Genomic DNA, 57,381 nt, shown 5'->3' on the forward strand with positions numbered 1-57,381 from the left:
GATTGCCGCGCCGGCGCGGGGAAGTACGCTGCGGCCACGACGCCCGGAAGGAAATCCGGCCTTCGAGCGTGGCGCTTCCTTGGTTGCCGCGGAATACCTGCTCTGCCCGACACCAGGTGATGGTTTCCAAAGGCCCTTCGGCCTTTGGTGGGGAGAGGTCCGGAGAGGGGCAAAGCCCCTCTCCGCTTCCCTCATCGCCCCATGTTCGCGCGCATGGGGCAAGGCCCCATCGACCCCCCCCCGGCAAGGGCCGGAGGGCCTTTGCGAACCGCCACCTCGCGCCAAGCGCCGCGCTCGGAAGCGGTGCCGGAACGCGGCTCCGGGCATGCATCAGCCGCGACGGTTCCGGACAGCCCACGGTGCCGCGGGGGCCAAGGCAAGGTGTCCAAGAGACCCGCGGCCCTTGGTGGGGCGGTCGGGAGGGGCAGGCCCCCGCGATTCCGCTGCACATGTTCGCGTGGGCAGGTCGATCCTCCGTCCCGCCCGTTGCCTCTCCTAGGCCGGCTCGGCTGCCACCCGTGTCGCCATCCCGCCACCGCCCGGGCGGTCGGCGGTTTCGAGCGCCGCTTCCAGAGCGTGCCGCAGCGTCGCGAGCTTGCGGTCGTTCTCGACCTTCAGCCCGAACACGTCCTTCACGTAGAACACGTCCACCGCGCGCACGCCGTAGGTGGTGATGTGCGCCGAGGCGATCTGCAGCCCCTGGTCGCTGATCGCCGCCGTGACGTCGTGCAGCAGGCCCGGCCGGTCGCGCCCGTTCACCTCGATGACCGTGTGGGTGTTCGACGCATGGTTGTCGATGACGACGCGCGGCGGCACCGTCACGGCGCGGAGCCTGGCGGGTTCGCGCTTCAGCTTGCGGATCTCGTCGCGCAGCTTGAGCCGGCCGGACAGGGACTGTTCCACCAGCACGGCCAGCCGCGCGAGCCGGTGCGGAGCCTCGAAGGCGCCGCCCTGCGTGTCCTGCACCCAGAAGGTGTCGAGCGCCATGCCGTCGGTCATGGTGTGGATGCGGGCATCGACGATGGTGGCGCCGGCCACCGCGAGCGCGCCGGCGATCTTGCTGAACAGGCCGGGGTGGTCGGTGCAGTAGACCGTCACCTCCGTCACCGCGCGGCTTTCCAGCACGCGGGTGCGCACCGTCAGCGGTGCCTTCGCTTCCTTCGCCTCCTGGATCATCGCCGCGTGGCGGGCGTGGGTCTCGGGGTCGAAGGAGAGCCAGTAGCCCGGGTAGCCGAGGGCGAGGAAGGCATCGACCTCCGGCTTCGGCCGGTCGGCCAGCAGCAGTGCCGCCGCTTCCTTGGCGCGCGCCACGCGCACGTCGCGTTCGGGCACGGAGAGGCCGCCGGCCAGCACTTCCGCCACGCGCCAGTAGAGCTCGCGCAGCAGCGTCGCCTTCCAGCCGTTCCATACCTTGGGCCCGACGGCGCGCATGTCGGCGACGGTCAGCACCAGCAGCAGGCGCAGGCGTTCGGGGGACTGCACCACCTCGGCGATGTCGAGGATGGTCTTGGGGTCCTCGATGTCGCGCTTGAAGGCGGTCTGGCTGATCAGCAGGTGATGAAGCACGAGCCAGGAGACGGTCTCGGTCTCCTCCGGCGTCAGGCCCAGCATCGGGCAGATCGTCTGCGCGAGCTGCGCGCCGATCTCGGAATGGTCGCCGCCGCGGCCCTTCGCGATGTCGTGCAGCAGCACGGCGACATAGAGAGCGCGGCGGGACTGCAACTGGCCGATCAGCTCGGAGGCGACGGGCGCGACCTCGTTCAGCTCGTTCCGCTCGAGCGCGGCGAGCACGCCCACCGCCTCGATCGTGTGCTCGTCCACCGTGAAGACGTGGTAGGTGTCGAACTGCATCAGTCCGACGATGCGCTGCCAGTCCGGCAGCAGGCGGGAGATCAGCCCCGCCTCGTTGATCATGCGCAGCCAGGTCCCCGGGTCGCGGCCCGTGAGCAGGTCGAGGAATTCGGCGCTTGCCTCCTTGTCGCCGCGCAGCCGCGCGACGTGGCGCGCATGGCGGACGATGGCGCGGAAGGCGAGCGGATGGATCTCGAGCCCCCGGTCCCGGGCGAGCCGGAAGATGCGCAGCATCAGCACCGGGTCGATGGTGAAGTCGTGCCCCGGGGCAGCGATGATCTTGCCGTCGGCGAGGGCGAAGCCCGCTTCCGTCAGTGCCTTGTCCGAGGCCGGCACCACCGCGGGCGGGCCGAGCGAGGCGCGTTCGATCGCCGGTTCGAGGATGCGGGTGAAGCGCGCGACGTCGCGGACCATCAGGAAGAAGTGCTTCATGAAGCGCTCGACCCCGTCCTGCAGCCCGTGGCGCGTGTAGCCCATGCGGGCGCCCACCACGGGCTGGAGGTCGAAGGTGAGGCGTTCCTCGGCACGGCCGGTGACCAGGTGCAGGTGGAAGCGCACGGTCCAGAAGAAGTCCCAGGCGCGCTTGATGGCGCGCGCCTCCTCCGGCAACAGCAGGCCGCCGCCGGGCGTATGGGCACCCACCAGCTCGGGCATGCGCTGCACGTTGAAGGCGTAGCGGGCGAGCCAGTAGAGCGTCTGCAGGTCGCGCAGCCCGCCGCGGCCTTCCTTGACGTGCGGCTCCACCATGAAGGGGCTTTCGCCGTAGCGGGAATGGCGCTGCATGCGCTCGGCACGCTTGGCGGCAAGGAAGGGCTTCAGCCCCCATTCCGCGCGGGCCTTGCGGAAGGCGTCGGCGAAGCGGTGGAAGACCGCTTCCTCGCCGGCGACGTGGCGGGCGTCGAGCAGCGCGGTCAGCACCGTGGCGTCGCCCTTGGCATCGACGATGCAATCGGCGCGCGACCGTGTCGCGTGCCCCACCTTCAGCCCGAGATCCCACAGCAGGTAGAGCATGAACTCCACCGACTGCCTGCCGCGCGGGCCCATCGCCCCGTCGGTCAGGAACAGCAGGTCGATGTCGGAGAAGGGGGCGAGCACCCCGCGGCCGTAGCCGCCCGTCGCCACCAGCGCCCAGGGCTTCTCCCCGGCGGAGGGCGGCAGGACGGCCTCGGCATAGGCGTGGATGCCGACCATGACCGTGTCGGTCAGTGCCGCCAGCCAGCGCGCGGCGGACAGGCCGGAGAGGTCATGCGCCTCGAAGGCCAGCTGCACGCGGTTCTGGATGCGGCCGAGATGGCGGCGCAAGGACGCGACCGCGTCCTCCCGCGGCACCGGGTGGCCGTCCGGCATCAGGTCGGCGAGCAAGGTCGCGAGCACGATCGGTGGATCGCCCGCGACCGGGGCCGGGCGCGGTGCCCGGCGCTCAGCGGGGCCGGCACTCCGTCCGGCGTCCTCCAGGGATGTCATCGCCGGCAAGACTAGCTAGTCCGGCGCCTTCGCGACAGTCTCCATCAACGATTTCAGGCGGTAGAGCTCATCGAGCGCCGCTCGCGGCGTGAGCGAGTCCGCGTCCAGCGCCGCCAGCGCCGCCAGCGCCGGGTGGTCTGGCGCCGCCGGCGGCGCGGCCGGCGCGGAGCGGGCAAAGAGCGGAAGTTCCTCCGACAGCGGATCGAGGCCGCGGGCGCGGGCCTCCAGCGCCTTCAGCACGTCTCCCGCGCGCGTCAGCACCGGGCGCGGCACGCCGGCGAGCCGCGCGACATGTACGCCCCAGGAACGTTCTGCCGCGCCCGGCCCGACGCGATGCTCGAACACCACCTCCCCGCGCCATTCGCGCACCTGCATGGTGGAGGGCGTCAGTTCCGGCAGCTTGCCCGCGAGCGCGGTGAGCTCATGGAAATGCGTGGCGAAGATGGTGCGGCAGCGGATGCGGTCGTGCAGCGCCTCCAGCACCGCCCAGGCGATCGCGAGCCCGTCCCAGGTCGCGGTGCCGCGGCCGACCTCGTCCAGCACCACCAGGCTGCGCGCCGTCGCCTGGTTCAGGATGGCGGCGGTTTCCGCCATCTCGACCATGAAGGTCGATCGCCCGCCGGCGATGTCGTCCGCCGCGCCGACGCGGGAGAACAGCCGGTCCACCAGGCCGATCCGCGCGGCTTCCGCCGGCACGAAGAGCCCCGCCTGCGCCAGGATGGCGAGCAGCGCGTTCTGCCGCAGGAAGGTCGACTTGCCCGCCATGTTCGGCCCGGTGAGCAGACAGAGCCGCCGCCCGGGCGAAAGGTCGCAGTCGTTCGGCACGAAGGCCGGACCGCGGGCACGGGCGAGCGCCGTCTCGACCACCGGATGCCGGCCCGCCAGCACGGCGAAGTCGGCACGTTCGGTCATCTCCGGGCGGCACCAGCGGCCATCCGCGGCGAGCTCGGCGCCGGCGGCATGGACATCCAGCTCCGCCATGGCTGCCGCCGCGGCGGCGATTCCCGGCGCGGCGGAGAGGCACAGGCGCCGCAGATGCTGCGCCACCAGACGTTCGCGCTTCGCCGCCTGGTCCCCCGCTTCCGCCACGCGGCGGTCGAGCTCGGCCAGTGCGGCGCAGGTGAAGCGCATGGCGTTCGCCATGGTCTGGCGGTGCACCGGCGCCCGCGCTCCCTCCTTCGGGGCTTCGCGCAGCAGGCGTTCGCCCGCCGCCGCCGGAACCTCCGCGAGGAAGCCGAACTGCTGGTGATGGCGGATCTTCAGGCTCGCCACGCCCCAGGCCTGGGCGAGCTCCATCTGCAGCGCGGCGATCGCCTCCCGCGCGCCGTCGCGCAGGCGGCGCAGCGCGTCGAGTTCCCCGTCATAGCCGACGGTGACGAGGCCGCCATCCTCGAGCCGCGCCGGCAGCGGGTCCGCCAGCGCCCGGGCGAGCTCCGCGCGCGGACTCTCGGCCGGGCACAGGGCGTCCCGCGCCGCGGCGACCAGCGGGGGCATGGGCGGCACGCCCGCCGCGGCGTCGAGCGTCCTGGCCATCGCCTCTGCCCGCCGCAGCCCCTCGCAGATGGCGCCGAGGTCGCGCGGCGCGAAACGGTCGAGCGACAACCGGGCCAGGGCGCGAGCCATGTCCGGAGCACCCTTGAGCGCCGCCCGCAGCCCGCCGCGCACCGCATCGGCGGCAAGCAGGAAGCCCACGGCATCGTGCCGGGCGGCGATCGGCGCCGCATCGGCCAGCGGCGCGGCGAGCCGCGCCGCCAGCTCGCGCGAGCCCGCCGGCGTGACGGTGCGGTCCACCGCGCCGAGCAGCGAATGCCGCGGGTCGCCACGCTCGCTGCGCAGGATCTCGAGGCTGCGGCGCGTCGCGCCGTCCATCTGCAGGAAACCACGCCCGCCGGTCGGCACGGGCGGCGCCAGGCGCGGCAGGGCGCCCGCCTGGGTCAGCTTCACATAGTCCACCGCCATCGCCGCGGCGGCGACCTCCTCCGGCGCGAAGCTGCCGAAGCCGTCGAGCGTCGCGACGGCGAAGGCCTCCGCCACGCGGCGCGTGCCGTCGCGTGGTGGAGCGACATGGGCGATGCGCTCCGCCAGCATCGCCAGCGCCGGCGTGCGGGCAAGCTCCTCCGGTGCCAGGATCTCCGCCGGCTCCAGCCGCGCCAGCAGGGCGGAGAGGTCGGCCTGCGGCAGGCTCTCCGTCCCGAAGGCGCCCGTCGTCACGTCCAGCCAGGCGGCTCCGAGCCGATCCCCGGCCGGCGCCAGCGCCAGCAGCCAGGCGGGGCGGGAGGCTTCGAGCAGCGCTTCCTCCGTCACCGTACCGGGAGTGACGAGGCGCACCACCTCCCGCCGGATGGTGGGCGCCTTGCGGCGCTTCTGTTCCTCCGGCGTCTCCATCTGGTCGCAGATCGCGACACGGAAGCCCTGGCGGATCAGGCGCGCGAGATAGCTCTCATAGGCATGGGCGGGCACGCCGCAGAGCGGCACCTTCTCGCCCTGGTGCTCCCCCCGGTACGACAGCGCGATGTCGAGCGCGGCCGAGGCGACCTCCGCATCGCCGAACAGCATTTCGAAGAAGTCGCCCATGCGGAAGAAGATCAGCGCATCCGGATGCGCGGTCTTCGCGGCGATCCACTGCGCGATCGCCGGCGTCGCGCCGGCCGCGGGCGGGATGGGCTTGCCCCCGGGGGGCGAGGCGTCTGTCATGCTCCGCCTCTAGACCGGAAACCGGCACAACGGGAGGGACGGATGCGACCCGAAGGGCTCGACCACGCGACGTTGCGCTGCCGGCCGCAGGACCTGCCGGCGGCGCTCGCCTTCTACCGCGATCTGCTCGGCCTGCAGGAAGGTCCGCGGCCCGCCTTCGACTTCCCGGGCCACTGGCTCTACGCCGGCGGGCGGGCCGTGCTGCACCTGGCTGCGCGCCAGGACGCGGCGCCGCCGGCCGGACCCTCGGCGGGGGCGAGCTTCGAACACATCGCCTTCCGCCTGCGCGGCCTCGCGAAGGTGCGGGAGGAACTGGCCGCCCACGGCACGGCCTTCGTCGAGCAGCCACTGCCGGGGATGCCGGTGATGCAGCTCTTCCTGACGGACCCGTTCGGGCTGCGGGTGGAACTGAACTTCGACATGACGGACGCGGCGAACGCAGAGGGGTGACGGCGGGTCCCGGAGAGGGGCTTTGCCCCCCTTCCGGACCTCCCCCCACCAAAGGCCGAAAGGCCTTTGGAAACCATGAGATCCATCAGGAATATCGGGGAAGGGCGGCACCGGCGCACCTGGCATCACAGGTGCGCCAGACCCGCCCTCGAACCCCCAGACAATGTCCCGGTGTCCAGAGGCCTTTCGGCCTCTCGCGGGCGGGGTCCGGGGAGGGCAGCGCCCTCCCCGCGGTTCCCATGCCCGCCCTGCCGTCCTAGCCTCCCGCGCAGGGCGCGCCACGACGCCCGAGGAGGACATCCATGATCCAACGCCGCACCCTGTTCGCGGCCGGTGCCGCCGGCATCTTCGCCGCCCCGGCCGTCGCGCAGAATACCCGTGCCGCCACGCTGCGCTTCGTGCCGCAGGCCAATCTCAGCGTGCTCGACCCGATCTTCACCACGGCGACGGTCACCGGGAATCACGGCTTCCACGTCTTCGACACGCTCTACGGCGTGGATGCGGAACTGAAGCCGAAGCCGCAGATGATCGAGGGGCAGGAGACCTCCTCCGACGGCCTGACCTGGACCTTCCGCCTGCGCGAGGGCCTGCGCTTCCATGACGGCAGCCCGGTGCGCTCGGCCGACTGCATCGCCTCCATCACCCGCTGGTGCGCGCGGGAGCCGATCGGCCAGTTGCTCGCGCGCGTGGTCGAGCAGTGGCGCGCCACCGATGACCGCAATTTCGAGGTGCGGCTGAAGCGCGCCTTCCCGCTGATGCTCGATGCGCTGGCGAAGCCGGATTCCTCGGTGCTCTTCGTCATGCCGGAACGGCTGGCCGCCACCGATCCGGGCCGGGCGGTGACCGAGATGATCGGCTCCGGCCCCTACCGCTTCGTCGCCGGCGAATACAATTCCGGCAGCCGCGTGGTGTACGAGAAGTTCGACGGCTACGCGCCGCGCAGCGAGCCTGCAGCCTGGACCTCCGGCGGCAAGGTCGCGCATTTCCGCCGCATCGAATGGCACATCCTGCCCGACGCCGCGACCGCCGCCGCCGCGCTGCAGAATGGCGAGATCGACTGGTGGGAACGCCCGCACCCCGACCTGCAGCCGCTGCTCGCCCGTGCGCGCGACGTGCGGCGGGAAGTGACGGACCCGCTCGGCCGGCTCGCGGTGATGCGCATGAACTGCCTGCATCCGCCCTTCGACGACGTGCGCATCCGCCGCGCCGTGCGGCTTTCGGTGGCGCAGGAGGAATACATGCGCGCCTCCCGCGGCGATGCGCGGGAGGATTGGGCGATCTGCCGCAGCCTCTGGCCGCGCGGCACGCCGTATCATCGCGACGAGGGCGCGGCGATGATGCCCGGGGACCTCGACCGCGCGCGGGCGGCGCTGCGGGAGGCGGGCTACGCCAACCAGCGCGTCGTCATCATCAACCCGACGGATTTCCCGGATATCGGCCCGCTCGGCCAGGTCACGGCGGACCGGCTGAAGCGCGTCGGCATGAACATCGACCTGGCGGAGAGCGACTGGGGCACGGTGGTGCAGCGCCGCAGCAACCGCGAGACGGTCGACAAGGGCGGCTGGTCCATCCTGCACACCACCGGCGGCGCCACCGCCTGGGCGAACCCGGCCCTGTCCTTCCTCGTGCGCGGCCAGGGGCCGAACGGCTGGTTCGGCTGGTGGCAGAGCGCGCGGGCGGAGGAACTGGCGGAAGCCTGGCTCTTCGCCACCGACCCGGAGCGGCAGAAGGCGCTGGCGACGGAGCTCGGCCACCTCGCGCTGGAGGATGTCTCCTTCCTCCCGCTCGGCCAGTTCGTCATCCGCACCGCCTTCCGGCGCGACCTCACCGGCATCCTGCAGGGCTCCTCGCCCTATCCCTGGGGCGTGCGGCGCGGCTAGCCGCGCCGCCATGGACCCGGAGGCCTTCCGCCGCTTCGAGCGCATGAGCCCGTTCGAGATCAAGGACGAGCTCATCCGCCGTGCGCGCGGGGGCGCGTCCTTCCTCAATGCCGGGCGCGGCAACCCGAACTGGGTCGCGACGCGCCCGCGCGAAGCGTTCTTCCTGCTGGGCCGCTTCGCCATGGCGGCCTGCCGGCAGGGTGGCGAATTCGGCGAAGGGCTTGCCCTGGCGCCGGAGGCGCCCGGCATCGCCGCGCGGCTCGCCGGCTTCCTGCGGGAGGATGCGCCCGGCGCCGCCTTCCTGCGGGACGCCGTCGCCTTCGCCACCGGCGAGCTCGCCTGCGATGCCGACGCCTTCGTCCACGAGATGGCCTGCGCCGTGCTCGGCGACACCTACCCCCTGCCGCCGCGCATCCTGCCTCACGTGGAACGCGTGGTCGCGGCCTATCTGCGGCCGGTGCTCGGCGGGCCGGCCGCTCCCTTCGACCTTTTCGCGACCGAGGGCGGAACGGCGGCGATCTGCGACGTGTTCCGATCCCTGCGCGCCAACCGCCTGCTCAACGCGGGCGATGCCATCGCGCTCGGCACGCCCATCTTCACGCCGTATCTCGAGATCCCGGCGCTTGGCGACTACGCCTTGCGCGCGCTGCCGATGGAGGCAGCAGAGGACCGGCGCTTCCAGTATCCCGACGACTCGCTGCGCGTGCTGGAGGACCAGGCTGTCAAGGCGCTGCTGCTGGTCAACCCCGGCAACCCGACCGCGGTCGCCATCGCGCCGGAGGGCATGGCGCGCATCGCCGCGATCGTCCGGGAGAGGCGGCCGGACCTCCTCATCGTCACCGACGATGTCTACGCGACCTTCGTGCCGGGATTCCGTTCCCTGTTCGCGGAGCTGCCGCGCAATACGATCGGCATCTACTCCTTCTCGAAGTATTTCGGCTGCACCGGCTGGCGGCTCGGTGTCATCGCGGTCGCGCGCGACAACGTGCTGGACGACGCACTGGCGGAGCAACCGGACGAGGTCGCCGAGATGCGCTACGCCGCCCTCAGCCCCACGCCGCGACGGATGCGCCTGATCGACCGCATGGTCGCCGACAGCCGCGACGTGGCGCTGAACCACACTGCCGGCCTTTCCCTGCCGCAGCAGGCGATGATGGCGCTCTTCGCGCTCGCGGAGCTGACCGACCGGCACCATGCCTATCGTCGGGAGGTGAACGCGGTGCTGCATCGCCGCTCGGCCGCCTTCGCCGCCGCGCTCGGCTTCGACCCGGAACGCAACAGGCTGTTCGATCACTACTACGGGCTGGCGGACCTCGATTTCTGGATGCGCACGCATCTGGGGGAAGCGGTGGCCGCCTGGATGCGGGCGCATGTGCATCCGCTCGACATCGCCTTCCGCCTGGCCGAGGAGCACGGGATCGTGTTGCTGCCGGGCGGCGGCTTCCGTGCGCCGGGATGGTCCGTCCGGGTCTCCTTCGCGAACCTGCCCTGCGAGGCCTATGCGCGGATAGGCCAGGCGCTGCGGGCGGTGGTCGGGCGATACGAAGCCTCCTGGCGCGCCGCAGGGGCGGGGTGAACGGCGCGTCTTCCGCGCCTGCGAAGCCGGGGGGTCGCAACAGGGCCGCCGGAGCGCCACAATGGAAGCATTCGGATCGAAGTCTCCCTGGGAAGAACCACGACGATGGACGACGCGAAGCAGCCGGCAGCCGAGGACACGCGCACCACCCGCGTCACGGCGGAGGAGGCGTTGGCCCTGCATGCCGAAGGCCGCCCCGGCAAGCTCGAGATCCGGCTGACCAAGCCGCTGATCACCGCGCGCGACCTCTCGCTCGCCTATTCGCCCGGTGTCGCCGAGCCCTGCCTGCATATCCACCGCGACCCGAAGCTCGCCTACGACTACACGGCCAAGGGCAATTTCGTCGCTGTCATCTCGAACGGCACGGCGGTGCTCGGCCTCGGCAATCTCGGCGCGCTGGCGTCCAAGCCGGTGATGGAAGGCAAGGTCGCGCTGTTCAAGCGCTTCGCCGACGTGGACGGCATCGACCTGTGCCTGGACACGGAGGATGTCGACGCCTTCGTGAATTCGGTGCGCTACCTCGGCCCGTCCTTCGGGGGCATCAATCTCGAGGACATCAAGGCGCCGGAATGCTTCGTCATCGAGCAGCGCCTGCGCGAGCTGATGGACATCCCGGTCTTCCACGACGACCAGCACGGCACCGCCATCGTCGCCGCCGCGGGGCTGATCAACGCCATCCACCTGACCGGGCGCGACATCAAGGCGACGCGGCTCGTCATCAACGGCGCCGGCGCGGCCTCCATCGCCTGCGCGGAGCTGGTGAAGGCCATGGGCATGCGGCCGGAGAACGTCATCCTCTGCGACACCAAGGGGGTGATCTGGCGCGGCCGCACCGAAGGCATGAACCAGTGGAAGTCGGCGCATGCGACGACGACGTCCGCGCGCACGCTGGCCCAGGCGCTGGACGGCGCCGATGTGTTCTTCGGCCTGTCGGTAAAGGGCGCGCTGACCGGCGAGATGGTCCGGGCCATGGCGCCCAGGCCCATCATCTTCGCCATGGCGAACCCCGACCCGGAGATCACGCCCGACGAGGCCCGCGCGGCGCGTCCGGACTGCATCATCGCCACCGGCCGTTCGGACTATCCCAACCAGGTCAACAACGTCCTCGGCTTCCCCTTCATCTTCCGCGGCGCGCTCGACGTGCGGGCCAGCACCATCAACGATGCGATGAAGATCGCGGCAGCGGAATCGCTGGCCATGCTGGCGCGGGAAGACGTGCCGGAGGAGGTCGCCGGCGCCGGCGCCGGCAAGGCGCTGCGCTTCGGGCCGGAATACATCATCCCGAACGCCTTCGACCCGCGGCTGATCTCCCGCGTCTCGCCCGCCGTCGCCAAGGCGGCGATGGACAGCGGCGTCGCGCGCAGGCCGCTGCTCGACCTTCAGCGCTATGCGCGCGACCTCGCGAACCGCCTGGATGCGACGGTCGGCGCATTGGAGGCGATCGCGGAATCGGTGCGCCAGAATCCGCGCCGGGTCGTCTTCGCCGAAGGCGAGGAGGAGAAGGTGATCCGCGCCGCCATCGCCTTCCGCAACGCCGGCTACGGCACGCCCGTGCTGGTCGGGCGGGAGGACCGGATCGCCACCATCAGCGCGGCGCTCGGCATCCCGCTGCCGGACGGCATCGAGATCCACAACGCGCGGCTGTCGGATTCCAACCGCCGCTATGCGGAATTCCTCTATGCCAAGCGCCAGCGCGACGGCTTCCTGTTCCGCGACTGCCTGCGCCTCGTGAACCAGGACCGCAACGTCTTCGCCGCCTGCATGGTCGCGACCGGCGATGCGGACGCGATCGTCACCGGCACCACGCGGTCCTATTCGGTGGCGATGGAGGGCATCTCCATGGCGATCGACCCGATTCCCGGGCGCGTCGTCTTCGGCCTGTCCATCATCGTCTCCCGGCGCGCCGGCACGGTGCTGGTCGCCGATACCGCGGTGCACGAACGCCCCGACGCCGAGACGCTCGCCGGCATCGCGCGCGGGTCCGCCGCCGCCGCACGGCGCCTGGGGCTGGAGCCGCGCGTGGCCTTCCTATCCTTCTCCACCTTCGGCGATCCGCGCGGCACCATCCCGGGCAGCATCCGGGATGCGGTGAAGCTGCTCGCGGAACGCGGCGCGGATTTCGAGTTCGACGGCGAGATGTCGGCGGACGTCGCGCTCGATCCGGGGCTGCGCGCCTCGCTCTATCCCTTCTCGCGCCTCACCGGCCCGGCCAATGTGCTGATCATGCCGGGGCTGCACGCGGCGCACATCCTGGCGCGCTCGGTGCCGCGGCTGACCAGCGCCACGGTGATCGGGCCGCTGCTGACCGGCCTCGCGCATTCGGCGCAGATCGTGCCGATGCAGGCGGGGGTGAACCAGATCCTCGACGTCGCCTGCCTCGCCGCCCACGCCGCGGCCACCAAGTGACACACCAGGGCGAAGTCCTGACCATCGGCTACGAAAGGGCGACGCCGGCCTCCCTGCTGGCGGCGCTGCGCGAGGCCGGGGTGCAGACCCTGGTCGATGTCCGCGCGCTGGCCAACAGCCGCAAGCCGGGCTTCGCCAAGGGCGCGCTGTCGGCCGCGCTGGAGGAGGCGGGCATCGGCTACCTGCATCTCCGCGCCCTCGGCACCCCCGCGGCCGGGCGGGAAGCGGCGCGGTCGGGCAAGCCGGAGGTCATGCGCCGCATCTTCGCCGCCCATCTCGCCGGGACCGAGCCGCAGGCGGCGCTGGCGAACCTCAAGAACCTGGCCGGGCGGCAACGCGTCTGCCTGCTCTGCCTCGAAGCCGATCCGCGGCACTGCCACCGAACGCTGGTGGCCGAGGCGCTTGGGCATCCGGTGATGCATCTCGATCCGGCCGCGTGAGGGGGCCGCCCGGGAACGGCATCCGTTCGCCTTGACCCGCGACAATCGCGCCGGCCCTTTGATGCGGGCCAGACTCGCGGCTGAACCGGCATCATCCAGCGGTCGCCGTTCGCGACCGCTGGGATCCGTCCCTTCACACCCTCAGACGCGTCGTGGCGGAGGCACGCCTCAGACGCGCAAGCCTCCAGTCTGCTTGGCTTCGCCGGACCTCCGACGGGCCGCGGTCGCAGCCCCGGCACGAGCCACGGCAAGGGCTCACCAACCTCGGCTGAAAGCGGCCATTGGCCTCACATTGGCACGAGGCAGGTCAGCCGCGACGGATTCTGCTCACTGAGGAAGATCCGCCCGTCCGGCGCCAGCCACATGCCATGCGCGCCGTTCAGCACCGGCCGGCACCGCCCGATCAGCGTGCCGTCGGGCGCCAGCCAGGACAGCCGCGGCACCTGGTCCGTGACGTAGAGCGTGCCGTCCGGCCCGCCATGCACGCTCATCGGCTTGTGGTGCCCGGTCCAGTCCGCGAGCCAGGATCCGTCCGGCGTGAAGACCTGGATGCGGTTGTTCTCCCGGTCCGCCACCGTCACGCGGCCATCGGGCAGCACCCAGACGGAATGCGGCGTGGAGAACTCCCCGGGCCCGTCGCCGGGCCGGCCCCAATGGCCCATCGGCGTGCCTTCCGCAGTGAAGCGGTGCACGAGCGAGGCGCCGTAGCCGTCCGCGACGTAGATCGTCCCGTCCGGGGCGAAGGCGACGTCGCAGGGCCCGTTGAAGGGTTCGCCCGGCCGGTGGCGCCGGCCGATCCCGCCGAGCCGCTTGCCGTCCGGGCTGAAGACGATGACCTCCTGCGCGTCGCGGTCCACCACGAAGACGCGCCCATCGGGATGGACGGAGAGCATGTGCCCGTCGGCCACGTCCCCGCCGCCCCAGGCGGCGAGTCGCCGCCCGTCCGGCGCCAGCACGACCACGGCGGGGCCTTCGGGGTCGGTCGTCGGGTCCTGGCGGAGCTGGCAATAGACGCGGCCTTCCGCATCGCAGGCGACGTCGCTCGGCACGCCGACGCCCCGGGGCACATCGCCCCATGGGCGCTCGACACGATAGAGCGTCTCGCCGAGACGGACGAAGAGGTCGTGCCGCGCCATGCGCCTGTTCCCGCTGCTGTCGGGCAGCAGGGTGGCGCCGGGGCACGAAGGCCGCAACCAGGCAGGGCGGAGGCTTCCGCCGGCGGCCTTTCCGCACCGTTCCGGCGCCGGCGGCGGGCGCCTCACAAGCATGACGTTTCAGCCGCGCCCGCTCCTGGTCTAGCCTGTTGCGGAACAAGGAGACGAACCTTGCCGGTACACACGCTTTCCTGGCGCCCCGTGGCGCTGTTGTTCTCCCTCGCGCTGGTCGCCGGCTGCGAACAGGCCGGCAGTGCCGCCGGTGCCGCCGCCGGGCGCGCCGCCTCCGGTGCCGTTGCCGGCGCGGTGGGCGGACCCGCGGGCCAGGTCGCCGGGGCCGCTGCCGGCGCCGCGGCGACCCCGGCCGCCCAGCGCCTGGCGCGGATGACCACCGCCGCCGCGCAGAACGCCTGGGACAGCATCGCCGCCGAGGACGTGCCCGCCTGCACCGGCGCCGCCGACAAGGAATGCGCCGAGGCCCATGCGCTGCGCGCGCGCGCCTGCCGGCGCCAGGCGGCCTCCGCGCCGCAGGACCGGCGCGCAACGCTGCGCGACTGCGCGGTGTCCTCCGGCCAGACGGCGCTTGCCGCCGGCGGTGCGAACACCCAGGCGGAACGGAACGCCTGGCGGGAGGAGTTGCTCGCCGCGCTCTACGATCGCCGCGCCGTCACGCCGCGCGCCAGCATCTGCCCGGACAACGACCTGATGCGCGAACAGGCGGACATCCTGCTGCGCGACTCGCCGGGCAACAGCAGCGCGCGCTTCCATGGGGCGAGCGCGCGGATGCTCGGGGTGTCGGTGTCCTGCGGGGCGGATGACCAGCGCTGCCCGGACCTCGCGCAGGCGGCGCGGCTGCTGACGCCGCCGCAGTCGGATGCGCGGTGGACGCAGACGCTGGAAGGGGTGAGGACGCTGCAGCGGGTGGTGGTGGGGTGCCCGGAAGGGTGAAGGTCGGGGGAGGGGAACCTCCCCCGATCTCCCTCCCTTCCTTGTCACCTGGGAACTGACCTCCGAAGTCAGCTCCCAGGCGACGAGGAAGGCTGAGGGAGGTCCGGGGGGAGAAGTCCCCTTCTCCCCCCGCCTACATCCCCAACAGCGCCGGCAGCGCCGCGAAATCCCCGAACGGCTCCGCCCCATGGGCCGCGAGCACGCCGCCCGGCGTCTCCCGCGCGAATCCCAGCACGCGGCATCCCGCGGCGATCCCGGCGCGCACGCCGGGCACGCTGTCCTCGATCACCACGCAGTCCTGCGGCGCCGCCCCGCAGGCTGCCGCGGCGGCCAGGTAGATGTCCGGCCAGGGCTTCGGCCGGTCCACGTCCTCGAAGGAAAAGACGCGCTCGGCGAAGACATGCGCGAGGTCGAGCGAGCGCATCTTCGCCACCAGTTCCGCCCGCGCCGAATTGGACGCGACGGCCACCGCCAGCCCCGCTGCCGCGCAGGCGCGCACCGCCTCCGGCGCGCCGGGGATTGCGGGCGTGCGCATCGTCATCTCGTGCGCGATCAGGGTCGAGATCTCCTCCGCCCAGCCCGGCGGCAGCGGGCCGACGCGCGCCTCGATGCGCGGGACCATGTCGGGGAGCGCCATGCCGAGAAAGGTCTCGCGCGACTGCGCGGCGGTGAGCGGCCAGCCGAGGGTGGTGAGCTGGTCGGCGACGATGGCGTTCACCACCATCTCGCTGTCGGCGAGGACGCCGTCGCAGTCGAACAGGACGGCGCGCGGGCGGCGGGGTGGCGTCACGCGGCTTCCTTCACGTTGACGCGCCTTTCGGCGGTTGCCTGTGCGTGCGGGCAGTCGCCATGCCGCTTCGGGCATTGCCGCGCGCCGGCAAAGGAACAGAGCGAGCGCCCCGAGCCCAGCGCGGCGCGCGCCAGATCGGCCAGGGCGGCGATGAAGCCCGGGTCGCTGTTCTGCGCCGGCACGCGGAAGTAGCCGGGCACGCCGAGCCTGTGCGCGACCTCGCGGTATTCGACGTCGAGCTCGACCAGGGTCTCCGAATGCTCGGAGACGAAGGCGATCGGGCTGACCAGCAGCGCCACCTTGTCGTGGGCGGCACGCTCGATCTCCTCCTCGGTGGAGGGGCCGATCCATTTCTGCGGCGTGACGCGCGACTGGTAGCAGATCGCGTGGTCGAGGCCCTCGATGCCGAGCTTTTCCACCACCGCGGCGACGGTCTGTTCCACCTGCCACTGGTAGGGATCGCCGGCGGTGACGATGCTCTCCGGCAGGCCGTGCGCCGAGAACAGGACGCGCAGCTTCAGGTCGGGCGGGAGCTCGGCGCGCGCCGCATCGTAGGCCTTGCGCACCAGCGCCGCGGTCGCCGCCGCGAAGCCGCCATGCGAATGCCAGCAGCACAGCGTCGTGGTCGGTACGGTGAGGCCGGCATCGCGGCAGGCTTCCTCCCACGCGGCGATGCTGCTGCCGGTGGTGGTGGTGGAATACTGCGGGTAGAGCGGCAGCAGCAGCACCTCATCCGGTGCCCAGGCCTTCACGGCGCGCGCGGCGGCGTCGCTGAAGGGGTGCCAATAGCGCATGGCGACGAAGGACTTCGCCTCGATCCCCGCATCGTCTGCGAGCGCGGCATCGAGCGCGCGCGCCTGCGCCTCGGTCAGTTCGAGCAGCGGGGACCTGCCGCCGATGATGGCGTAGTTCTCGAGCGCGGGCTTCGTGCGCCGCCAGGCGATCAGCCGCCCGAGCCAGGGCCGCACGAAGCCCGGCACGCGGAGGATCGCCGGGTCGGTGAAGAGGTTGACGAGGAAGGGGCGGACGCTTTCCGGGCGGTCGGGGCCGCCCAGGTTGAACAGCACGATGGCAATGCGGCGCTTGGTCATGATGCGCCCCGAGATGCTGTGCCGCGGCCGCCCGTCAACCCCGGCCCCGTCAGAGCCCGATCGAGAATGCGCCGAACGGCGCATTCTCGACGCCGGCACGGGCCCAGACCCCCACCCGGCCACCCATCAGGGATACTGTCGTCGGGTGGACGGGTGGGGGCCTGGGCCCGTGCCGGCATTCTCAAACGGCTCTCAGGCGTTGGCGACAGGGGCGCCGATGTCGGCGCCCTGGCCGCGGCGTGCCTGCCAGAGCTGCACGAAGTCGATCGGCGCCAGCAGCACCGGCGGGAAGCCGCCGTCGCGCGTCACGTCGGCGAGGATGTTGCGGGCGAAGGGGAAGAGCAGGCGCGGGCATTCCACCAGCAGCACGGGCTCCAGCATCTGCTGCGGCACGCCGTTCAGGGTGAAGATGCCGCAATAGACCAGCTCGGCGATGAACGCGGTCTGGCCTTCCTTCGTCTTGGCATCGGCGCGGATGTTCAGGGAGATCTCGTAGGTCTCCTGCCCTTCCTGCAGCCGGCGCGCCTGGACATCGAGGGCGATGTCGATCTGCGGCGCCTCGCGCAGGGTCAGGTAGATCTCGGGCGCGCCCGGCACCTCGAAGGACAGGTCCTTGGTGAACTGCAGGTTCAGCACCACGGGGCCGGTCGCGGGGGCGGCGCCCCCGTTGACGCCGGGGGCGGGCGGAATCGGCTGGTCGGACATGTCGGGGCCTTTCGGATCGGGCGCGCCGGGCGCGCCGGACGGACCGCGGGCGGTTAGCACGCAGGGGCGGGAGCGGCAAACGCGGCGGATTGTCTCGCCTCCCGCCCTGGTCCCGCCTTAGGCTGGGCAAGGAAGCGGCCAGTCACAGGGCCGCAAGGGAGGACAACGGATGACCATACCCGCCACCGGGCGCCGCGCCTTGCTTGGATTCGCCGCTGTCACGCTGGCTGCGCCGCGCCTCGCCGCCGCGCAGGATGCCTGGCCGACGCGCCCTGTGCGCTACATCAATCCGTACACCGCCGGTGGGCCGACCGACACGCTCTCGCGCCTGCTGTGCCAGAAGATGTCGGACCTGTCGGGCCAGCAATTCGTGGTGGAGAACCGCACCGGCTCCGGCGGCATCGTCGGCAACCAGGCGATCGCGCAATCGGCGCCCGATGGCTACACGCTCGGTCTCGGCGGCATCGCGACGCACGCCATCGCGCCGACCCTCTATGCCCGCATGCCCTTCGACCCGCACAAGGACTTCACCTTCGCCAGCGGCATGTGGCAGCTCCCCAACCTGCTGGTGGTGAACAACGACATTCCGGCGCGCTCGGTGCCGGAGCTGATCGCCTTCCTGAAGGCCAATCCAGGTACATATTCCTACGCTTCGGCCGGGGCAGGGACGACGCTGCACATCTCGGGCGAGTTGTTCAAGACCATGGCCGGCGTCGACATCAACCATGTGCCCTACCGCGGCAGCGCGGCGGCCTATCCGGACATCATCGCCGGCCGCGTGCACATGATCTTCGACAACATCCCCGGCGCACTCGCCCAGGCGCGGGAGAACCGGGTGCGGGCGCTCGGCGTCACCTCCGCGCGGCGCAGCCCCGTGGTGCCGGACGTACCCTCGATCTCCGAGACGCTGGCAGGCTTCGACATGTCCTCCTGGACCTGCCTGTGCGGCCCGGCCGGGATTCCGCGCGACACCGTGCTGCGCATCGCCGCCCTCGCGCGCCGGGCGCTGGAGACGGAGGAGCTGAAGCGCGCCTACCTCGACCAGGGCGCGACGGCCTGGCCGACCACGCCGGAGGAGATCGCGGATTTCCGCGCAAGCGAGGAACGGCGGCTGGCGCCGATCATCCGTGCCTCGGGCGCGCGCGTGGAGTGAGAGCCCGTCTGGAAACGCGTCTCGCGGCGCGTTTCCGGGTCCGACACCGGCCCGCACCCGGCCACCCTTTCCAGCATGCTGACGTCGGTGGCCGGATGGGGGTGCGGGCCGGTGCCGGATTCTCCAAGCGGTCTCTGAGCTACCCAGGGCTCGCCCGAAGCGGCCCCTGGAGTCCTCGGAAGGCCCCCGAAGGAGTGCCGCCCGGACAGCTTGGCTTGCGCGCCGCGTGTCGGAGCGCAAGGGGCAGCTCCGGCACGACCGCGCCGTGCGCTCGAGCGTCTTCCGTTCTCCCCGGCTCGCGGCAACCGCGCCAGCCTTCGGGACTTGCGAGCATCTTCACCCGATCAGGCGAGTCCAGACTGATCGGGATCTGCCTTCCCGGCCCGATGCACGGCATCGGTCCGGCAAGGCTGCGATCAGTTCACGGCGATGCGGGCCTCGCGCACCACGCGGGCCCATTTCGTCGATTCGGCGCGAAGGAAGGTGGCGAGTTCCTCCGGCGTGGAAGACACGCCATCCGCCCCGGCCGCCGCCAGACGGTCTTTCACCGCCTGCTGCGCCAGAGCGTCGCGGATGGCGGCGTTGAAGCGCGCGATCGCCGGCACCGGCATGCCGGCGGGCGCCATCACCGCGCCCCAGGACGTCGCTTGCGCGTCGGGCAGGCCGATCTCCGCCATCGTCGGCACGTCCGGCAGCAGGGCGGAGCGGCGCGCACCCGTCACCGCCAGCGCGCGCACCTGCCCGCCACGGATCTGGCCGATGGCGGAGGGGATCTGGTCCAGCATCACCTGCACGGTTCCCGCGACCAGGTCGTTCAGCGCCGGCGCGCTGCCGCGATACGGCACATGCTGGATCTCCACGCGCGCGGCGAGCTTGAACAGCTCCGGCACCGTGTGCGTCGATGAACCGGACCCCGCCGAGCCATAGGACAGCGTGCCCGGCCGCGCGCGCACCAGCGCGAGGAAGTCCTGCACCGTCTGCGCCGGCACCTGCGGGTTCACGATCAGCACGTGGTCCGTCGTGAAGGCCATCGAGACGGGCGCCAGGTCGCGCAGCGGATCGAAGCCGAGATTGGCGTAGAGATGCGGGTTCACCGTGAGCGTCCCGGTGGTGCCCATCAGGATGGCGCCGCCGTCGGCCGGGCTGCGGACCACGTTCTCCACGCCGATGTTGCCGCCGGCGCCGGCGCGGTTCTCCACCACCACGGGCTGGCCCAGGGTCTCCTGCAGCCGTTCCGCGAGCACGCGCGCGACGACGTCCGTCGCGCCGCCGGCCGGGAAGGGCACGACGAAGCGGATCGGGCGCGTCGGCGCCCAGGGCGCCTGCGCGCGGGCGACGGTGGGGACCGCCAGGGTGGCGGCGAGAAGCGTGCGGCGCGTGGCTTTCATCGAACGTCGTCCCGATCGTGGTTGTCGTTGTTCAGCAGAAGGCGCGGCTGGCCTTGACCTCCCGGATCACCGTCTCCGGGTCCTCTGCCCACCAGCGGTTGGAGAGGATCTCGACCTCCACGCCGCCCGGCCATCCCGCCGCTTCCGCCATGGCGCGGATCGCGGGGATGTCTATCACGCCCTCGCCCGGCAGGCCGCGGTCGAAGACGAGGTCGGCGGTCGGCACCTTCCAGTCGCAGACATGGAAACCGGCGATGCGGCCCCTGGCGCGGGCCATCTGCCGCGCGAGGTCGGGGTCCCACCAGACGTGATAGACGTCCACGGCCACGCCGGTGCCCTCGCCCAGTTCGTCGCAGAGGTCGAGCGCCTGGCCCAGCGTGGACAGCACCGAGCGGTCCGCGCAGGTCATCGGGTGCAGCGGTTCCAGCGCGAGGGTGACGCCGGCGGCGCGGGCCTCGGGCAGGATGGCGTGCAGGCCCTCGCGGACGATTTCGCGCGCGGCGGGGAGGTCCTTCGAGCCCTGCGGCAGGCCGCCGCAGACCATCACCAGGCAGTCCGCGCCGATCGCGTGGGCTTCCTCGATGGCGCGACGATTGTCGTCCAGCGCGGCGGCGAAGTCGCCCCCGGTGAACATGCCGCCGCGGCACAGGCCGGTGACATTGAGGCCGGCGTCGCGGATGTGACGCGCAGCGGCCTGCGTGCCCATGGCCTGCAGCACGTCACGCCAGGGGGCGATGCCGGGAATGCCGTGGCGGGCGCAGGCCTCGATGACCTGCGGGAGGGACCAGGGTTTCACGGTGATGGTGTTGAGGGAGAGCGGGCCGGGGGGCGTCATGCGGCGTGCTCCGCGGGCGTCGGAGAGTGGCTTTGCCCTTCTCCGGATTTCTCTCCACCACAGGCCCTTCGGCCTTTGGCGGGGGAGGTCCGGAGGGGGCAGCGCCGCCTCCGCGTGCCCGTACCCATCACGCGACCCCGTGCAGCGCGAGCAGCGTGCGCATCCGCGCCGCTGCCATCTCCGGATCCCGCAGCAGCCCGGCCCTGTCGGCCAGGCGGAACAGATCCGAGAAATGCCGGATCGACCGCGTCGACTGCTGCCCGCCCACCATCACGAAGTGGTCCTGGTGCCCGTTCAGCCAGGCCATGAACACCACGCCGGTCTTGTAGAAACGCGTCGGCGCCCGGAAGATGTGGCGCGACAGCGGGACGGTCGGCGCCAGGATGTCGTGGAAGGTGCCGAGGTCGTTGCGCGACAGCGCCGCGAGCGCACCGCCCACCGCCGGCGCGATCGGGTCGAAGATGCCGAGCAGCGCATCCGAATGGCCCTGCTCGTCGCCGGCGATCAGTTCCGCGTAGTTGAAGTCGTCGCCGGTGTACATGCGCACGCCGCGGGGCAGGCGGCGGCGCATCGCGATCTCCTTCCTGTCGTCCAGAAGCGAGATCTTCACGCCATCGACCTTGTCGGCATGGGCGTGGATGACGGCGAGCGCCGTCTCCATCGCTGCCATGTGGTCGTGGTTGCCCCAGTAGCCCTCCAGCGCCGGGTCGAACATCTCGCCGAGCCAGTGGATGATCACCGGCTGCCTCACCTGCGACAGGATACGGCCATAGACGCGCTCGTAGTCCGCCGGGGAGCGGGCGGCCTTGGCGAGTGCGCGGGAAGCCATGAGGATGATGCGTCCGCCCATCGCCTCGACGGCCTCGCACTGTTCCTCATAGGCGCGGATGACGTCGTCCACCGTCACCTCCGGGCCGGGGGTGAGGTGGTCGGTGCCGGCGCCGGACGCCATCACCGCGCCCGGCACCTCCTTCATCGCGTCGAGCGAACGGCGGATCAGTTCCTGCGCACCGGACCAGTCGAGGCCCATGCCACGCTGCGCCGTGTCCATCGCCTCCGCCACGCCGAGGCCGAGCGACCAGAGGTATCTCCGGAACGCGATGGTGCGGTCCCAGTCGATCTTCACGTCGAGCCAGGGGTCCTGCTCGACGAGCGGATCGGCCACCACGTGCGCGGCGGCCAGCGCCACGCGCGGGAAGGGCGGCGTGGCCTTGGGGAAATCGCGCGGGGTGGAGGTGGAGAAGGCCTCCAGCGCGCCATTGCCGTTCGGCAGGTTGATCGTCGGCATCATCGTTGCTCCCTTGGCGATCCGGTCACGGCCTGCACGCCCATCGGCGTCCCGGTCGTCGGATCACGCCTCCAGCTTCGGCAGGTCGATCCAGCGGCGCTCGGCCCAGGACTTCAGGCCGGCTTCGGCGAGTTGCACGCCCTTGGCACCGGCCAGCAGGTTCCAGGGATAGTCCGCGCGTTCGCCCGCGACGTGCTTGAGGAACTCCTCCCACTGCACGCGGAAGCCGTTGGGGAAGTCCTGCGTCGTCGGCACTTCCTGCCAGCCGGCGAAGAAGTCGATGGTCTGCGGCTGGTCGGGATTCCACACCGGCTTCGGCGTCGCCACGCGCGATTGCGTCCAGCACTTGTGAAGGCCGCAGATCGCGGACCCATGCGTGCCGTCCACCTGGAAGGTCACGAGATCATCGCGGCGCACGCGCGTCACCCAGGAGGAGTTGATGTGCGCGACGATCCCGCCTTCGAGCTGGAAGGTGGCATAGGCCGCGTCGTCGGCATCGGCCTTGTAGGGCCTGCCGTCCTCCCCGATGCGTTCGGGGATGTGCACGGCGCCGAGGCAGGACACCGCCTCCACATTGCCGAACAGATTGTCCAGCACGTAGCGCCAGTGACAGAGCATATCGAGGATGATGCCTCCGCCCTCGGCCTTCTTGTAGTTCCAGGAGGGGCGCTGGGCGGGCTGCAGGTCGCCTTCGAAGACCCAATAGCCGAACTCGCCCTTCACCGAGCAGATGCGGCCGAGGAAGCCGGACTCGATCACCATCTTCAGCTTGCGCAGCCCGGGCAGGAACAGCTTGTCCTGCACCACGCCGTTCTTGATGCCGGCGGCCTTCGCCAGCCTCGCGACGTCCAGCGCATCGGCCAGCGTGTCGGCGGTCGGCTTCTCGCAATAGATGTGCTTGCCGGCTTCGATCGCCTTGCGCAGCAGGCCGGCACGCATCTGGGTCGTCGCCGCGTCGAAGAAGATCTCGTCCTTCGGGTCGGCGAGGCAGGCGTCGAGATCGGTGCTGACCCGCGAAATCCCGTGCGCCTTCGCCAGCACCTCGAGCTTCGCGCGGTTGCGCCCGACGATCACCGGGTCCGGCATGATGGTGTCGCCATTGGCGAGCCTCACGCCGCCATCGGCTCGGATCGCCGCGATCGAGCGGATCAGGTGCTGGTTCATCCCCATCCGGCCGGTGACGCCGTTCATGATGAGGCCGATGCGGCGTTCCGCCATGTGCGCGATGTCCTTACGAGAGCCAGCGATGCAGGTTGGTGGCGACGAAGTCGTCATCCGTCAGCAGCGGATAGCGTTCGGCGACCGCGGTCAGCAGCTCCGCCTGTCCAGGCGAGAGCGATTCACGTTCGTCGAGGCACCAGGTGCCTTCGAGCAGCCCCTGCCGGCGCAGCACCTCGTGGCAGCCGGCGATGACGCCGTGGAAATCATGCGCCACGTCGAAGACCGCGGCGTTCATCTCCGTCACCGCCGCATCGAGCGCGAGCAGGTCCGCCGGCACATGGTTCTGCAGCGCGGCCTCGCGGCAGCGGGCCTGCAGTTGCGCCGCCGCGCGCGTCCACACGCTCCAGTGCCCGAGAAGCCCGCCGACGATGCGCAACGTGGCCAGCCGCCCTTCATGCGAGAGCCTGAACGGCGTCAGCAGATCCGCGACGATGTGGTCGTCATTGCCGGTGTAGAGCGCGACGCGCTCCTCCGCCCCCGCTTCCAGCACGCCGCGCAGCACATCGAGCGTCGCATAGCGGTTGAAGGGCGCGATCTTGATCGCGACGACATTCGGGATCGCGGCGAAACGCCGCCAGAAGGGCGCCGGCAGCGGCAGCCCGCCCACCGCCGGCTGGAGGTAGAAGCCGAAGAGCGGCATCTCGGCCGCGACGGCCGCGCAATGCGCGACGATCTCGTCCTCGCTTGCGCCCTTCCAGGCGGCCAGCGAGAGCAGCATCGCGTGGTAGCCGAGGCCGCGCGCGATCCGCGCCTCCGCGACCGCCTGCGCCGTCCTGCCGATCGCGCCGGCCACCAGGATCGGTGCTTCCGCGCGCTCGGCGGCGGCCTCGGCCGCGATGCGCAGCACCGGTTCGTACAGGCCGCGGTCGCGGATGGCGAACTGCGTCGTGTGCACGCCGACCGCCAGCCCCCCGGCCCCGGCATCGAGGTAGTAGCGCGACAACGCCTTCTGCCGCCGCGCATCCAGCGCCCGCGACGCGTCCAGCGCCAAGGGGTGCGCCGGGATGGCACAGCCGGCCCTCAGCCGTGCGGCAAGGCCCTCCGGCCAGTCCTGCCAGCGCAGACCCACGCCTTCCTCCCCGATCAGTAACTACCTGGTTACTCTACCGGGGCGCATCCGGGGGTCAAGCCGCTCGTTTCGTCGAAGGCCGAAGCGAAGTCCCGGACAATTCCGCTATGGTGACGACATGACGAGGGCCCGGTGACGCTGCGCCTCCGCCTTCTCGGCGGCTTCGAGGCCGTGCGGGAGCGCGGGAGGCTGCGCCCGACGACCCGCAAGGCGGCGGCGCTGCTGGCGCTGCTCGGCCTGCGGCCGGGCATCCCTGTGCCGCGCGCACGCCTCGCCGCCCTCCTCTGGCCGGAGAGCGGGGAGGCCGCGGCGCGCACCAGCCTGCGCCAGGCGCTGGCGATGCTGCGCAAGGACCTCGGCGAGGGTTCGCCTCTGCCGGTCGCCGAGGGCGACGACCTGCTGCTGCCGGCCGACCAGGTCGAGAGCGACGTTGCCGCCTTCGAGCGCGCCCTTGCCGACCCATCCCGGCTGGCGGAAGCCGCCGCACTGCATGCGGGCGAACTCCTCGCCGGCTTCGACGCCGGCAGCGATGCCTTCGAGGATTGGCGCCGCGACGAGGCCGCCCGGCTGCGCGACCGCCTGGCCGCCGCGCTCGGCGCCGCACTGGCTCAGGCAGGGGGCGCATCGGCCACCACCCTCGCCACCGCGCTGCTCACCGTCGAGCCGGCCGCCGAGGATGCGCATCAGGCGTTGATCCGCGCGCATCTCGCCGAAGGCGCGCTCGGTGCCGCGATGCGGCAATACGCGAAGTGCCGGGACGCGCTGCAGCGCGAGTTCGGCGTGCCGCCGTCCCCGGCCACCGAGGAGCTGCGCGCCCGCATTCGCGCCCCGCAGGCCCAGGAAGGCGAGGGCGACGACCGCCCGGCGCTTGCCGTGCTGCCCTTCACGGACCTCTCCGACGACCCGGCGCATGGCTGGCTGGCGCAGGCCTTCGCGGAAGACCTGACCGCCGCCCTCTCCCGCTTCCGCGTGCTGCACGTCGTCGCTGCCGCCTCCGTCGCGGCGGCGCACGAACCGGGCGCGCCGATGACCGAGACCGCGACGCGGCTCGGCGCGCGCTACCTGCTCACCGGCAGCCTGCGGCGCGCCGGGACGCAGGTGCGCCTGACCGCGGACCTGACGGATGTGCGGGAAGGGCGGCACCTGTGGGCGCAGCGCCTCGACCTGCCGGCGGACCGGCTGCCGGCGATCGAGGATGAGATGGTCGCGGCCATCGCCGGCACCCTCGCCAAGCGGCTCGAACAGAACCTGGTGCGCGAGGCGCGCCAGCGGCCCGCTGCCGACCTGCGCGCCTGGGAATGCTGGCTGCGCGGCCTGTTCCTGCTGCGCACCGGCGATGAGGCCCGCGCGCGCGAAGCGGAGGCGCTGTTCCGCCGCGCCCTCGACCTCGACCCAGGCTTCGCGCGCGCCGAGGCCGGGCTGTCCCTCGTCAACTTCAACGACTGGTCCTGCATGGCCTGGGACCGCTGGACGGAGCGCGAGCACGGCGCCTTCACCCACGCCCAGCGCGCCGTCGCGCTCGACGAGTCGGACCCGCTCGCGCACATGATCCTCGGCCGGGTCTTCCTCTATCGCCGCGACTTCGACCGCGCGGACCACCACCTTGCGCGCGCCGAGGCGCTCAACCCGCACGACGCCGACCTGCAGACGCAGCTCGCGCTCACCCACTGCATGCTCGGGCGGCCGGAGCAGGGGCGGGATGCCGCGGCGCTCGCGGCCAGGCTGAACCCGTTCCATGACGACTGGTACTTCGCCTATGCGGCGATCCCGGCCTTCTGCCTTGGCGACTACCGCGGTGCGCTCGCGCTGGCGGACCGCGCGCCGGAGATCGCGACGGACATGGAGGCCTGGCGGGCGGCGGCGCTGGCGCATCTCGGGCGCCTCGATGACGCCGCGGCGGCGCTGGAACGCTTCCAGGCGCGCTTCCGCGAGCGCATCACCTTCGGGCGCGCTCCGAAGCCGGGAGAGGCGGCGCGCTGGCTCGCGCATGTGAACCCGTTCCGACGGGCGGAAGATCTGGCACGGCTGATGGACGGCGCGAGAAAGGCAGGGTTGGAAGACGGGGGGAAGAGAACTTCCCCCCGAACCCCCCAACCTTTTTTGAGACCTGGGGACTGACTTCCGCTGTCAGTTCCCAGGTGACAGAGAAGGGAGGGGGTTTGGGGGAGGTTCACCCTCCCCCAACCTTCACGCCGCCAGCCGCCGCGTGAAGTCCAGCACCACCGGCGAATGCGGCCGGATCGCCGCCCGTTCCGCCACCAGCGCCTCGCTCAGCGCCGCATCGCCGCCGCGCAGCGCGGCCTCGATCAGCGTCAGGTCGATCAGGTCGCGCTGCGCATGGCTGCCGCCGAAGCGGTGCGCGATGTTGCGCACCGCGCGCAGCCGCCGCGTCGCCATGGCGTGGTCGTCCTCGGCGAAGGCCTTCACGCCCCGGATCAGCGGCAGGCCGACGTCGCGCGTGAACATGGCGTTGTCGCCGGCGCCGGACGCGGCGCGCGTCGCGGCCTCGATCAGTGCCTCCAGCGGCCCCGGCCGGTCCGCGCGGAGGAAGGCCATCGCCGCATGCCAGTCGTTGAAGGCGTAGGACCCGGCGCCGCCGACGGTCTCCCACTGGTCGGCCACGGCCTGCCAGCGGTTGCCGACATCCAGGCCGCGCAGATGCAGCCGCCACAGCATGGCGGTGGCGTCGACCAGGTCCAGCACGATGCTGCTCTGACCGCCCCTGACCGGCCCGTCGTAGAGCGCGAGCACCTCGGCGATCTCGCCGCGTTCCAGGTGATACAGCGCCAGGTGCCACCAGTTGTGAACGGCGAAGAAGGAGTCCCTGGACCATGCATCCGGATTGGCGCGCATCCAGGTGATGCCGTCCTCCACGCGGTTCTGCATCTCCAGCACATGGGCGACCGCGTGCTGGCCCCAGCCGTCGCGCGGTTCCATCTCGACGGCGCGACGGCCGGCGCGCTCGGCGGCGGCGTAGTCGCCCATCTCCTCGAGGCCGAAGGCATGCATCGACAGCATGGCGTGGTAGCCGGGCATGCCCGCGTTCCAGGCCGGCAATGCGCGCGCGATGCGATCGCGCAGCATGCGCGCATGGCCGGTGAAGAAGTCGATCTGGTGGCCGCACTGCAGCGCCAGCATGTCGCGCGGATGCGCGATGGCGACATCCTCCATGGTGCGGGACGCCGCCCACCAGTCGCCTTCCACGAGGTGGGACAGCGCGGCGACATGCCCGCGTTCCTGCTCCGTCATCGGCAGGCGCCGCGCCGCGGCGATCGCCTCCCGCGCGACGGGAATGCCCGCGGGCTCGGTGCCGAGCAGGCAGAGCCAGGCGAGCAGCGCGTGGCCCATGACGAAGCCCGGGCTGTCCTCGACCGCGCGCTGCGCGGTGGCAACCGGGTCGCCGCTGTAGATGCGGAATTCCGCGAGGGCCTGCGCGTAGATGTCGCGGGCCGCGGCGCTCGCGCCGCTCAGGGCGTTGCCCATGCCGTCGGTGATGATCATGCCGTCCTCCTGTCCTTCCTGGCTGACGGCGGCGATCTAGCCGGCCTGGCGTGAGGCCGGACGCAAGACCGGCGTGACGCCGGCGTGAAACACGTGACCCGCATCACGCCACGGGCGCGCTCGCAGATCATTCGAGAATGCCGGCGCAGGATTCGAGCATGCGCCGGCCGGCGCTTTCTCGAACGGTCGGTCAGGGGCGCAGATAGCCCAGCACCACCTCGACGACGTGCTTCTCCCGCGCCTCCAGCGCGGCCTCGGTGCCGAGATCCTCGCCGAAGATGGTCGACAGCGTGTGCCGGTTCGCCACCCAGAAATGCCCGAGGCCGAGCATCGTCACATAGAGCTGCAGCGCATCGACGCCGCGGCGGAAGGCGCCGGCGTCCTCGCCGCGCTTCAGCACGGCGCGCAGGCTGTCGAGCAGCGGTGAGTACATCGCCGGCACCTCCGCGCTGCGCTTGAGATACGCCGCGCGATGGATGTTCTCCTGGTTGAGCAGGGCGACGAATTCCGGATGCGCCGCGGTGTAGCGCAGGTTGAAGCGCACCAGGCGGGACATAGCCTCGACGGGTTCGAGGTGCTCGACCTCCAGCGCGCGCTCCTCGGCGCGCTTGGCGGCATAGGCGTGCTCCAGCACGGTCAGCCAGAGCTCCTCCTTCGAGCCGAAATGCGCGTAGAGCATGCGCTTGTTGGCGCCGGAGCGCGCGGCGATCTCGTCGACCCGCGCGCCGGCCAGGCCGTTCAGGGCGAATTCGGTCAGCGCCGCGTCCAGGATGCGCTGGCGCGTCGCCGCGGCACGGGGCGAAAGGGGGCGTGGCGCATCCATCAGAACCGGCCGTTCCGCACCTCGAACTTGGTCGCCTTGCCAAGCGACCGTCCGCCGTGCGCCACCCATTCCGCCACCCAGTCGAGCATCCGCGCCAGCGGCACGGAAGGATAGCCGAATGCCGCGAAGGCCCGCGCGGCGTTGGAAAGCAGCGCATCCGGCGCCTCCTGCCCCTCCAGCAACGGCGCCTTGCCGAAGCGGCGGCCGAACTGCTGCGCGACCCAGCGGACGGAGACCGTCTCCGGCCCCGTCACGTTGAGGATGGGGCAGGACGGATCGGCGCGGCGCAGCGCGCGCAACGTCCAGGCATTGGCATCGCCCTGCCAGATCACATTGGCATGACCCATGGCGAGCGGCACGGGCCGTTCCTCCAGTACCCTGGTGGCGATGTCGTGCAGCACGCCGTAGCGCAGGTCGATCGCGTAGTTCAGCCGGATGCCGAAGCAGGGCGTGCCGCGGGTCGCCGCGGCGTGCTGGAACACCCGCTCGCGCCCGAGGCAGGAGGCCGCGTAGTCGCCCACCGGCGCCGGCGCCGTGTCCTCCCCCGCGCCGCCCGAAGTGACCGGCACCAGCGGCAGCACGTTGCCGGTCGAGAAGAAGACGACGCGCGAGGACGCCCAGCGTTCGGCGACCATCGCCGGGAGCAGCACGTTCATCGCCCAGGTCAGCGGCTCGTTGCCGCTGGAGCCGAACTTGCGCGCCGCCATGAACACGACGTTGGGGGCGTCGGGCAGGGCGGCGAGCGCGGCGCGGTCGGTCAGGTCGGCGGCGAGGCATTCGACGCCCCAGGATTCCATCCGCGCCCGCAGCCCATCCTCCGACCACCGCGCAACGGCGATGACGCGGCGCGAGGGGTCGGCGCGCTTCGCCTGGCGGCACAGGGTCGGGCCCATCTTGCCGGCGGCGCCGAGCACCAGGATGTCGCCCGGCGCGGCGGCGAGATCTTCCGCCAGCGCCCGATCGGGGCGCGAGAGCACCTCCTCGAGCGCGGTCTCGTCGGCAATGGTCGTCGGCCAGTCCTGCACGGCGGTTCCTCCTGCCGGGCATCCTTGCCCCCCTGCAGGAAGGCTGTCCATCAGCGCGCGGTCAGCGCGCCTCCTGCGCGGCGGCGACCTCGACCGGCCGGGGCAGCAGCAGGAAGACCTCGGCCTCGTCGCGCATGCGCCCGGCCCGGTCCCCGGCCTCCGGCCCCCAGCCCCAGAAGAAGTCGGTGCGGGCAGGGCCGCGGATCGCGCCCCCGGTGTCCTGCGCCACCACCAGCCGGCCTGCCGGCGGCGTGTCCCGCCGCGCGGCGGGGTCGCGCACGGTGACGAACATCGGCAGGCCGAGCGGGATGAAGGCGCGGTCCACCGCGACACTGCGCTGCGGCGTCAACGGCACGCCGAGCGCGCCGATCGGCCCCTGGTCGGGCGCCAGCCCCTCCACGCGCCGGAAGAAGACGTAGGAGGGATTGCCGCGCAGCAGTTCGGTCGCTCGCTCATGTCCCGCCGTGGCCAGCCAGGCACGGAGCGCCTGCATAGACATCTGCTCGCGCGCGATCTCCCCGCGCTCGATCAGCAGCCGGCCGATCGAGACGTAGCCGCGGCCGTTGTGGCCGGCGAAGCCGACGCGGATCATCTCGCCGCTCGGCAGGATGACGCGGCCGGAGCCCTGAATGTGCAGGAAGAAGGCATCGGCCGGGTCGTCCACCCACACCAGCTCGAGCCCGCGCCCCTCCAGCGCGCCGGTGTCGATCGCCGCGCGGTCGGGGAAGGGTTCGAGCCTGCCCTCCACCATCATGCCGTAGCGGCGGCGCATCGGATTGCCGATGACCGGGAGTTCCGCCAGCTCCGGCGGGCGGGCATGCAACGGCGTGCGGAATACCTCGCTCGGCTCGGTCGCTCCGCGCAGGATGGGCTCGTAGTAGCCGGTCATGATGCCGCTGCCGGCGGCGAAGGCCTCGAAGCGGGCTTCGAGGAAGCGCCGCACCGCCAGGTGGCGTTCCGCCTGCCAGGCGGCGACCCGGCGTTCATGGGCGCGGCCCGCGCCGCGGCGGGGCGGCCGCGGCAGGTCGCGCTCCAGCGCCCGCAGCTCAAGACAGATGGTCTGCCAGGTGCTGGCGCTGCCGGCGCGCAGCGCGGCTTCACCCTGGCCGCCGAGCGCATAGTCCGGCCGCATCGGGCGGATCGCGGCGCAGCTTGCGTGAAGAGCCGGCAGGATCTCGGCATGACCATCCGAGGGCCAGCCAGGGAGATCCTCGAAGGAGACGGGGCGCAGCAAGGGCGGGGCGGGCGGCGGTGCCTCCTCTCCCTGCCGTGCTGGCGGCTCGGGGTCCGGCGTGGGGCCGCCATGCTGCGCGGCCGCCGGGCGGACGAAGAACGCCGCGACCAGCATCGCCGCCGCCAGAACGGCGCGGCCGAAGATGTCCTTCCGGACCATGAACGATTGATACTCCAGCCCGGCCGGCGCCGCGACTCTCCGGGGGCTGATGGAGTGCCGCGGACGCCCCGGCCCTGGGCTCAGGCGGGCCGGGTTCCCACCAGCTTCCAGGTAGGATCGGTCGAGGAAAGATCGCGCTGGAAGGTCCAGAGGTCGGTGATCTCAGTCACAGCCTCGGCGCCGGCGCTGATCGTGCCGTCGCGGCCGGTGGTCAGGTTCACCTGGTCGGAGACGATGCGCACGGTGATGTCGGCGACGCTGCCGCGCAGATCGGCTGCCTCGATCGACATGTCGTGGATGGCGCGGAGTTCCGTGCGCTGGGTTTCCCCGGCCTGCTCGCGGCTGGCAATGGCGCCCTCGAAGCCGGCATAGGCCTCGTCCGAGAGCAGGTTGCGCAGCGTGCCGCGATCGCCGGCGGCGAAGGCCTCGATGATCATGCGGAAGGCGCCCTCGGCGCCGCCCAGGAAGGCGATGGGATCGAAGGCGGGGTCGGCGCCGCGGATGCGCATCAGGGCCTGGCCGACGGGCGAACGCGGGTCGGGCACTGCGCGCCGGCCGGCCTCGGACGGGGGCGGGGCGATCGCCTCCGCCTCCCGCCCGGCAGGGGCCTGGCCAAGGCCGGGCGCCGCCTCGCCCTGCGGCCGCTCGAAGCCGGTGCGTTTGCCGAGCACGCTCCGCAGACGCAGCACCAGGAACGCCGCGACCATGGCGAAGAGTATCAGATCGATCGGCAGGCCGCCTGTCATGGGAAACTCCTTGCAGCCCTTCACTTAGGGCCGCGTTGCCGCCGCCGCAACATCACCCGCGGGTAGTTGCCGGCAGCCACGCCGCCCGCTACCCCGGTTCTCGGCCGGGCCGAGGGAAAGCGCCGCATGATCCTGCTCCGTCACGGACAGAGCGAATTCAACCTGCTCTTCACCCAGACGCGTAGGGACCCGGGCATCGTGGACCCGGTGCTGACGCCGCTCGGCCACAGCCAGGCGGGCGCCGCGGCCGAGGCGCTGGCGCGGGAGGAGATCCGCCGCATCGTCGTCTCCCCCTATCGCCGCGCCATCCAGACGGCGTTGCCGGTGGCGCGGCGCCTCGGGCTGCGGCTGACCGTCACGCCGGTGGTGCGGGAACGCTACGCCTTCTCCTGCGACATCGGCAGTCCGACGACGGAGCTCGGCATGGCCTTCCCGGAGGTGGATTTCACCCATCTCGAGGAGGTCTGGTGGCCGGCGGAAGAGGAACCCGCCGCGCAGGTCGAGGGCCGCGCTTCCCTGTTCCGTGCCGAGATGGCCGCGCTCGACGACTGGGCGCATACGCTGGTGGTCTCGCACTGGGGCTTCATCCTTGCCTTCACCGGGCAGAGCGTGATGAACGGCCAGATGCTGCGGGTCGATCCGACGATACCGGGTCCGGACACGGTCGTCTGGAAGCACCACTGATCCCGGCGGTCACTTTCAGTTTCATGCGCCGTCAAGCGTCGGGCGTCGCCTCCGGCGGCTAGGAAACCATTGTCGCCGCAACCCTCGGCGCCGCCGGTTTGCCGGTCGTCGTCGTCAACCCGGCCCAGCTCCGCGACTTCGGCCATGCCCTTGGTCAGCGCGCGTAGACCGATCCGATCGACGCCCGACTGATCGCCACCTTCGTGTCCGCCGCGCGCCCGGCCATCCGCCCGTTGCCCGGCGAGGCCACCCGGCGTCTCGCCGACCTCGTCGCCCGCCACCGCCAGATCATCGCCATGACGGTTCCCGGACGGCGGCGCCTGAAGCGCTTCCCGGAGCGTCGCCTGCGGCGCGGCATCGCCCACCCATTCGACGCCCCGCAGCGCGAGCTCTCCGAGCTCGACAGCGGGATCGACGACGACTTTCGCGGCAGCCCCGCCCGACGCGAAAACGAGGATCTGCTCACCTCCGTCCCCGGCATCGGTCCCGCCATCGCGCGGACCACAATCGCCGAACCGCCCGAGATCGGCCGGCTCGACGCGCTGCGCTGGCCGGCCTCACGCCCTGGACGCGTCAGTCCGGCCCGTGGGCGGCTTCATCGGCGGTGGCCGCGCCTGCCTCCGGGCCGCCCCTTGCACATGGGTGCCGCCACCGCCATCCGGCACAACCCCGCTCTCAAGGCCTTTCGCAACCGCCTGGTCGCCGCCGGCAAGCGCGCAATGGGCGCGATCATGGCCGTCGCGCGAAAGCTCCTCGCCATCCTCAACGCCATCATTCGGGACAAGGAACCGTGGCTGCCAAGACCCGCTCAACCGACATCGGGATGCCGGTTTCGACCACGGCCGCCGCACCCGGCGCCGCGCGCCATGCCTCCGGCTCTGGCCGACGAGGTCGTCGGCCAGGTTCGGCGGCACGATGCCTCAGGCCGCTTCGCCCGATCAGGCGAAACCGGCCGATCGGAAGCGGCTCCGGCAACGATGGCGTGCGATCCCGCAGGATCGGGAACGACCGCCCAAGCGGCTCGGAAATCCATGCGCAACTGCGACGGGCGACGCGGCTCAGGGCCGCGCGGGCGTCGCTGGCTGTGCCGGGGCGGCGGGCTGCGCGCCCATGCGGTCTCCCTGCCGCATGGTCCATTCGCCGGCGCCCTGCATCTGCTGGCCGGTCCAGCGCATGGCGCGGCCGACAGCCGAACCGGTTTCCTCGGCCGCGCGCCCCAAGGCCTGGCCGGTCTGATCCGCCGCGCGGTCGATCGCAGCGCCGGTGCGCTCGCCGAAGCCCGCTTGCGGTGCAGGTGCGGGGGCAGCCTGGGCGGGGGCGGGTTCGGCCGGCCGCGGCACCGGCGGCGGCAGGCTGCCGGCCGTCTGCGCCAAGGCGGGCGCGGCGGCCATGGCCAGGATCAGGGTGGCAGGGACGAGACGCATCGATGCCTCCAGCGGGATCATGCGCCGGTATGCCCGGCGCGGCGCGGCCGGAATGACGGCCTGCGCCGGTGGCGACAGCGTGGCGGTCAGTCCCCGAAGGCCCATTGCCCGGCGCGGCGGAGCTTGCGCCCGGTCCAGTCCGCTGCGCGTTCAAGCGCGGAGCCGGTGCGGCGGGCGCCGCGCTCGACCGCTTCGCCGGTGCGCTTGGCGCCGCGCTCCACCGCGCGTCCCGCGCGCTGCACCGCTCCTTCCGAGGCCGCCGCCGGCAGGGCGGCAGCCGAGGCCATAAGGGCCAGGATCCAGGCTCGCCGTGTCATGCCCGCAACTTGGGCAAGCGGTGCGGCCGGGTCAAGAATCCAGCCGTATCCCGAGATCCCGGATCAGCGGCCGCCACAGCGCGTTCTCCGTGGCGACGAAGGCATCGAACTCGGCGGCGCTCCAGCGGGTGGTCTGGATGCCAAGGGCGCGGGTGCGGGCCTGCACCTCGTCCGAGGCCACGGCGCGGACCAGTTCCGCGTTCAGGCGCGCGATGATCGGCGCGGGGGTGCCCTTCGGCACGCTGATGCCCTGCCAGCCGAAGGCGACGGCGTCGTAGCCGGTTTCGCGCATCGTCGGGACGTCGGGGACCTCGACGGTGCGCTCCTCCGTCAGCACGGCGAGCGCGCGGACGCGGCCGTCGCGGATGAAGGGCAGGCCGGTGGCGGTGTCGATCATCACCGTCTCGACGCTACCGGCCAGCAGGTCCTGCATCGCCGCCTGGCCGCCGCGATAGGGCACGTGCTCGGCGGCGAGGCCGGAACGCCGCTTCACCAGTTCCATCGCGAGGTGGTGGGGGGAGGCGATCGCGGGGCTGCCATAGGTCGGTGCGCGGGCCTGGCTGGCCGCGAGCAGTGTTCGAAAATCGGCCCAGGGCGCGTCGGCGCGGCAGACGATGTAGAGCGGGAAGCGGCCGATGAAACCTACCCCGGTCAGGTCGCGGTCGGGATCATAGGGCAGCCGGACGTAGAGCGCCGGGTTGTAGACCAGGATGCCATTGTCGGCGTGCAGCCAAGTGTGCCCGTCGGCAGGGGCGCGGACCGCGGTTTCGCTGGCCAGAACGGCGCCGCCGCCGGGCCGGTTCTCCACCACCACGTTCTGGCCCAGGCGCGGGCCCATCTGGTTGGCCATCAGCCGGGCGAAAACATCCGAGGGACCGCCGGCCGGGTAGCCGACGATGAGACGAAAGGGACGGTCCGGCCAGCCGGCCGGCTGCGCCCGCGCGGCGCCCGCCGCCAGCCCCAGGCCCATGCCGATCGCGCCGCGTCGTCCGATCATCGTCCTGTCCTTGTGGATGCGGGCGGCAATCTGCCGCCGGCGGCGGGGCGCGCCAAGGGGTGGGGTCGAGCAACGGCTCGACCACCCGCGCGGAGCTGCCCCCACCCTGCTGCCGATCGAGGTCACCGGCGGCTTGCGCCCGGCGTCCCAGGGCAGGAAGAGCCGGGCGCCAAGGGTTGCGACGAGCTGCCGATGGCTTACGCGCTGAAGATGCTGACCCCTTCCTTGAAGGTCTGCACGACCTTCAGGCCCGCCAGCGCCGCCGGTTCGACATCCAGCGGATTGCCCGACAGCACCGCGAAGTCCGCCAGCTTCCCGACCTCGATCGAGCCTTTCCGGTCCTCCTCGAAATGCTGGTGCGCGGCCCAGATCGTCATCGCCTTCAGCGCCACGGGCACCGGCACGCAGTGCTGCGGGCCGAGGATGTCGCCCGAGCGCGTCCGCCGCGTCACGGTGGCCGAGAGCACCCGCATCGAATCCGGGTTGGCGACCGGCGCGTCGTGGTGGGAGGTGAAGCGCATCCCGCGCTGCATCGCCCAGCCGGTCGGCGAGATGTTCTCCGCGCGCTCCGGCCCCAGCACGGAATCGCGGTGCCAGTCGCCCCAGTAGAAGGTGTGCATCGGGAACAGCGAAGGCAGGATGTCGAGAGCGCGAAGCGCGTCCATCTGGTCCTCCCGCAGCACCTGTCCGTGGATCAGGACGGGGCGGCGATCGGCGCGGCCATGCTTGCGCGTCGCCTCGCGGATCGCGGCGATCCAGACATCGGAGGCCGCATCCCCGTTGCAGTGGCAGATGATCTGCCAGCCTTCGGCGAAGGCGCGGTCCACCGCGGCGAAGGCGTTCTCCGACGGGATGGCGGGAAAGCCGACATAGTCGCCGCGCTGGCCCGGCGGCGGCACGTAGTAGGGCCGCGTCAGCCAGGCGGTCTTGCCCTGCGGCGTGCCGTCGATGACGAGCTTGGCGCCGCCGATGCGGAAGCGGTTGCGGTATTCGCGCGAAAGTGCGGGCGCCCTGATCTGGTCCGTGGCGGCGACGATGTCCGCATAGACCAGCAGGTCGATCGGCAGCAGGTTGCGCTCCGCAGCTTCCGCGATCCGGCCGACCGTGTCGCCGAAGGCGCGGGCCTCCTGGCAGGTCGTGTAGCCGAAGCGCGCGTAGAATTCCGTCCCGGCGCGGATCATCGCGAGATAGGCGTCGAGATCGAAGCGCTCCCCGAGCTTGCTGAGCAGGGAGAAGAAGGCGATCTCCTCGATCACGCCGTCGGGCTCGCGCGAGCCCGGGCGCCGGCGATAGACGCCGCCCACCGGGTCCGCCGTCGCCGCGGTGATGCCGGCGAGTTCCAGCGCCTTCGAGTTCACCACGCCGAGATGCCCCGACTGGTGGATGATGAGGATCGGCGTGTCGGTCGAGACCTGATCGAGGTCATCGCGCGTCGGATGGCGCTGTTCGCGGAGCTGGCTGTCGTCGTAGCCGAAGCCGATGATGAGGCCGTAGCGCCGGATGGCAGGCTGGCTGCGCGCCATCCACTCGCGCAGCAGGCGCTGCAGCGCGGCGATGTCGTTGCCCTGCCCGTCGGGCGCCGGCAGCAGGTTGGCCGAGACGGCCTGCAGCCCCACGAACACCGCATGGCCATGTGCATCGAAGAAGCCCGGCAGCATGGTCCGGCCGGCGAGGTCGATGCTGCGCGTACCGGCGCCGCGGCGGGCATTCACCTCGTCCCGCGTGCCGACGGCGAGGATGCGTCCGCCACGCACGGCCACTGCTTCGGCGGTCGGGCGCGCATCGTCCATCGTCAGGATGGTGCCGCCGGAGAAGATGGCATCCGCGGCACCCGAAGGATCGCTCGGCCCCTGCGCCGCGGCGCAGTTGAAACGTGCGCCGAACCCCGTCGCCGCCGCACCGAGCGCGAGCCGCCCGCTGCCCGACAGGAAGGAGCGCCGGGAAACGCCCGCGCGTGCGAGCGCCTGCCCCAGCGGGCTGCAACCGATGCACATGAAATGCTGTCCCCCTTGACCACTGGCATCGCCGCGGCGGGGAAGTCCGCGATTCGCTTGCGACTAGCCCAGCAGGCGCCCGATGACCCGCGCCGTATAGTCTACGACCGGAATCACTCGTCCATAGTTAATCCGGGTCGGGCCGATCACACCGATGGCACCGACGATCTTCTCCTGCCCGTTGCGGAAGGGCGCGACCACCATCGACAGGCCGGCGCTGTCGAACAACCCGCTCTCCGCGCCGATGAAGATCTGCACGCCCTCCCCGCGCTGCGCGAGGTCGAGCAGGCGCAGCATCGTCTCCTGCTGCTCCAGCCGCTCGAACAGGCGCTTGATCTCGATGACGTGCGCCGCCTGGTCGATCGTCTCCAGCAGCCGCGCCTGGCCGCGCACGATCAGCGACCCGCCCTGCCCACCCGTCCAGGTGCCGAGGCCCGCCTCGATCACCTGCTGCGTCAGCGCATCCAGCGCAGTGCGGTTGGTGGCGATCTCACTCGCGATGACGCCGCGCGCTTCCTCGAGCGTGCGGCCGGTCAGCCGCGCATTCAGGTAGTTCGACGCCTGTTGCAGCGCGGAGAGCGGCAGCCCGGCCGGCACCTCGATGACGCGGTTCTCCACCTGCCCGTCATCGTGCACCAGCACCACCAGCGCGCGCCCCGGACCGAGCGCCACGAACTCGATATGCCGCAGCGCACCCTCCGCGGTCGGCGCGACCACCAGCCCCGCGGCGCCGGCGAGGCCGGAGAGCATCTGCCCCGCCTCCCCCAGGGTTTCCTGCAGCGACCGGCCGGAGGCGGCGCAGCGCGCGGAGATGGCGTCGCGCTCCTCCTCACCCAGCGCGCCGAATTCCAGCAGGCCGTCGACGAACAGCCGCAGCCCGCGCTCGGTCGGCAGCCGCCCCGCGGAGGTGTGCGGCGCATAGAGCAGCCCCGCATCCTCAAGGTCCGCCATGGCATTGCGGATGGTCGCGGGGGACAGCCCGAGCGGCAGCCGGCGCGACAGCGTGCGCGATCCGACCGGCTCGCCGGTCTGGACATAGGTTTCCACCAGCTCGCGAAGGATCAGCGCGCTGCGGCTGTCGAGGCCCGCCAGGGTCGCCCCGGCCGGGCCGGGAGGGAGTTTGGGTGTCGGTCCCATCTCTCGGCTTGTCTCGGGCAATTCAAAAGGTAGGGAGCGGCATCACGCCGGTCAACGCCCGGGGGCTGGACGCGAGCCGGCCGGATCGCCATTTTCCGCCGCTTGCACCCCCGAGGAACCCTGCCCATGCGCCCTTCCGGCCGCGAACCCGGCGCGCTGCGCGCCGTCAGCCTGACCCCCGGCGCCGCCCGCCATGCCGAAGGATCCTGCCTCATCCGCATGGGCGTGACCGAGGTGCTCTGCACCGCCAGCGTCGAAGGCAAGGTGCCGCCCTTCCTGCGCGGCCAGGGGCAAGGCTGGGTAACAGCCGAATACGGCATGCTGCCGCGCGCCACCCACACCCGCGGCGACCGTGAGGCCGCCCGCGGCAAGCAGTCCGGCCGCACGCAGGAGATCCAGCGCCTGATCGGCCGCTCGCTCCGCGCCGTCACCGACATGAAGGCGATGGGCGAGATGTCCGTCACCATCGACTGCGACGTGCTGACCGCCGATGGCGGCACGCGCTGCGCCTCCATCACCGGCGCCTGGGTGGCCCTGCACCTCGCCTTCGAGCATTGCCGGCGAATGAACATCCTCACCCGCAACCCGCTGCGCGACCAGGTCGCCGCCGTCTCCTGCGGGGTGTTCCAGGGCACGCCGGTGCTCGACCTCGATTATGCCGAGGACAGCAAGGCCGATGCCGACGCGAATTTCGTGCTGACCGGCGCCGGCGGCATCGTGGAGGTGCAGGGCACCGCCGAAGGAGCACCCTTCACCGATGCTGAGCTGCTGGCGCTGCTCGGCCTGGCGCGGTCCGGCACGGCCGAGCTGTTCGCGAGGCAGCGGGAGGCGGTGGGGCTGTGACACGCGCCGAAGAAGCGCGGGGGAGGGAACTCCCCCGCCCCCCCTCCTTTTTCCGTCTTTTGGGGACTGACAGCGGCGGGCAGCGCCAGGTGGCTGGGGAGTCCGGAGGAGGTTCTCCTCCCCCGGCCTTCGCGCCATGAACCATCGTCGCCTCGCGCGTGGCGAGCGCATCGTCATCGCCACCCACAACAAGGGCAAGCTGCGGGAGGTGGCGGCGCTGCTCGCGCCCCACGGCATCGAGACGGTGAGCGCGGGCGAATTGAACCTGCCCGAGCCGGAGGAAACCGAGGAGAGCTTCCTCGGCAATGCCCGCATCAAGGCCATGGCCGCGGCGCGCGCCGCCGGCCTGCCGGCGTTGGCGGATGATTCCGGCTTCTCCGTCGCCGCGCTGGCCGGCGCGCCGGGCGTGCGCACCGCGGATTGGGCGATGCAGCCGGACGGCTCGCGCGACTACGCCGACGCCATGCGCAAGGTGATGGAAGCCGCGCAGGAATTCGAGGACCGCACGGCGTGGTTCTCCTGCGCGCTGGTGCTCGCCTGGCCGGACGGGCATGTCGAAGGCTTCGAAGGGCGCGCCATGGGCCATTGGGTCTGGCCGCCGCGCGGACAGCACGGCTTCGGCTACGATCCGATGTTCGTGCCGAACGGGCGGGACGAGACCTTCGGGGAGATGGATCCGGCGGAGAAGCACCGCATCAGCCACCGGGCGGCAGCCTTCGCGCTGCTGTCGGCGGCGTGTCTGCCAAGGTGAAGCGCGCCGGAGAGGGGCTTTGCCCCCCTCCGGACCTCCCCCCACCAAAGGCCGAAAGGCCTTTGGAAACCATGAGATTCACCAGGAATGTCGGGGAGGGGCGTCACCGGCGCATCCCGCGTCAAAGGTGCGCCATGCCCCTCCCCGGCATCCCGGACCATGTCCCGGTGTCCAGAGGCCTTTCGGCCTCTGGCGGGTGGGGTCTGGGGAGGGCAGCGCCCTCCCCGCTCGCGTCACCCGGTTGTCCCTGCCGAACGCTAGCGGCTACAACCGATTCGTGGCCCCACCGCTGATCGCCCCTTCACTGCTCGCCGCCGACTTCGCCCGCCTGGGGGAGGAGGTGGAGACCGTCGCCGCCGCCGGCGCCGACTGGCTGCACCTCGACATCATGGATGGGCACTTCGTGCCCAACATCTCCTTCGGTCCCGTCGTGGTGAAGGCGTTGCGCAAGCGCGCCGCCATTCCCTTCGACGTGCACCTGATGATCGCCCCCGCCGACCCCTACCTGGCGGCCTTCGCCGAGGCCGGGGCGGACTGGATCTCCCTGCACCCGGAAGCCGGCCCGCACCTGCACCGCTCGCTGCAGACCATTCGCGCCCTGGGGAAGAAGGCCGGCGTGGTGCTCAACCCGGCGACGCCGGTCGAGAGCGTCGCGCATGTCCTGGACCTCACGGATCTCATTCTTGTGATGTCGGTGAACCCGGGTTTCGGCGGGCAGTCCTTCCTGGACAGCCAATTGCCCAAGATCGCCGCGCTGCGCCGGATGATCGATGCTTCCGGCCGCGACATCCGGCTGCAGGTCGATGGCGGCGTCACCGCCGCGACGGCGCCGCGCTGCATCGCGGCCGGGGCCGACGTGCTGGTGGCCGGCACGGCGGTGTTCGGCCAGAAGGACTACGCCGCGGCCATCGCCGCCATCCGCGGGGCGCCGGCATGATCGGCATCCTGCGCGGCGCCCGGCAGAAGCTGGCGCGGCTGCGCCCGGTTCGCGTGCCTGAGGCGCCGGCCCGCGCCTTCCGCGACCTCTGGCCCGGCGATGCCGCCCGCGGCGCCCGCCTGCTGCGCGGCGAATTCGAGACGCTCGGCACGGCGCGCCTGCTCCGCCCCGGCATGGACGGCGCGGAGGGCTGGGACACCGCCTCCGGCACGCCGGCCTGGCGCGCCGCCGCCCATGGCTTCACCTGGATGCGGGACCTGCGCGCGCTCGGCACTGATGCGGCAAGGCTGCATGCCCGCGCGCTGACCGCCGACTGGCTCGCGCGCGGCGCCGAGGAATCCGTCGCCGACGCGCCGGAGGTCGCGGGCAGCCGCCTGTCCGCCTGGCTCGGCCACTGGGACTTCTTCGCCGCCACCGCCGAGGATTCCTTCCGCCGCGCGGTGATGACGCGGCTCGCGCAGGATGCCCGCGACCTTTCCGCCGCCCTGCCCGCCGAGGCCGAGCACCGCGGCGCGCTCGCCGCGCTCAAGGGCGCCATGGCGGCGGCGATCGCGCTGGAGGAGGACGCCTACCTCCAGCGCGCCGCCCGCTTCCTGCCCGCCGAGATCGAACGCCAGTTCCACCCCGATGGCGGGCATGTGGAACGCTCGCCCTCGATGCAGCTCCTGGCGCTGCAGGACCTCATCGAGATCCGCAACCTGCTCCATGGCGCGGGCATGGAACCGCCGCCGCACTTGGCCGCCGCGCTCGACCGCGCGGCGCCGGCGCTGCGGCTGTTCCGGCACGGGGATGGCGGCCTCGCGCTGTTCAACGGCACGCGGGACGAATCCTCGGCGCTGCTCGACCTGGTGCTGACGCAGGGCCAGGCGCGCGGGCGGGCGCCGCTCGACCTGCCGGAGACCGGCTTCCAGCGGCTGCAGGCCGGGCGCACGCTGGTCATCGTCGATACCGGCGCGCCGCCGGCCGGGCGTGCCGATGCGGGGGATGGCGGCCTGCCCGCCGGTGCCGACCGCTACGCCCATGCCGGCACGCTCGCCTTCGAGATGTCGGTCGGGCGCGACCGGCTGATCGTGAACTGCGGCGCCGCACCGGCCGCCGAGGATTCCTGGCGCGACGCGCTGCGCTCCACCGCCGCGCATTCCACGCTGGTGCTGTCCGACACCAATTCGAGCGAGCTGCGGCCCGAGGGCCTCGGCCGCCGCCCCGGACAGGTCGAGACCGCCCGCCACGAGGCCGCCGGCGCGCAATGGCTGGAAGCGAGCCACGACGGCTGGCGCCGGAGCTTCGGCGCGGTGCATCGGCGCCGGCTCTACATGGCGGAATCCGGCGACGACCTGCGCGGCGAGGACATGGTCGAGGTGGCCGGCGACGCCGCCCTGCCGCCCTTCCTGCTGCGCTTCCACCTGCACCCGGGGGTCGTCGCCTCCCTGTTGCAGGACGAGAGCGCGGCGCTGCTGCGCCTCCCCTCGGGCATCGGCTGGAAGATCCGCGCCAAGGGGGCGCGGGTCGCGCTGGAGGAGAGCGTGTACCTCGGGCTCGAGCCGCGGCGTTCCAACCAGGTGGTGCTGGTGGCGGAAGAAGGCGAAACCTCGGTGCAGTGGGCGATCACGCGCGTGTCGATGCCGACGCCCGGGGTGGCAGCGCCAGAGGAATGAAGCTGCGGCGGAGAGGGGCGCCGCCCCTCTCCGAACCTCTCCCCGCCAAGGGCTCGAGGCCCTTGGGACCCCTTGCATGGGCGCCCGGGCAAGGTGCGCCACCGATGCCGGGCATGCGCATCCCTTCCCCCCGACCGCCCCCCAAACTCCTGGTGTCCAGAGGCCTTTCGGCCTCTGGCGGGAGGGTCCGGGAGGGCAGCGCCCTCCCGGCACCGCGTTGACGCCCGGCCTCGCCCGCCCGACCATCCGCCGCGCAACGGGAAAGATCGCGTGTCGTCCAATACCAGCGTGGCCAGGATCGGCGCCGCCGTCTTCGCGATCGGTTTCTCCACCACTCTCGCCATGCCGCTGTTCACCTCCTACGCCGCGCGCGATGGCGGCGGCGCGGGCGGCTTGTCGGCCGCCTTCGTCGCCTATGCCGCGACGCTGATCGTCACGGCGCCGCTGCTGGGCGGCCTGTCCGATCGCATCGGGCGGAAGCCCTGCGTTCTGGCCGGCCTGGTGCTGGCGGGGTTGTCCACGCTCTCGCTCATGCTGGCGCCCGGGCTGGCGGCGCTCGCGGTCGCCCGCGTGCTCCAGGGGCTGGGGATCGGGCTGGTCGCCGGCGGCGCGACGGCCTGGGCGGCGGAACTCGCGACCGGGCCGGACGCCGCCCGGCGAGCGGCGCGCGTCATGGCCTTCGGTACGGCCGGGTCCTATGGCGCGGGCGCGCTGTCGACGCTGGCGGCGCTGTGGCTGCTGGGGGATGGCGAACCGCCGGTGACCTTCTGGCTGCACATCGCCGCGGTCGCGCTGCTGGTGCCGGTGGTGGCGCGGCTGCCGGACCGGCGGCCGGTCGCGCGCGTCGCCTGGCTGCGCCTGCCGGCCTTCCCGCGCGGCACGGTGGCGAGTTCCTTCGGCATGTTCGCCGCCTGGGGCGTGACCGGGGTGACGATCACCTCGGTGCCGAGCGCCCTCGCCGCGGCGGGGCATCCGCGGCTGGGACCGCTGGCGGTGTGCTTCATGATCCTCGTGGGCACGGCGGTACAGCAGGCGATCGGCCACCTGCCCGCGCGGCGCCTGTCGCTGGTGGGCCTGCCGGTGCTGGGGGCGGGGGCGGGGCTGGTGATCCTCGGCACGCTGGGAGCGTCGCTGCCGCTGCTGCTGGCGGGCGGCGCGCTGGTCGGCAGCGCGGCCTACGGCTTCCTGTTCGTCGGCGCCCTGGCGGCGGCGAGCGAGGCGGCGGACGGCGGTGACCGCGCGCGGGCGGCGGCGGGGGTGTTCCTGGTCTCCCATGCCGGGTTCTGCGTGCCGCCGCTGCTGACCGGCCTGGCCGTCGATGCCTTCGGCGCGGCGGCAGCGCTGGCGGGGTTCTGGGCGGGGCTGACGGCACTGTGCGCGGGGCTCGCGGCCGTGCTGTTGCGGCGGCGCGGCTAGCACGGGCAGCATCGCGCGCATGGAACGCGTCGTGGTCTTCGACATCGAGACGGTGCCCGACCTCACGGCCGGCCGCGCCCTGCTGGGCGAGGCGGCGGAAGGGCTGGACGATGCCGCGCTGCGGACGCGGCTCGGCGCGCGCTATGCGCGGGAGGGGCAGGACCCGGCGACGGCCTTCCTCAAGCCGCCGCTGCATGCGGTGGCCTGCCTCGCCCTGCTGGTTGCCGACCGGGATGGCGGCGATGAACCCTGGCGGCCGCGGCGCATGGCGTCCCGCCATGTCGGCGACACGCCGGAGGCGGAGATCCTGGCGCTGTTCGAGCGCACCCTGGCGCAGCGCCCGGCGCCGGTGCTGGCGGGCTTCAACACCGGCGGCTTCGACCTGCCGGTGCTGCGCTACCGCGCCATCGCGACCGGGGTGGCGATGCCCTCGCTGAACGGCGGCAACGGGCGGGATTACGGCTATCGCTACGGCCGCGACCACATCGACCTCGCGGACCGGCTCTCGGGGTTCCGCGCCTCGCCGATGCCATCGCTGACCGAAGCCTGCGCGCTGATCGGCCTGACCGCCAAGGCGGGCATGCACGGCTCGGAGGTGGAGCCGGCGATGGCCGAGGGGCGCGGCGCCGAGGTCGCGACCTATTGCGAGACGGATGTCGCCGCGACCTGGCTGCTGCTGCTGCGCTACTGGCAGGCGACGGGCGCGCTGGGGGCGGATGCGGCGCGGGGTTCCTTCAAGGCCTTCGCCGAGTTCCTCGAGGAACACCGCGCCGAGCCGGATTTCGCCGAACATGCGGAGGTGGCGGCGCGGCTGGCCGCCAGCTGACCCGGGTTTCGGCTGCCTGGGGTCCCGCCTTGGGCGACGGGCGCGTGGCGCGCGGCTTTCCGGCATCATCGATGCGGCGGGGCGCGCAGGGCCGCCGAAGGCGACGTGCCGGCGGAATGCGCGCATTGAGGGGGCGTCGCCCCCTCAAGCTCCCCCACCAGGGAACACGGTTCCCTGGACCCGCGGAGACCTGGGTGGCCGGGTGGGGGTGCGGGCCGGTGCCCGACTCTTCAAACGGTCTCTCACCGCTCGCAGCGGATAAGCACCGTCGAAGGATGCGCCTGCTCGCCAACCTCGGCCGCGGGGCGTTCCGCGCCGGGACTTTCCCGCATCAGCGGCGTCACGCCGTTGCGGCGCAGGAAGTCGATCGCCTCGGTGCCCTTCACGGCGAAATTCACGTTCTGCGGGATGTCGCCGGTGCTCTGAGCGATGCGCGCGGCGTTCAGCTTGGAGACGATGACGCCGATCACATTGCCCTGCCGGTCGAGCAGCGGCCCGCCGGAATTGCCCTGCTGCACCGGCGCGCTGATCTGGAACTGCGTCTGGTTGTCGCGCAGGCCAGCGAGGGCACTGACCTCCCCGGTGGTCAGGGTGGGGCCGGAGGACAGCAGCCCGGCGAGCGGGAAGCCGTAGGTCACCACGCTTTCCCCGCGCCGCACCGGATTGGCGCGGAAGGCCAGCGCCGGACCCGGATTGCCCGGCACCCGCAGCAACGCGAGATCGCGCCTCGGGTCGATGGCGGGCCCCTCCGGCACGTTCAGGATCCGCCCCTCCGCCGAGGCGACGAAGAGGCGCCGGCAGGACTGCACGACATGGTAGTTCGTCAGCACCTGATCGGCCCCGACCACGAAGCCGGTGCCGGTGCTGGCGCGCGCACGGGGGTCCGGACGGGGCGTTCCCGGCGGCACCGGGGCGGCCGCCGCGGCGGCGGGGGCGGGCAGGGGTGCCGGCTTGGCCTCCTCCGGCGCCGCAGCGCCCGGGGTCAGAACCATCAGGACAGTGCGGCTGGCGCAGATGTCGGCGTTGCGCTGCACCACCTCCTGCCCGTCCTGCAGCACCATGCGCAGGTCGAAATTGCAGCCCGCGCCCTCGGACGGGCGCAGGGAGAAGAAGGCGCCGGGCCGAAGCGGCCCGCGGTTCAGCAGGTTGCCCCCCCAGTCGGCACGGCCGCTGCGCACGGCATGCAACGCCACCGCCGGGGCCGCGGTGCGGTTGACGACGCGGAAGGGTTCGCCCTGCGCCAGCGCGGGCGGCGCGGCAAGGCCGCTCAGGACAAGGGCAAGGAGCAGACGGCGCGGCATTGGACGAGTCATGTCGGCTGCGGCGCACCGGTGTCAATCGCGACGCCGCGATGCCCGGCGGCGCCCGCCCGGCCCACCGGCCGGCATGCGGTCGCGGCTGGCGCGGGACGGTACTGCGCGTGGGGCGGCAGCCCGTGGGCACGGAGCGATCGCGGGGGAAGGGCGAAGGCGCCTTGCCCCTCCGCGCCACCCCGCCAAAGGCCACAGGGCTTCTGTCATACCAGCGGCACGAGTTCTTGCCTCGTGCCGAGGCCGCGAATGCGGCCCGGCGTCTGAGGGCAGGAAAAGCCTCATGCCAACGGTCGCGAATAGCGGCCGTTGGAAAAAGCGATTACCTGGCGCCGGGCCCATGGTCGGCGACCGGCAATGGCCGAACCGCCGTGCCGGGCGCCGATTCCCCGCGGTCCAGGGGCCCGCCGGCCCCTGGCGGGGTGGCTTGGAGGGGCAGAGCCCCTCCAGTCCCTGTGCACCCATAGGGAGGGCCTCGATGCCGCTTCATGCGGCCGTTCAGCGTGGTACGGCGGCCGGAGCGCGGTCGCCCCTGCCCGGCTCCGGCGCGTCGGGCGCGGAGGGGAGCGCCATCTCGACCGCCCGCTCGGCACAGATGTCGGCCCCGCGGCGCGTGATCTCCCGCCCATCCTGCAACACCAGGCGGAGGTCGAAACGGCAGCCCGCGCGCTCCCCGGGGCGGAGGGAGAAGAAGGCGCCCGGCGCGAGCGGCCCGCGGTTCAGCAGGTTGGCGCCCCACGCCTCCCGCCCGCTCGGCACTGCGTAGAGCTCGGTGGCGGGCAGGGCGCTGCGGTTGACGACGCGGAAGGGCTCGTTCTGCGCCAGGGCCGGTGCCGCCCCGAGGGCCAGCGCCAGCGCGAGCGGGAAAAAGCGATGCGGAGCCGTCATGGTCCATCGGTGTCGGCCACGCGGCCGGTGGCGTCAATCATCGGCCTTGACCTTCCCATGATGGGAATCCCCACATGGTGCGGCGACGAGGACCATCATGCCCGAAGCCCCCATTGCCACGCCCCGCATCGCCCTGCCCGTCGAGGGCATGACCTGCGCCGCCTGCGCGCTGCGCGTGCGGCGTGCGCTGGCCTCCGTGCCGGGCGTCGCCGGCGCCGAGGTCAACCCCGCCTCCGGCCAGGCCGAGGTGACCGGCACCGCGCCGGTGGCCGACCTCGCCGCCGCCGTGGCGCGCGCCGGCTACCGGGTGCCGGAGACGGTGTTCGACCTCTCGGTCGGCGGCATGACCTGCGCCTCCTGCGAGGGCCGGGTGCAGCGCGCCCTGGCCCGCGTGCCCGGCGTGCTCGAGGCGCAGGTGAACCTGGCGACCGAGCGCGCCCATGTCCGCGCCGTCGCCGGCACCGAGGAAGCGGCGCTCGGCGCGGCAGTGGCACGCGCCGGCTACCGGCTGCTCGGCGCCGAGGAGCAGCAGGGCGAGGACCCCGGCGCGGCGCGGGAGAAGCGGGACCTGATCCTCGCCGCGCTGCTCACCGCGCCCTTCCTGGTCGGCATGATCGGCGTTCCCTTCGGGCAGGACTGGATGCCGGGCGGCTGGTGGCAGATCCTGCTGGCGACGCCGGTGGTGTTCTGGCTCGGCGCGCGCTTCTGGCGGGCAGGCTGGGCCGCGGCGCGCGCCGGCACCGGCAACATGGACCAGCTCGTCGCCATCGGCACCGGCGCGGCCTGGGGGCTTTCCGCCTGGCTGCTGCTGCGCCACGGGACGGAGCACGCGCACGCGCTCTACTTCGAGGCAGCGGCCGTCGTCGTGTTCTTCGTGCTGATGGGCAAATGGCTGGAGGCGCGGGCGAAGCGCGCGACCGGCGCGGCGATCCGCGCCCTGCTCGGCCTCGCCCCGCGCACCGCCCGCCGCATCGAGGACGGCGAGGAGCGCGAGGTGCCGGTGGCGGCGCTGGCGGTGGGCGACCTCGTCGCCGTGCGGCCGGGCGAGCGCATCCCGGCCGATGGGCAGGTGCGCGAAGGCCGCTCCGGTGTCGACGAAAGCGCGCTGACCGGCGAGAGCCGATCGGTGGAGAAGGAGCCCGGCGCCAAGGTCGCGACCGGCACCATCGCGCTCGACGGCCGGCTGGTGGTCGAGGTCCGCGCGGTGGGCAGCGAGACGGTGCTCGCCCGCGTCGCCGCGCTGGTCGCCGCCGCCCAGGCCTCCCGCGCGCCGGTGCAGAAGCTGGTGGACCGCGTCAGCGCGGTGTTCGTGCCGGTCGTGCTGGTCATCGCGGCGGCGACGCTCGCCTTCTGGCTGCTGGCCGGCGCGGGGCTGGAAGCGGCGGTGATCACCGCGGTCTCGGTGCTGGTCATCGCCTGCCCCTGCGCGCTGGGTCTCGCGACGCCGGCGGCGATCATGGCCGGCACGGGGGCCGCGGCGCGCGCCGGCATCCTGGTGCGCGACGTCGATGCCATCGAGCGCGCGCAGGGCGTCACGCTGGTCGCCTTCGACAAGACCGGCACGCTGACCGAGGGCAAGCCGCGGCTCGCCGCGCTGCATCCGGCGGCCGGCGTGACGGAGCAGGAGGCGCTGCGCCTCGCCGGCGCGTTGCAGGCGGGCAGCGAGCATCCGCTGGCGCGCGCCGTGGTCGCCGTCAGTGGCCCGCTGCCGCCGGCGGCGGCCTTCCGCGCCCTGCCGGGACGCGGGGTGGAAGGCGAGGTGGAAGGGCGGCAGATCACCCTCGGCAGCCCGCGGCTGCTGGCCGAGATCGGCGCCGATCCCGGTGCGCTCGCACCGGTCGCGGAGGCCGAGGCAGCGCAGGGCCGCAGCCTCGCCTGGCTGATCGAGGGTGGGCGCGCGCTCACACTGCTCGCCTTCGAGGACGCGCAGAAGCCCGGCGCCGCCGCGGCCATCGCCGGGCTGCGCGCCATGGGCGTGCGCACGGCGATGCTGAGCGGCGACATCCGCGCCGCGGCGGAAGGCGTGGCGGCGCGGCTCGGCATCGACACCGTCGCCGCCGAGGTGCTGCCGGACGGAAAGGCCGCTTCCATCGCCGCCTGGCAGGCGGAAGGACACCGCGTCGCCATGGTCGGCGACGGCGTCAACGACGCGCCCGCACTGGCCAGGGCGGAGCTCGGCATCGCCATGGGCACCGGCACCGACGTCGCCATCGAGGCCGCCGGCATCACCCTGCTGCGCGGCGATCCGGCGCTGGTGCCGGCGGCGATCGAGGTGGCGCGGCGGACGCATGCGAAGATCCGGCACAACCTGGTCTGGGCCTTCGGCTACAACGTGATCGGCCTGCCGCTGGCGGCGGCCGGCATGCTCTCGCCTGTCGTGGCAGGGGCGGCGATGGCGATGTCCTCGGTCAGCGTGCTGACCAGCGCGCTGCTGCTGGCGCGCTGGCGGCCGCGGGGGGCGGCGCGATGAACATCGGCGAGGCGGCCGGCGCCTCCGGCGTCTCGGCCAAGATGATCCGGCATTACGAAGCGATCGGGCTGCTGACGGCGGCGCGCAGCGCCAACGGCTACCGCGTCTACAATGATCGCGAGGTCGCGGTGCTGCGCTTCATCCGCCATGCGCGCGACCTCGGCTTCCCGCTCGAGGATGTGCGCAGGCTGCTCGCGCTGTGGCAGGACCGCGGCCGCGCCAGCGCCGAGGTGAAGCGCCTTGCGCTGGCGCATGTCGAAGCGCTCGAGACCAAGGCAGAGTCACTGCGCACCATGGCTGCGAGCCTGCGCCACCTGGCCGCGCATTGCCACGGCGACGCGCGGCCCGACTGCCCGATCCTGGATGACCTCGCGCGCAAGGAGTGAGAGAGATGGAAAAGACCAGCCCGCCGACCATCACGCTGAAGGTGGAAGGCATGTCGTGCGGCCACTGCGTCAAGGCCGTCACCGCCGCGATCCAGGCCAAGGACCCGGACGCGAAGGTGGTGGTGGACCTCGAGGGCGGCACCGTGAAGGCGGAGACCGTCCTGCCGCGCCACACCGTGACCGTCGCCGTCGAGGAGGAAGGCTACGCCGTCAAGGCGTAGCCCTCGGCGTCCGTTCGGGCAGGCCGCTGCCGAACGCGAGGATGCGCCATCCTGCGCATCCACGAACGGTCTCTCGGTGGGGCGGCGGCTCCGGGGCAGCGGCCCCGGGGCGAACGCGCGAGGCACGATCACCCCACGCCTCCGGCGCGCCGGTTTCGCGCAGCCAAGGCGCACGGAGATGCGCCGCCGCGCGCGGGAGCGCCCACAAGAACCCCGTTGATCTGAATCAACCCCCCCTTGCTCCGGCGCTGCAATGCTTTCCGCATGCGGAAGACAGGCCCATGCCGGCGATGCGCGCAGCCAACGGGGTGAGGGAGGTCGGCGCCCTGCTCGGCGCGGCATCGGCCGAGACGCGCGAGCGGCTCCTCGACGGCGCGGCGCCGATCGCGCTGCCGCGCGGCGCGACGATCTTCATCCAGGATTCGCCGGCGGATGCTCTGCACGTGCTGCTGCACGGCTCGGTCGGGCTCAGCACGGTGGAGGATGGCGGCGTGCCGACGATGGTGGAGATCCTCGTCCCCGGCGAGGCCTTCTCCATTCCCGCGGTGATGCTGCGACTGCCGAACCCGGTGACCGCGGTCACTCTTGCTCCCTCACGCCTCATCGCCCTGCCGGCGCAGGAGGTGCGCGAGGCCGCCGCCGCCGATCCCGGCCTGATGCATGCGGCGATGGAGCAGATGGCGCGGCAGTGGCGGCTGATGCTCGACCAGGTGGTGGATCTCAAGACACGGGATGCGACGCAGCGCGCCGCGCATTTCCTGGCGCGCCGGCTGGTCAGCCCGCGCGGCGCGGTGGAACTGCCGGAACCGCGTGCGGCGATCGCGGCCAGGCTCGGCATGACGCCGGAGAGCCTGTCGCGCGCCCTGCACGGGCTGGAAGCGGCGGGGCTGCTGCGCCTGCATGGCCGCCGGGTGGACGTGCCGGATCGCGCCGCGCTGCTGCGCGTGGCCCTGCCGCGGACCGAGGCCCGTCCTCGCCCGGCCTGATGCCGGCCGGCCTTTCGGCTGATGCGCTATCGGAGTTTCGCCCGCGGCCGCCCCACCGCCCCCGCGCGCCATATCACCGAGCCTGGCCGATGAGGGCATCGGCAGGGCTTTTACCAGCGGCCGCCATTCGCGACCGCTGGTATCGGCCGTTTCATGCCCTCAGGCGCCGGGCGCAAACCTCCGGTCTGCTTGGCTTCGCCGGACCACCGGCGGTCCGCGTTCGCGGCCTCGGCACGGGTCAAGAACTCCTGCCGCACGCATCAGCGGCATGAGGGCTTCGCACCGTGCACCGCGCGTGGTGCCATGCGCCCCGACCGCCAGGGGGAAACAGCATGGCCCGCGTGCCCGACATGACCGTCAGCGACCTGAGGGAAGCCGACCGCGACCTGCTCAAGCGCAATATCGCGCTGCATCGCGCGCTGGCCAACAGCCCGAACGGAGCGCGCGCCTTCTCGGGCCTCGGGCAGTTCATCCGCTACGGTTCGGTGCTCGATGCGCGGCTGCGGGAGTTGGCGATCCTGCAGGTCGGCTGGCTCGCGCGCTCGGCCTACGAATGGTCGCACCATGTGAAGATCGGCTTCGACTTCGGCGTGACCGGGGACGACATCCGCGCGCTGATCGCCGAGAGCGACGGGCGCGGCAGCGCGCTCGATCCGCTGGCGAAGCTCGTGCTGCAAGCCGCGCGGGAAGCCTATGCGGGGCCCGGCATTTCCGAAGCCACCTTCGGGAAGCTGCGCGCGCATCTCGACAATGAGAGGCTGGTCGACCTGGTGCTGGTCATCGCGTTCTACTGCGGGGTGGTGCGCGTGCTGGCGTCGCTCGATATCCGGGTGGAGCCCGAATACCAGCCCTACCTCGACAGGTTTCCGCTGCCGGCCTGACAAGGTCGGGGGGGTGAACCTCCCCCGAACCGCCCACCGCCGGCGGCGTTGCCGGACAACGCCGCCGGGGACCCCAAGCCCCCCCCCCCCTTTTTCTCTGGCCCCCGGGAACCGACTTCGGCTGTCAGTTCCCAGGTGCCAAGGAAGGTTGGGGGGTTCGGGGGGAAGTTCCCTTCCCCCCGACCTTCCCGCCACGCATGCCCCGGCCTCGCCCCGCGCATGCACCCCGCCCTCGACGCGCGCATCCCGCGCGGGCCAGCATGCCGAAATGAACCCAGCCCTTCGTGCCGGCCTGCCCATCCTGATCGGCACGGCGGTGATGCTCTCCCTCGCCATGGGCGTGCGGCAGAGCCTTGGCCTCTTCATGACGCCGGCGACGCGCGATCTCGGCCTCGCGGTGGCCGAGTTCACCCTCGCCATCGCCGCGCAGAACCTCATCTGGGGGCTGTTGCAGCCCTTCGCCGGCGCGGCGGCCGCACGCTGGGGGTTCCGGCCGGTGCTGGTGGCGGGCGTTGTCGCCTATCTCCTCGGACTCGCGGCGATGGCGCTGGCTCAGGGCGCCTTCGCGCTGATGCTCGGTGCCGGCGTGCTCGTCGGCGTCGCGCTCGCCTGCACCGCGAGCGGTATGGCGCTGGCGGTCGCCTCCCGCCCCGTCCCGACCGCGTTGCGCTCGACCGCGCTCGGCATGGTCTCGGCCGCGGGGTCCGTCGGGGCGCTGATCGCGGCGCCGATCGGCCAGGTGCTGGCCGAAGGCTGGGGCTGGCGCGCCGGAGTGTGGGGATTCCTGCTGCTCGGCCTCGCCATGGTGCCGGCGGCCTGGATCGCCGGGCGGGTGGATCGCGTGCCGCCGCCCCCGTTGCCGCCGGGGGAAGCGCCGGGCATGGGCGCCGCCCTGTCCCGGGCCATGACGCACACGCCCTTCCTCGTCATGGCCGGGGCCTATTTCGTCTGCGGGCTGCAGCTTGTCTTCCTCACCACGCACCTGCCCTCCTACCTCGAGATCTGCGGACAGGATCCGATGCTGTCGGCGAAGGCGCTCGGGACCATCGGCGGGTTCAACGTGCTCGGATCCCTGTTCTTCGGCTGGGCAGGCGGGCGATGGAGCAAGGGGGCGCTGCTGGGCGGCATCTACCTGACACGCTCCCTGGTGCTCGGGCTGTATTTCGCCTGGCCGCCGTCGGAGGCTTCGACCCTCGTCTTCGCGGCGATCATGGGCTTCCTCTGGCTCGGCGTGGCGCCGCTGGTCTCGGGCATGGTGATCGAGATGTTCGGCATGCGCTTCCAGGCGATGATCCAGGGCATCGCCTTCATGTCGCACCAGCTCGGCTCCTTCCTCGGCGCCTTCGGCGGCGGGGTGCTGTTCGACCTGAACGGCGACTACGTGCTCGCCTGGCAGCTCGGCGTCGGGATGGGGATGGTGGCGGGGGCGGTGCAGCTCGGCTACGCGCTGCCGCGCACCGGCCCGCCGAGGCCGGCCGCGGCCTGATCCTTTTCGCCAATGCCGGTTTCGCCTATGTGCCTGCCCGATCGTCGTTCCCTGGGAGGAAACCCCGCATGAACCGTCGCGCCCTGGTGGGGGCAGCGGCCGCCGCCGCCCCCGCCGCACTCGCCGTCCCCTTGGCCGCACCCGCGCTGGCCCAGACGCAGATGCCCGAGGTGCGCTGGCGCCTCACCTCCTCCTTCCCGCGCAACCTCGACGTGCTGTTCGGCACGGCGGAAGGCATCGCGCGCCGGGTCGGCCAGCTGACGGACGGGAAGTTCCGCATCAGCGTCTTCCCGGGCGGCGAGATCGCCCCGCCGCTCGCCGCGCTCGACGCGGTGCAGTCGGGTTCGGTCGAATGCGCCCACACGGCGTCCTACTACTATGTCGGCAAGGATCCGACCTTCGCCTTCTTCACCGCCATGCCCTTCGGCATGAAGAGCCGCCAGTTCACCTCCTGGTGGCGGCATGGCGGCGGCAGCGAACTCGGCGCCGAGCTGTTCCGCGACTACAATGCGGTCGCCTTCACCGCCGGCGACACCGGCGCGCAGATGGGCGGCTGGTTCCGCAACGAGGTGCCGAACCTCGCCGCACTGCAGGGGTTGAAGTTCCGCATCGCCGGCTTCGCGGGGCAGGTGTTCCAGCGCCTCGGCGCGGCGCCGACGCAGGTGGCGGCGGCGGACATCTACCCCTCGCTCGAACGCGGCACGCTCGATGCCGTCGAGTTCGTCGGCCCGCATGACGACGAGAAGCTCGGCTTCGTGCGCGTCGCCCGCTACTACTACGCGCCCGGCTTCTGGGAACCGGGGGCGCGGCTGCACTTCATCGCCAACCAGCGCGCCTATGACGCGCTGCCGGATCTCTACAAGCACGCCATCGAGGTCGCCTGCAACGAGCAGGATTCCGAGATGCTGGCGCGCTACGACGACCTGAACCCGAAGGCGCTGCGCCGCCTGGTCGCCGCCGGCGCGCAGCTTCGCTTCTGGCCGCGCGACGTCATGCAGGCCGCCTGGCGCGCCGCGCACGAGGTCTACGACGAGACCAGCGGCCGCAACCCGCGCTTCAAGAAGGTGTGGGATTCCTACCGGCCGTATCGCGACGAGCTGTTCCAGTGGTTCCGCGTGGCGGAGAATTCCTTCGACAACTTCGCCTTCCCGGCGGCCGCGGCGCAGCGGTAGTGCTGCACCGCAAGCCCTCCTCCACCGCGCCACGGGCAGGTCTCGTGGATCGGTATGGGGGGCTTGCCGCGGTCCTCGTGGTTGCGGCGGCGCTGCGGCTGCACAACCTCGGGGCCTGGGGACTCTGGGTGGATGAGGTCGCGACGGCATACTTCGCGTCGCTTCCGTGGGACGAGCTCTTCGGGCCGGTCGCACGGATCGAAACCAACCCACCCGTGTACTACGGCTTCGTCAAGGCCTGGATGGCCCTGGCAGGGAGCAGCGACGGCGCGCTGCGCCTGCCCTCGGCCCTGGCCGGCATCGGCTCCGTGGCTGCCACCTGGGTGCTGATCCGCCAGGCCTTCGGGGCGCGAGCGGCGTTGCTCGCCGCGCTGATGCTGGCCGTCTCGGCGGCCCATGTCTTCGAATCCCGCGAGGCGCGGCCCTATGCCTTCATCTTCCTCTTCTACGGGCTCGGCCTGCTGGCGGCGCGCGCGATGGCGGAGAGGCTCGCGCGCCCCGGCGCTTTCCCGGCCTGGCCGGCACTGGCGCTGGCCGTCGCCGGCGCGGCCACCGCGGCGATGCACTATACGGGCATCCTCGTGGCGGCCACGGCCTATGCCTATGTTCTCGCCCTGCTGCTGGTCCGGCGGCAGGTCTCATGGCGTGCGCTGGCGTGGATCTGCGCGTCGGGCATGCTGTGTCTCGTTCTCGCCGCTCCCATCATCGCGCTCGCCCTGCATCTGGCGGCGGATCCGTCGAACAGCGCATCCTGGCTGCGGGCCGCGAAGGGTGTCCGCGTCCCGCGCAGCCTGATCGAGACGCTGTTCGTCAATCCCGCCGACATGATGCCGGACGATGCGCTGCGGATCGTGGTCTCCTTCGCTGCGTCCTTCTTCGCCTTCGTCATGCTGTGGCTGGGGATCCGGGCAGGCGGCCTGCGCCGGGAAGCGGCCGCGCTCGTCGGCGTCCTGGGCTTCGCGCTGCTTCTCTTCCTGTGCGCGGAGATGATCAGCCCCATCATCGTCCCGCGCAGCGTGGCCTTCGCCACGGTCCCGGTGATCGGGCTGATGGCGGCCGCGATCGCCACCGTGCCGGCGCGCGGCCTGCGCGCCCTCGCCTTCGCGATCTTCACGGTGATCCAGGGACCGGCCCTCGCGATCGCCGTGGGGGCGCCCTATAGCGAGGACTGGCGGGCGCTCGCCGCCGTTCTGGCGTCGCGGGCCACGCCGCCGGATGTGGTCGTCACGACCGGTGCCTTCGAGGGCCTGGCGCTGATCCGTTCCGACGGCGGCCGCCATCGTCCCGACATCGTCGTGCCTCAGACCAACGGCATGCCGTTGCAGATACGCGTGGTGCAGTCCGTCGAGCATGCCACGGCGACACGGGCGGATGGCCTTGCAGCCGCCATCTGCGCGCGCATGCCCGGCCCGGCCTCGGTCTGGGTGGCGATGCGCAGCAGCGTTGCCCTCGACCAGCTGATGCCGGTGATGGAGGCCTCGTTGGAGGCCGCCGGCGCCAGGCGCGTGGGACGGTACATTCGGGGCGTGCTCGCCCTCGACCAATGGCAGGGGCTCTCCTGCCCGAACGCAGCCCCGCGCGCCCCGGCCTGAGGCCGACCGCGCAGCCTGGAGTGCCCCATGCACCTCGCCTCGCTCTTCTCCGCCCTGCTCATGGGCCTCGTCGAGGGACTCACCGAGTTCCTGCCGATCTCCTCGACCGGGCATCTGATCCTGCTCGGGGAGCTGATCGGCTTCCAGGGCCCGCCGGGCAAGACCTTCGAGATCTCGATCCAGCTCGGCGCCATCCTCGCCGTGGTGATGATCTACCGCGAATTGATCCTCGACCTGCTGCGCGGCATGTGGGCGCCGGGGCGGGAACGCTTCTACGTGATCAACCTGATGCTCGCCTTCCTGCCGGCGGCAGTGATCGGAGCGACGCTGCACAAGACGATCACCGAGATCCTGTTCAATCCCTGGGTCGTCTGCGTGGCGCTGATCCTGGGCGGCATCGCCATCATCGCGATCGAGCGGGCGCGGCCCGAGCCCTCCATCCGCTCGGTGCCGGAGATCGGTCCGCTGGCGGCGCTGCTGATCGGCTTCGGCCAGGCGCTGGCGATGATCCCTGGCACCTCGCGGTCCGGCGCCACCATCATCACCGCGCTGGTGATCGGGGTGGAACGCCGGACGGCGGCGGAATTCTCCTTCGTGCTCGCCATCCCGACCATGCTCGCGGCGACGGTCTACTCGCTGTGGAAGGCGCGGGCGGAGGTGGATTTCTCCGCCTTCGGGCAGATCGGCGTCGGCTTCCTGACCGCCTTCGTCGTCGCCTTCTTCACCGTGCGGGCGGTGCTGGCGGTGATCGGGCGCATCGGCTTCACGCCCTTCGGCTGGTACCGGATCGGGCTCGGCCTGCTGATGCTGACCGTGCTCGCCCTGCGATAGGCGCCGCCGCCCGGCGCGGCGGATCGCTTCCGTCGCCCGGGGCCGCGTGGCACTCTCCGTCCGATGGTGGAAGGGGGCGCGATGGCCGGGCAGGGGCAAGGCTCGATCCTGGCCGCGCTCGCCTGCGCCGTCTGCGTGCTCCTCGTACCGCCGCTCCTGGTGCCGCTGCCGCCTCTGGTCGACTACCCCAACCACCTGGCGCGGCTGTGGCTGATAGCCGGGCATGCCGAACGCCCGCCGCTCGACGCGATCTATGTCATCGACTGGTCGCGCGCGGTCACCAATA

48 protein-coding genes (1 of these 48 only partly in view) are annotated in these 57,381 nt (G+C 72.3%); 25 read left to right on the plus strand and 23 right to left on the minus strand.

The features are described from left to right. Positions 1-495 precede the first annotated feature (495 nt). Both GXW74_RS20850 and mutS read right to left on the minus strand, forming a co-directional pair. A complete protein-coding gene (locus GXW74_RS20850) occupies positions 496-3,315 on the minus strand; it encodes a [protein-PII] uridylyltransferase (protein ID WP_211848490.1) in 2,820 nt (939 codons plus the stop codon). Between the two features lie 15 nt (positions 3,316-3,330). Then, positions 3,331-6,009, minus strand: a complete 2,679-nt coding sequence (mutS, locus tag GXW74_RS20855) for a DNA mismatch repair protein MutS (RefSeq protein WP_211848491.1) — start codon at positions 6,007-6,009, stop codon at positions 3,331-3,333. Positions 6,010-6,051: 42 nt separating this feature from the next. On the opposite strand from mutS, the gene GXW74_RS20860 reads away from it, so the two are divergent. From GXW74_RS20860 to GXW74_RS20880, 5 genes are all read left to right on the plus strand, one after another. Next, positions 6,052-6,459, plus strand: coding sequence for a VOC family protein (locus GXW74_RS20860; RefSeq protein ID WP_211848492.1), 408 nt, complete (start codon positions 6,052-6,054; stop codon positions 6,457-6,459). A gap of 302 nt (positions 6,460-6,761) precedes the next feature. Beyond that, positions 6,762-8,339: an ABC transporter substrate-binding protein gene (locus GXW74_RS20865; RefSeq protein WP_211848493.1), complete on the plus strand. Its 1,578-nt coding sequence runs from the start codon at positions 6,762-6,764 to the stop codon at positions 8,337-8,339. Positions 8,340-8,349: 10 nt separating this feature from the next. Then, positions 8,350-9,915 carry a bifunctional aspartate transaminase/aspartate 4-decarboxylase gene (locus GXW74_RS20870; RefSeq protein WP_211848494.1) on the plus strand — a complete coding sequence of 522 codons (1,566 nt, stop codon included), beginning with the start codon at positions 8,350-8,352 and terminating at the stop codon, positions 9,913-9,915. 105 nt (positions 9,916-10,020) lie between these two features. Then, entirely contained in the window at positions 10,021-12,321 is a 2,301-nt protein-coding gene (locus GXW74_RS20875; protein WP_211848495.1) for an NADP-dependent malic enzyme, read from the plus strand. Further along, positions 12,318-12,761 (plus strand): DUF488 domain-containing protein, encoded by a 444-nt coding sequence (locus tag GXW74_RS20880; protein ID WP_211848496.1) that lies wholly within the window; start codon positions 12,318-12,320, stop codon positions 12,759-12,761. Before GXW74_RS20875 ends, GXW74_RS20880 begins: the two co-directional genes overlap by 4 nt. A 287-nt stretch (positions 12,762-13,048) precedes the next feature. On the opposite strand, the gene GXW74_RS20885 is transcribed toward GXW74_RS20880, so the two are convergent. Further along, positions 13,049-13,897, minus strand: coding sequence for an NHL repeat-containing protein (locus GXW74_RS20885; protein ID WP_211848497.1), 849 nt, complete (start codon positions 13,895-13,897; stop codon positions 13,049-13,051). A gap of 189 nt (positions 13,898-14,086) precedes the next feature. Between GXW74_RS20885 and GXW74_RS20890 the strand changes: the two genes are divergently transcribed. Next, positions 14,087-14,863: a hypothetical protein gene (locus tag GXW74_RS20890; RefSeq protein WP_211848498.1), complete on the plus strand. Its 777-nt coding sequence runs from the start codon at positions 14,087-14,089 to the stop codon at positions 14,861-14,863. Between the two features lie 133 nt (positions 14,864-14,996). Here GXW74_RS20890 and GXW74_RS20895 read toward each other — a convergent pair whose 3' ends face one another. The 3 genes from GXW74_RS20895 to secB form a co-directional block, all read right to left on the minus strand. Then, positions 14,997-15,653, minus strand: a complete 657-nt coding sequence (locus GXW74_RS20895) for an HAD family hydrolase (RefSeq protein WP_338148297.1) — start codon at positions 15,651-15,653, stop codon at positions 14,997-14,999. After that, on the minus strand, positions 15,650-16,744 hold the full coding sequence (gene hemH / locus GXW74_RS20900; RefSeq protein WP_211848500.1) for a ferrochelatase: 1,095 nt from the start codon (positions 16,742-16,744) through the stop codon (positions 15,650-15,652). The genes GXW74_RS20895 and hemH overlap by 4 nt, the downstream gene beginning before the upstream one ends. 192 nt (positions 16,745-16,936) lie before the next feature. Then, positions 16,937-17,449: a protein-export chaperone SecB gene (secB, locus tag GXW74_RS20905; RefSeq protein WP_211848501.1), complete on the minus strand. Its 513-nt coding sequence runs from the start codon at positions 17,447-17,449 to the stop codon at positions 16,937-16,939. Positions 17,450-17,618: 169 nt separating this feature from the next. Between secB and GXW74_RS20910 the strand changes: the two genes are divergently transcribed. Further along, on the plus strand, positions 17,619-18,602 hold the full coding sequence (locus GXW74_RS20910; RefSeq protein WP_211848502.1) for a Bug family tripartite tricarboxylate transporter substrate binding protein: 984 nt from the start codon (positions 17,619-17,621) through the stop codon (positions 18,600-18,602). 416 nt (positions 18,603-19,018) lie between these two features. On the opposite strand, the gene GXW74_RS20915 is transcribed toward GXW74_RS20910, so the two are convergent. The 5 genes from GXW74_RS20915 to GXW74_RS20935 all read right to left on the minus strand — a co-directional run bounded on the left by GXW74_RS20915 (position 19,019) and on the right by GXW74_RS20935 (position 24,403). Continuing rightward, on the minus strand, positions 19,019-19,990 hold the full coding sequence (locus GXW74_RS20915; protein ID WP_211848503.1) for a Bug family tripartite tricarboxylate transporter substrate binding protein: 972 nt from the start codon (positions 19,988-19,990) through the stop codon (positions 19,019-19,021). A 31-nt stretch (positions 19,991-20,021) separates the two neighbouring features. Next, on the minus strand, positions 20,022-20,825 hold the full coding sequence (locus GXW74_RS20920) for a sugar phosphate isomerase/epimerase family protein (RefSeq protein ID WP_211848504.1): 804 nt from the start codon (positions 20,823-20,825) through the stop codon (positions 20,022-20,024). Positions 20,826-20,952: 127 nt separating this feature from the next. Then, the gene (locus GXW74_RS20925; protein ID WP_211848555.1) at positions 20,953-22,113 is read right to left on the minus strand and encodes a dihydrodipicolinate synthase family protein; all 1,161 of its coding nucleotides are present in this window, start codon (positions 22,111-22,113) and stop codon (positions 20,953-20,955) included. Positions 22,114-22,176: 63 nt separating this feature from the next. Beyond that, the gene (locus tag GXW74_RS20930) at positions 22,177-23,331 is read right to left on the minus strand and encodes a Gfo/Idh/MocA family protein (protein WP_211848505.1); all 1,155 of its coding nucleotides are present in this window, start codon (positions 23,329-23,331) and stop codon (positions 22,177-22,179) included. A gap of 13 nt (positions 23,332-23,344) precedes the next feature. Further along, entirely contained in the window at positions 23,345-24,403 is a 1,059-nt protein-coding gene (locus tag GXW74_RS20935) for a dihydrodipicolinate synthase family protein (RefSeq protein WP_211848506.1), read from the minus strand. Between the two features lie 132 nt (positions 24,404-24,535). Here GXW74_RS20935 and GXW74_RS20940 point away from each other — a divergent pair, with 132 nt between their 5' ends. Next, positions 24,536-26,521 (plus strand): BTAD domain-containing putative transcriptional regulator, encoded by a 1,986-nt coding sequence (locus GXW74_RS20940; RefSeq protein ID WP_211848507.1) that lies wholly within the window; start codon positions 24,536-24,538, stop codon positions 26,519-26,521. Positions 26,522-26,590: 69 nt separating this feature from the next. On the opposite strand, the gene GXW74_RS20945 is transcribed toward GXW74_RS20940, so the two are convergent. The 5 genes from GXW74_RS20945 to GXW74_RS20965 all read right to left on the minus strand — a co-directional run bounded on the left by GXW74_RS20945 (position 26,591) and on the right by GXW74_RS20965 (position 31,891). Continuing rightward, on the minus strand, positions 26,591-27,904 hold the full coding sequence (locus GXW74_RS20945; protein WP_211848508.1) for a tetratricopeptide repeat protein: 1,314 nt from the start codon (positions 27,902-27,904) through the stop codon (positions 26,591-26,593). Between the two features lie 190 nt (positions 27,905-28,094). After that, entirely contained in the window at positions 28,095-28,727 is a 633-nt protein-coding gene (locus tag GXW74_RS20950; protein WP_211848509.1) for a TetR family transcriptional regulator, read from the minus strand. Then, positions 28,727-29,752 (minus strand): NAD-dependent epimerase/dehydratase family protein, encoded by a 1,026-nt coding sequence (locus GXW74_RS20955; RefSeq protein ID WP_338148298.1) that lies wholly within the window; start codon positions 29,750-29,752, stop codon positions 28,727-28,729. The genes GXW74_RS20950 and GXW74_RS20955 overlap by 1 nt, the downstream gene beginning before the upstream one ends. Positions 29,753-29,813: 61 nt before the next feature. Further along, on the minus strand, positions 29,814-31,145 hold the full coding sequence (gene mltA, locus GXW74_RS20960) for a murein transglycosylase A (protein WP_246523793.1): 1,332 nt from the start codon (positions 31,143-31,145) through the stop codon (positions 29,814-29,816). An 80-nt stretch (positions 31,146-31,225) separates the two neighbouring features. Next, the gene (locus GXW74_RS20965) at positions 31,226-31,891 is read right to left on the minus strand and encodes a Tim44/TimA family putative adaptor protein (RefSeq protein ID WP_211848511.1); all 666 of its coding nucleotides are present in this window, start codon (positions 31,889-31,891) and stop codon (positions 31,226-31,228) included. 126 nt (positions 31,892-32,017) lie between these two features. Here GXW74_RS20965 and GXW74_RS20970 point away from each other — a divergent pair, with 126 nt between their 5' ends. After that, a complete protein-coding gene (locus GXW74_RS20970) occupies positions 32,018-32,575 on the plus strand; it encodes a histidine phosphatase family protein (protein ID WP_211848512.1) in 558 nt (185 codons plus the stop codon). 1,058 nt (positions 32,576-33,633) lie between these two features. Here GXW74_RS20970 and GXW74_RS20975 read toward each other — a convergent pair. From GXW74_RS20975 to hrcA, 5 genes are all read right to left on the minus strand, one after another. Next, a complete protein-coding gene (locus GXW74_RS20975) occupies positions 33,634-33,999 on the minus strand; it encodes a hypothetical protein (protein WP_211848513.1) in 366 nt (121 codons plus the stop codon). Positions 34,000-34,085: 86 nt separating this feature from the next. Beyond that, positions 34,086-34,316, minus strand: coding sequence for a hypothetical protein (locus tag GXW74_RS20980; protein WP_211848514.1), 231 nt, complete (start codon positions 34,314-34,316; stop codon positions 34,086-34,088). Positions 34,317-34,347: 31 nt separating this feature from the next. Then, the gene (locus GXW74_RS20985; protein ID WP_211848515.1) at positions 34,348-35,313 is read right to left on the minus strand and encodes a Bug family tripartite tricarboxylate transporter substrate binding protein; all 966 of its coding nucleotides are present in this window, start codon (positions 35,311-35,313) and stop codon (positions 34,348-34,350) included. A gap of 197 nt (positions 35,314-35,510) precedes the next feature. Beyond that, on the minus strand, positions 35,511-37,307 hold the full coding sequence (locus tag GXW74_RS20990; protein WP_211848516.1) for an amidohydrolase: 1,797 nt from the start codon (positions 37,305-37,307) through the stop codon (positions 35,511-35,513). Between the two features lie 63 nt (positions 37,308-37,370). Next, the gene (gene hrcA / locus GXW74_RS20995; protein WP_211848517.1) at positions 37,371-38,444 is read right to left on the minus strand and encodes a heat-inducible transcriptional repressor HrcA; all 1,074 of its coding nucleotides are present in this window, start codon (positions 38,442-38,444) and stop codon (positions 37,371-37,373) included. Positions 38,445-38,570: 126 nt separating this feature from the next. On the opposite strand from hrcA, the gene rph reads away from it, so the two are divergent. From rph to GXW74_RS21025, 6 genes are all read left to right on the plus strand, one after another. Beyond that, positions 38,571-39,287 carry a ribonuclease PH gene (gene rph, locus GXW74_RS21000; protein WP_211848518.1) on the plus strand — a complete coding sequence of 239 codons (717 nt, stop codon included), beginning with the start codon at positions 38,571-38,573 and terminating at the stop codon, positions 39,285-39,287. 136 nt (positions 39,288-39,423) lie between these two features. Further along, positions 39,424-40,038, plus strand: coding sequence for an RdgB/HAM1 family non-canonical purine NTP pyrophosphatase (rdgB, locus tag GXW74_RS21005; protein WP_211848519.1), 615 nt, complete (start codon positions 39,424-39,426; stop codon positions 40,036-40,038). Positions 40,039-40,315: 277 nt separating this feature from the next. Beyond that, a complete protein-coding gene (gene rpe / locus GXW74_RS21010; RefSeq protein WP_338148299.1) occupies positions 40,316-40,975 on the plus strand; it encodes a ribulose-phosphate 3-epimerase in 660 nt (219 codons plus the stop codon). Next, complete coding sequence (locus tag GXW74_RS21015; RefSeq protein ID WP_211848520.1) at positions 40,972-42,630, plus strand: heparinase II/III family protein; 1,659 nt, start codon at positions 40,972-40,974, stop codon at positions 42,628-42,630. The genes rpe and GXW74_RS21015 overlap by 4 nt, the downstream gene beginning before the upstream one ends. Positions 42,631-42,900: 270 nt before the next feature. Next, positions 42,901-44,046: an MFS transporter gene (locus GXW74_RS21020; protein WP_211848521.1), complete on the plus strand. Its 1,146-nt coding sequence runs from the start codon at positions 42,901-42,903 to the stop codon at positions 44,044-44,046. Between the two features lie 19 nt (positions 44,047-44,065). Beyond that, positions 44,066-44,872: a 3'-5' exonuclease gene (locus GXW74_RS21025; protein ID WP_211848522.1), complete on the plus strand. Its 807-nt coding sequence runs from the start codon at positions 44,066-44,068 to the stop codon at positions 44,870-44,872. Positions 44,873-45,114: 242 nt separating this feature from the next. Here GXW74_RS21025 and GXW74_RS21030 read toward each other — a convergent pair whose 3' ends face one another. Next, entirely contained in the window at positions 45,115-46,173 is a 1,059-nt protein-coding gene (locus GXW74_RS21030) for a S1C family serine protease (RefSeq protein ID WP_246523795.1), read from the minus strand. A gap of 507 nt (positions 46,174-46,680) precedes the next feature. After that, complete coding sequence (locus GXW74_RS21035; protein WP_211848524.1) at positions 46,681-47,070, minus strand: hypothetical protein; 390 nt, start codon at positions 47,068-47,070, stop codon at positions 46,681-46,683. Positions 47,071-47,167: 97 nt separating this feature from the next. Here GXW74_RS21035 and GXW74_RS21040 point away from each other — a divergent pair, with 97 nt between their 5' ends. The 10 genes from GXW74_RS21040 to GXW74_RS21085 form a co-directional block, all read left to right on the plus strand. After that, a complete protein-coding gene (locus GXW74_RS21040; RefSeq protein ID WP_211848525.1) occupies positions 47,168-49,540 on the plus strand; it encodes a heavy metal translocating P-type ATPase in 2,373 nt (790 codons plus the stop codon). Beyond that, positions 49,537-49,926 (plus strand): Cu(I)-responsive transcriptional regulator, encoded by a 390-nt coding sequence (gene cueR, locus GXW74_RS21045; protein WP_211848526.1) that lies wholly within the window; start codon positions 49,537-49,539, stop codon positions 49,924-49,926. The genes GXW74_RS21040 and cueR overlap by 4 nt, the downstream gene beginning before the upstream one ends. 5 nt (positions 49,927-49,931) lie before the next feature. Next, positions 49,932-50,147, plus strand: a complete 216-nt coding sequence (locus GXW74_RS21050) for a cation transporter (protein WP_211848527.1) — start codon at positions 49,932-49,934, stop codon at positions 50,145-50,147. Positions 50,148-50,428: 281 nt separating this feature from the next. After that, positions 50,429-51,133 carry a Crp/Fnr family transcriptional regulator gene (locus GXW74_RS21055; RefSeq protein WP_211848528.1) on the plus strand — a complete coding sequence of 235 codons (705 nt, stop codon included), beginning with the start codon at positions 50,429-50,431 and terminating at the stop codon, positions 51,131-51,133. Positions 51,134-51,465: 332 nt separating this feature from the next. Continuing rightward, positions 51,466-52,014, plus strand: coding sequence for a carboxymuconolactone decarboxylase family protein (locus GXW74_RS21060; RefSeq protein ID WP_211848529.1), 549 nt, complete (start codon positions 51,466-51,468; stop codon positions 52,012-52,014). A gap of 268 nt (positions 52,015-52,282) precedes the next feature. After that, positions 52,283-53,500: an MFS transporter gene (locus GXW74_RS21065; RefSeq protein WP_211848530.1), complete on the plus strand. Its 1,218-nt coding sequence runs from the start codon at positions 52,283-52,285 to the stop codon at positions 53,498-53,500. A gap of 68 nt (positions 53,501-53,568) precedes the next feature. Further along, the gene (locus GXW74_RS21070) at positions 53,569-54,672 is read left to right on the plus strand and encodes a TRAP transporter substrate-binding protein (RefSeq protein WP_211848531.1); all 1,104 of its coding nucleotides are present in this window, start codon (positions 53,569-53,571) and stop codon (positions 54,670-54,672) included. Between the two features lie 44 nt (positions 54,673-54,716). After that, complete coding sequence (locus GXW74_RS21075; RefSeq protein WP_211848532.1) at positions 54,717-56,264, plus strand: glycosyltransferase family 39 protein; 1,548 nt, start codon at positions 54,717-54,719, stop codon at positions 56,262-56,264. A 27-nt stretch (positions 56,265-56,291) separates the two neighbouring features. Next, entirely contained in the window at positions 56,292-57,095 is an 804-nt protein-coding gene (locus GXW74_RS21080; protein WP_211848533.1) for an undecaprenyl-diphosphate phosphatase, read from the plus strand. A gap of 81 nt (positions 57,096-57,176) precedes the next feature. Then, positions 57,177-57,381, plus strand: the beginning of a protein-coding gene (locus GXW74_RS21085) for a hypothetical protein (protein ID WP_211848534.1). 1,361 nt of this gene lie beyond the right edge of the window; 205 of the gene's 1,566 nt are visible here — the first part of the coding sequence; it begins with the start codon at positions 57,177-57,179; its stop codon lies beyond the right edge, outside the window.

This window comes from Neoroseomonas eburnea (genome assembly GCF_018129005.1).
Taxonomy (GTDB): domain Bacteria; phylum Pseudomonadota; class Alphaproteobacteria; order Acetobacterales; family Acetobacteraceae; genus Neoroseomonas; species Neoroseomonas eburnea.

Coding starts and splice junctions, on each gene's coding strand:
- GXW74_RS20850 (WP_211848490.1), bottom strand. CDS start 3,315: ATGACATCCCTGGAGGACGCCGGACGGAGTGCCGGCCCCGCTGAGCGC.
- mutS (WP_211848491.1), bottom strand. CDS start 6,009: ATGACAGACGCCTCGCCCCCCGGGGGCAAGCCCATCCCGCCCGCGGCC.
- GXW74_RS20860 (WP_211848492.1), top strand. CDS start 6,052: ATGCGACCCGAAGGGCTCGACCACGCGACGTTGCGCTGCCGGCCGCAG.
- GXW74_RS20865 (WP_211848493.1), top strand. CDS start 6,762: ATGATCCAACGCCGCACCCTGTTCGCGGCCGGTGCCGCCGGCATCTTC.
- GXW74_RS20870 (WP_211848494.1), top strand. CDS start 8,350: ATGGACCCGGAGGCCTTCCGCCGCTTCGAGCGCATGAGCCCGTTCGAG.
- GXW74_RS20875 (WP_211848495.1), top strand. CDS start 10,021: ATGGACGACGCGAAGCAGCCGGCAGCCGAGGACACGCGCACCACCCGC.
- GXW74_RS20885 (WP_211848497.1), bottom strand. CDS start 13,897: ATGGCGCGGCACGACCTCTTCGTCCGTCTCGGCGAGACGCTCTATCGT.
- hemH (WP_211848500.1), bottom strand. CDS start 16,744: ATGACCAAGCGCCGCATTGCCATCGTGCTGTTCAACCTGGGCGGCCCC.
- secB (WP_211848501.1), bottom strand. CDS start 17,449: ATGTCCGACCAGCCGATTCCGCCCGCCCCCGGCGTCAACGGGGGCGCC.
- GXW74_RS20910 (WP_211848502.1), top strand. CDS start 17,619: ATGACCATACCCGCCACCGGGCGCCGCGCCTTGCTTGGATTCGCCGCT.
- GXW74_RS20915 (WP_211848503.1), bottom strand. CDS start 19,990: ATGAAAGCCACGCGCCGCACGCTTCTCGCCGCCACCCTGGCGGTCCCC.
- GXW74_RS20920 (WP_211848504.1), bottom strand. CDS start 20,825: ATGACGCCCCCCGGCCCGCTCTCCCTCAACACCATCACCGTGAAACCC.
- GXW74_RS20925 (WP_211848555.1), bottom strand. CDS start 22,113: ATGCCGACGATCAACCTGCCGAACGGCAATGGCGCGCTGGAGGCCTTC.
- GXW74_RS20930 (WP_211848505.1), bottom strand. CDS start 23,331: ATGGCGGAACGCCGCATCGGCCTCATCATGAACGGCGTCACCGGCCGG.
- GXW74_RS20945 (WP_211848508.1), bottom strand. CDS start 27,904: ATGATCATCACCGACGGCATGGGCAACGCCCTGAGCGGCGCGAGCGCC.
- GXW74_RS20950 (WP_211848509.1), bottom strand. CDS start 28,727: ATGGATGCGCCACGCCCCCTTTCGCCCCGTGCCGCGGCGACGCGCCAG.
- mltA (WP_246523793.1), bottom strand. CDS start 31,145: ATGGTCCGGAAGGACATCTTCGGCCGCGCCGTTCTGGCGGCGGCGATG.
- GXW74_RS20965 (WP_211848511.1), bottom strand. CDS start 31,891: ATGACAGGCGGCCTGCCGATCGATCTGATACTCTTCGCCATGGTCGCG.
- GXW74_RS20970 (WP_211848512.1), top strand. CDS start 32,018: ATGATCCTGCTCCGTCACGGACAGAGCGAATTCAACCTGCTCTTCACC.
- GXW74_RS20975 (WP_211848513.1), bottom strand. CDS start 33,999: ATGCGTCTCGTCCCTGCCACCCTGATCCTGGCCATGGCCGCCGCGCCC.
- GXW74_RS20980 (WP_211848514.1), bottom strand. CDS start 34,316: ATGACACGGCGAGCCTGGATCCTGGCCCTTATGGCCTCGGCTGCCGCC.
- GXW74_RS20985 (WP_211848515.1), bottom strand. CDS start 35,313: ATGATCGGACGACGCGGCGCGATCGGCATGGGCCTGGGGCTGGCGGCG.
- GXW74_RS20990 (WP_211848516.1), bottom strand. CDS start 37,307: ATGTGCATCGGTTGCAGCCCGCTGGGGCAGGCGCTCGCACGCGCGGGC.
- hrcA (WP_211848517.1), bottom strand. CDS start 38,444: ATGGGACCGACACCCAAACTCCCTCCCGGCCCGGCCGGGGCGACCCTG.
- rph (WP_211848518.1), top strand. CDS start 38,571: ATGCGCCCTTCCGGCCGCGAACCCGGCGCGCTGCGCGCCGTCAGCCTG.
- rdgB (WP_211848519.1), top strand. CDS start 39,424: ATGAACCATCGTCGCCTCGCGCGTGGCGAGCGCATCGTCATCGCCACC.
- GXW74_RS21015 (WP_211848520.1), top strand. CDS start 40,972: ATGATCGGCATCCTGCGCGGCGCCCGGCAGAAGCTGGCGCGGCTGCGC.
- GXW74_RS21025 (WP_211848522.1), top strand. CDS start 44,066: ATGGAACGCGTCGTGGTCTTCGACATCGAGACGGTGCCCGACCTCACG.
- GXW74_RS21030 (WP_246523795.1), bottom strand. CDS start 46,173: ATGCCGCGCCGTCTGCTCCTTGCCCTTGTCCTGAGCGGCCTTGCCGCG.
- GXW74_RS21035 (WP_211848524.1), bottom strand. CDS start 47,070: ATGACGGCTCCGCATCGCTTTTTCCCGCTCGCGCTGGCGCTGGCCCTC.
- GXW74_RS21040 (WP_211848525.1), top strand. CDS start 47,168: ATGCCCGAAGCCCCCATTGCCACGCCCCGCATCGCCCTGCCCGTCGAG.
- cueR (WP_211848526.1), top strand. CDS start 49,537: ATGAACATCGGCGAGGCGGCCGGCGCCTCCGGCGTCTCGGCCAAGATG.
- GXW74_RS21050 (WP_211848527.1), top strand. CDS start 49,932: ATGGAAAAGACCAGCCCGCCGACCATCACGCTGAAGGTGGAAGGCATG.
- GXW74_RS21055 (WP_211848528.1), top strand. CDS start 50,429: ATGCCGGCGATGCGCGCAGCCAACGGGGTGAGGGAGGTCGGCGCCCTG.
- GXW74_RS21060 (WP_211848529.1), top strand. CDS start 51,466: ATGGCCCGCGTGCCCGACATGACCGTCAGCGACCTGAGGGAAGCCGAC.
- GXW74_RS21065 (WP_211848530.1), top strand. CDS start 52,283: ATGAACCCAGCCCTTCGTGCCGGCCTGCCCATCCTGATCGGCACGGCG.
- GXW74_RS21070 (WP_211848531.1), top strand. CDS start 53,569: ATGAACCGTCGCGCCCTGGTGGGGGCAGCGGCCGCCGCCGCCCCCGCC.
- GXW74_RS21080 (WP_211848533.1), top strand. CDS start 56,292: ATGCACCTCGCCTCGCTCTTCTCCGCCCTGCTCATGGGCCTCGTCGAG.